Annotated in this window: 49 protein-coding genes (1 of these 49 cut by a window edge); 29 read left to right on the forward strand and 20 right to left on the reverse strand. The window is 53.6% G+C overall.

Features of this window, described 5'->3' with window-relative positions; genetic code table 11:
- Window positions 1-2: 2 nt before the first annotated feature.
- From rluA to polB, 3 genes are all read right to left on the reverse strand, one after another.
- Window positions 3-662 carry a bifunctional tRNA pseudouridine(32) synthase/23S rRNA pseudouridine(746) synthase RluA gene (gene rluA / locus JSN25_RS08855; protein WP_150344649.1) on the reverse strand — a complete coding sequence of 220 codons (660 nt, stop codon included), beginning with the start codon at window positions 660-662 and terminating at the stop codon, window positions 3-5.
- A gap of 11 nt (window positions 663-673) precedes the next feature.
- Window positions 674-3,580 (reverse strand): RNA polymerase-associated protein RapA, encoded by a 2,907-nt coding sequence (gene rapA / locus JSN25_RS08860; protein ID WP_038637132.1) that lies wholly within the window; start codon window positions 3,578-3,580, stop codon window positions 674-676.
- A gap of 176 nt (window positions 3,581-3,756) precedes the next feature.
- Window positions 3,757-6,108 carry a DNA polymerase II gene (polB, locus tag JSN25_RS08865; RefSeq protein WP_199952530.1) on the reverse strand — a complete coding sequence of 784 codons (2,352 nt, stop codon included), beginning with the start codon at window positions 6,106-6,108 and terminating at the stop codon, window positions 3,757-3,759.
- 597 nt (window positions 6,109-6,705) lie between these two features.
- Between polB and JSN25_RS08870 the strand changes: the two genes are divergently transcribed.
- Window positions 6,706-7,089, forward strand: coding sequence for a DUF4751 family protein (locus tag JSN25_RS08870; protein ID WP_038637140.1), 384 nt, complete (start codon window positions 6,706-6,708; stop codon window positions 7,087-7,089).
- A gap of 42 nt (window positions 7,090-7,131) precedes the next feature.
- On the opposite strand, the gene araD is transcribed toward JSN25_RS08870, so the two are convergent.
- From araD to araB, 3 genes are all read right to left on the reverse strand, one after another.
- Window positions 7,132-7,827 (reverse strand): L-ribulose-5-phosphate 4-epimerase, encoded by a 696-nt coding sequence (gene araD, locus JSN25_RS08875; protein WP_204525628.1) that lies wholly within the window; start codon window positions 7,825-7,827, stop codon window positions 7,132-7,134.
- 97 nt (window positions 7,828-7,924) lie between these two features.
- Window positions 7,925-9,427 (reverse strand): L-arabinose isomerase, encoded by a 1,503-nt coding sequence (gene araA, locus JSN25_RS08880; protein WP_069324068.1) that lies wholly within the window; start codon window positions 9,425-9,427, stop codon window positions 7,925-7,927.
- Between the two features lie 10 nt (window positions 9,428-9,437).
- Window positions 9,438-11,147, reverse strand: a complete 1,710-nt coding sequence (araB, locus tag JSN25_RS08885) for a ribulokinase (RefSeq protein WP_204525629.1) — start codon at window positions 11,145-11,147, stop codon at window positions 9,438-9,440.
- 340 nt (window positions 11,148-11,487) lie between these two features.
- On the opposite strand from araB, the gene araC reads away from it, so the two are divergent.
- Together araC and JSN25_RS08895 are read left to right on the forward strand one after the other, a co-directional pair.
- Complete coding sequence (gene araC / locus JSN25_RS08890) at window positions 11,488-12,333, forward strand: arabinose operon transcriptional regulator AraC (protein ID WP_038637154.1); 846 nt, start codon at window positions 11,488-11,490, stop codon at window positions 12,331-12,333.
- Window positions 12,334-12,452: 119 nt separating this feature from the next.
- On the forward strand, window positions 12,453-13,220 hold the full coding sequence (locus tag JSN25_RS08895; protein WP_204525630.1) for a DedA family protein: 768 nt from the start codon (window positions 12,453-12,455) through the stop codon (window positions 13,218-13,220).
- A gap of 38 nt (window positions 13,221-13,258) precedes the next feature.
- Here JSN25_RS08895 and thiQ read toward each other — a convergent pair whose 3' ends face one another.
- The 4 genes from thiQ to sgrR all read right to left on the reverse strand — a co-directional run bounded on the left by thiQ (window position 13,259) and on the right by sgrR (window position 18,475).
- Complete coding sequence (thiQ, locus tag JSN25_RS08900; protein ID WP_204525631.1) at window positions 13,259-13,966, reverse strand: thiamine ABC transporter ATP-binding protein ThiQ; 708 nt, start codon at window positions 13,964-13,966, stop codon at window positions 13,259-13,261.
- The gene (thiP, locus tag JSN25_RS08905) at window positions 13,950-15,560 is read right to left on the reverse strand and encodes a thiamine/thiamine pyrophosphate ABC transporter permease ThiP (RefSeq protein WP_199966982.1); all 1,611 of its coding nucleotides are present in this window, start codon (window positions 15,558-15,560) and stop codon (window positions 13,950-13,952) included. The genes thiQ and thiP overlap by 17 nt, the downstream gene beginning before the upstream one ends.
- The gene (gene thiB, locus JSN25_RS08910; RefSeq protein ID WP_069324065.1) at window positions 15,536-16,519 is read right to left on the reverse strand and encodes a thiamine ABC transporter substrate binding subunit; all 984 of its coding nucleotides are present in this window, start codon (window positions 16,517-16,519) and stop codon (window positions 15,536-15,538) included. The genes thiP and thiB overlap by 25 nt, the downstream gene beginning before the upstream one ends.
- A gap of 300 nt (window positions 16,520-16,819) precedes the next feature.
- Window positions 16,820-18,475 (reverse strand): HTH-type transcriptional regulator SgrR, encoded by a 1,656-nt coding sequence (sgrR, locus tag JSN25_RS08915; protein ID WP_204525632.1) that lies wholly within the window; start codon window positions 18,473-18,475, stop codon window positions 16,820-16,822.
- 99 nt (window positions 18,476-18,574) lie between these two features.
- On the opposite strand from sgrR, the gene sgrT reads away from it, so the two are divergent.
- Window positions 18,575-18,697 carry a glucose uptake inhibitor SgrT gene (gene sgrT, locus JSN25_RS08920; RefSeq protein WP_016151681.1) on the forward strand — a complete coding sequence of 41 codons (123 nt, stop codon included), beginning with the start codon at window positions 18,575-18,577 and terminating at the stop codon, window positions 18,695-18,697.
- A gap of 115 nt (window positions 18,698-18,812) precedes the next feature.
- Window positions 18,813-19,991 carry a sugar efflux transporter gene (locus JSN25_RS08925; protein WP_085048318.1) on the forward strand — a complete coding sequence of 393 codons (1,179 nt, stop codon included), beginning with the start codon at window positions 18,813-18,815 and terminating at the stop codon, window positions 19,989-19,991.
- 51 nt (window positions 19,992-20,042) lie between these two features.
- On the opposite strand, the gene leuD is transcribed toward JSN25_RS08925, so the two are convergent.
- The 5 genes from leuD to leuL form a co-directional block, all read right to left on the reverse strand.
- Window positions 20,043-20,648 (reverse strand): 3-isopropylmalate dehydratase small subunit, encoded by a 606-nt coding sequence (gene leuD / locus JSN25_RS08930; RefSeq protein ID WP_085048317.1) that lies wholly within the window; start codon window positions 20,646-20,648, stop codon window positions 20,043-20,045.
- A 10-nt stretch (window positions 20,649-20,658) separates the two neighbouring features.
- Entirely contained in the window at window positions 20,659-22,059 is a 1,401-nt protein-coding gene (gene leuC, locus JSN25_RS08935) for a 3-isopropylmalate dehydratase large subunit (RefSeq protein ID WP_204525633.1), read from the reverse strand.
- A 2-nt stretch (window positions 22,060-22,061) separates the two neighbouring features.
- Window positions 22,062-23,153, reverse strand: coding sequence for a 3-isopropylmalate dehydrogenase (leuB, locus tag JSN25_RS08940; protein ID WP_204525634.1), 1,092 nt, complete (start codon window positions 23,151-23,153; stop codon window positions 22,062-22,064).
- A complete protein-coding gene (gene leuA / locus JSN25_RS08945; RefSeq protein WP_121528578.1) occupies window positions 23,153-24,724 on the reverse strand; it encodes a 2-isopropylmalate synthase in 1,572 nt (523 codons plus the stop codon). Before leuA ends, leuB begins: the two co-directional genes overlap by 1 nt.
- A gap of 89 nt (window positions 24,725-24,813) precedes the next feature.
- The gene (leuL, locus tag JSN25_RS08950; RefSeq protein ID WP_048998978.1) at window positions 24,814-24,900 is read right to left on the reverse strand and encodes a leu operon leader peptide; all 87 of its coding nucleotides are present in this window, start codon (window positions 24,898-24,900) and stop codon (window positions 24,814-24,816) included.
- A 654-nt stretch (window positions 24,901-25,554) separates the two neighbouring features.
- Between leuL and leuO the strand changes: the two genes are divergently transcribed.
- The 23 genes from leuO to mutT all read left to right on the forward strand — a co-directional run bounded on the left by leuO (window position 25,555) and on the right by mutT (window position 52,755).
- Complete coding sequence (gene leuO / locus JSN25_RS08955) at window positions 25,555-26,502, forward strand: transcriptional regulator LeuO (RefSeq protein WP_038637183.1); 948 nt, start codon at window positions 25,555-25,557, stop codon at window positions 26,500-26,502.
- A gap of 318 nt (window positions 26,503-26,820) precedes the next feature.
- The gene (gene ilvI / locus JSN25_RS08960; protein ID WP_204525635.1) at window positions 26,821-28,545 is read left to right on the forward strand and encodes an acetolactate synthase 3 large subunit; all 1,725 of its coding nucleotides are present in this window, start codon (window positions 26,821-26,823) and stop codon (window positions 28,543-28,545) included.
- 2 nt (window positions 28,546-28,547) lie between these two features.
- A complete protein-coding gene (gene ilvN, locus JSN25_RS08965; RefSeq protein ID WP_204525636.1) occupies window positions 28,548-29,039 on the forward strand; it encodes an acetolactate synthase small subunit in 492 nt (163 codons plus the stop codon).
- 254 nt (window positions 29,040-29,293) lie between these two features.
- Window positions 29,294-30,298 carry a catabolite repressor/activator gene (cra, locus tag JSN25_RS08970; protein WP_038637189.1) on the forward strand — a complete coding sequence of 335 codons (1,005 nt, stop codon included), beginning with the start codon at window positions 29,294-29,296 and terminating at the stop codon, window positions 30,296-30,298.
- 612 nt (window positions 30,299-30,910) lie between these two features.
- The gene (gene mraZ / locus JSN25_RS08975) at window positions 30,911-31,369 is read left to right on the forward strand and encodes a division/cell wall cluster transcriptional repressor MraZ (protein ID WP_038637194.1); all 459 of its coding nucleotides are present in this window, start codon (window positions 30,911-30,913) and stop codon (window positions 31,367-31,369) included.
- A 1-nt stretch (window position 31,370) separates the two neighbouring features.
- Complete coding sequence (gene rsmH / locus JSN25_RS08980) at window positions 31,371-32,312, forward strand: 16S rRNA (cytosine(1402)-N(4))-methyltransferase RsmH (RefSeq protein WP_204525637.1); 942 nt, start codon at window positions 31,371-31,373, stop codon at window positions 32,310-32,312.
- Complete coding sequence (ftsL, locus tag JSN25_RS08985) at window positions 32,309-32,674, forward strand: cell division protein FtsL (protein WP_006686695.1); 366 nt, start codon at window positions 32,309-32,311, stop codon at window positions 32,672-32,674. Before rsmH ends, ftsL begins: the two co-directional genes overlap by 4 nt.
- A 15-nt stretch (window positions 32,675-32,689) precedes the next feature.
- The gene (ftsI, locus tag JSN25_RS08990; RefSeq protein WP_038637202.1) at window positions 32,690-34,456 is read left to right on the forward strand and encodes a peptidoglycan glycosyltransferase FtsI; all 1,767 of its coding nucleotides are present in this window, start codon (window positions 32,690-32,692) and stop codon (window positions 34,454-34,456) included.
- On the forward strand, window positions 34,443-35,930 hold the full coding sequence (murE, locus tag JSN25_RS08995; protein WP_038637205.1) for a UDP-N-acetylmuramoyl-L-alanyl-D-glutamate--2,6-diaminopimelate ligase: 1,488 nt from the start codon (window positions 34,443-34,445) through the stop codon (window positions 35,928-35,930). Before ftsI ends, murE begins: the two co-directional genes overlap by 14 nt.
- Window positions 35,927-37,285 carry a UDP-N-acetylmuramoyl-tripeptide--D-alanyl-D-alanine ligase gene (murF, locus tag JSN25_RS09000; protein WP_204525638.1) on the forward strand — a complete coding sequence of 453 codons (1,359 nt, stop codon included), beginning with the start codon at window positions 35,927-35,929 and terminating at the stop codon, window positions 37,283-37,285. The genes murE and murF overlap by 4 nt, the downstream gene beginning before the upstream one ends.
- On the forward strand, window positions 37,279-38,361 hold the full coding sequence (mraY, locus tag JSN25_RS09005) for a phospho-N-acetylmuramoyl-pentapeptide-transferase (protein ID WP_016151694.1): 1,083 nt from the start codon (window positions 37,279-37,281) through the stop codon (window positions 38,359-38,361). Before murF ends, mraY begins: the two co-directional genes overlap by 7 nt.
- Window positions 38,362-38,363: 2 nt before the next feature.
- Window positions 38,364-39,680: a UDP-N-acetylmuramoyl-L-alanine--D-glutamate ligase gene (gene murD, locus JSN25_RS09010; RefSeq protein ID WP_204525639.1), complete on the forward strand. Its 1,317-nt coding sequence runs from the start codon at window positions 38,364-38,366 to the stop codon at window positions 39,678-39,680.
- Window positions 39,680-40,924, forward strand: coding sequence for a cell division protein FtsW (gene ftsW, locus JSN25_RS09015; RefSeq protein WP_038637214.1), 1,245 nt, complete (start codon window positions 39,680-39,682; stop codon window positions 40,922-40,924). The genes murD and ftsW overlap by 1 nt, the downstream gene beginning before the upstream one ends.
- A complete protein-coding gene (gene murG, locus JSN25_RS09020) occupies window positions 40,921-41,988 on the forward strand; it encodes an undecaprenyldiphospho-muramoylpentapeptide beta-N-acetylglucosaminyltransferase (protein ID WP_038637216.1) in 1,068 nt (355 codons plus the stop codon). Before ftsW ends, murG begins: the two co-directional genes overlap by 4 nt.
- A gap of 51 nt (window positions 41,989-42,039) precedes the next feature.
- On the forward strand, window positions 42,040-43,515 hold the full coding sequence (gene murC / locus JSN25_RS09025; protein ID WP_085048311.1) for a UDP-N-acetylmuramate--L-alanine ligase: 1,476 nt from the start codon (window positions 42,040-42,042) through the stop codon (window positions 43,513-43,515).
- Entirely contained in the window at window positions 43,508-44,428 is a 921-nt protein-coding gene (locus JSN25_RS09030; RefSeq protein WP_087857660.1) for a D-alanine--D-alanine ligase, read from the forward strand. The genes murC and JSN25_RS09030 overlap by 8 nt, the downstream gene beginning before the upstream one ends.
- A 1-nt stretch (window position 44,429) precedes the next feature.
- A complete protein-coding gene (gene ftsQ, locus JSN25_RS09035) occupies window positions 44,430-45,263 on the forward strand; it encodes a cell division protein FtsQ (protein WP_038637223.1) in 834 nt (277 codons plus the stop codon).
- The gene (ftsA, locus tag JSN25_RS09040; RefSeq protein WP_003018755.1) at window positions 45,260-46,522 is read left to right on the forward strand and encodes a cell division protein FtsA; all 1,263 of its coding nucleotides are present in this window, start codon (window positions 45,260-45,262) and stop codon (window positions 46,520-46,522) included. Before ftsQ ends, ftsA begins: the two co-directional genes overlap by 4 nt.
- 62 nt (window positions 46,523-46,584) lie before the next feature.
- Window positions 46,585-47,736, forward strand: coding sequence for a cell division protein FtsZ (gene ftsZ / locus JSN25_RS09045; protein ID WP_003018753.1), 1,152 nt, complete (start codon window positions 46,585-46,587; stop codon window positions 47,734-47,736).
- A gap of 100 nt (window positions 47,737-47,836) precedes the next feature.
- Window positions 47,837-48,754 carry a UDP-3-O-acyl-N-acetylglucosamine deacetylase gene (gene lpxC, locus JSN25_RS09050; RefSeq protein ID WP_006686706.1) on the forward strand — a complete coding sequence of 306 codons (918 nt, stop codon included), beginning with the start codon at window positions 47,837-47,839 and terminating at the stop codon, window positions 48,752-48,754.
- A gap of 282 nt (window positions 48,755-49,036) precedes the next feature.
- Window positions 49,037-49,543, forward strand: coding sequence for a secA translation cis-regulator SecM (gene secM / locus JSN25_RS09055; RefSeq protein WP_038637228.1), 507 nt, complete (start codon window positions 49,037-49,039; stop codon window positions 49,541-49,543).
- A gap of 60 nt (window positions 49,544-49,603) precedes the next feature.
- Window positions 49,604-52,309, forward strand: coding sequence for a preprotein translocase subunit SecA (gene secA, locus JSN25_RS09060; RefSeq protein ID WP_038637231.1), 2,706 nt, complete (start codon window positions 49,604-49,606; stop codon window positions 52,307-52,309).
- Window positions 52,310-52,365: 56 nt separating this feature from the next.
- Window positions 52,366-52,755 carry an 8-oxo-dGTP diphosphatase MutT gene (gene mutT, locus JSN25_RS09065; RefSeq protein WP_038642991.1) on the forward strand — a complete coding sequence of 130 codons (390 nt, stop codon included), beginning with the start codon at window positions 52,366-52,368 and terminating at the stop codon, window positions 52,753-52,755.
- A 90-nt stretch (window positions 52,756-52,845) separates the two neighbouring features.
- Here mutT and yacG read toward each other — a convergent pair whose 3' ends face one another.
- Genes yacG through coaE form a run of 3 tightly spaced genes read right to left on the reverse strand, consistent with a single transcriptional unit; the run spans window position 52,846 to window position 54,413 of the window.
- Complete coding sequence (gene yacG / locus JSN25_RS09070) at window positions 52,846-53,040, reverse strand: DNA gyrase inhibitor YacG (RefSeq protein ID WP_003018740.1); 195 nt, start codon at window positions 53,038-53,040, stop codon at window positions 52,846-52,848.
- Between the two features lie 9 nt (window positions 53,041-53,049).
- Window positions 53,050-53,793: a cell division protein ZapD gene (zapD, locus tag JSN25_RS09075; protein ID WP_038637234.1), complete on the reverse strand. Its 744-nt coding sequence runs from the start codon at window positions 53,791-53,793 to the stop codon at window positions 53,050-53,052.
- Window positions 53,793-54,413: a dephospho-CoA kinase gene (coaE, locus tag JSN25_RS09080; RefSeq protein WP_204525640.1), complete on the reverse strand. Its 621-nt coding sequence runs from the start codon at window positions 54,411-54,413 to the stop codon at window positions 53,793-53,795. Before coaE ends, zapD begins: the two co-directional genes overlap by 1 nt.
- 225 nt (window positions 54,414-54,638) lie before the next feature.
- Between coaE and JSN25_RS09085 the strand changes: the two genes are divergently transcribed.
- Window positions 54,639-55,682: a GMP reductase gene (locus JSN25_RS09085; RefSeq protein WP_085048308.1), complete on the forward strand. Its 1,044-nt coding sequence runs from the start codon at window positions 54,639-54,641 to the stop codon at window positions 55,680-55,682.
- A 34-nt stretch (window positions 55,683-55,716) separates the two neighbouring features.
- On the opposite strand, the gene hofC is transcribed toward JSN25_RS09085, so the two are convergent.
- Both hofC and gspE read right to left on the reverse strand, forming a co-directional pair.
- Window positions 55,717-56,919: a protein transport protein HofC gene (gene hofC / locus JSN25_RS09090; protein WP_204525641.1), complete on the reverse strand. Its 1,203-nt coding sequence runs from the start codon at window positions 56,917-56,919 to the stop codon at window positions 55,717-55,719.
- Window positions 56,909-57,671, reverse strand: the 3' portion of a protein-coding gene (gspE, locus tag JSN25_RS09095; RefSeq protein WP_204525642.1) for a type II secretion system protein GspE. The gene runs 620 nt beyond the window's last position; only the last 763 of its 1,383 coding nucleotides appear in the window; the start codon falls outside the window, past its right edge — the gene reads right to left on this strand; it ends in the stop codon at window positions 56,909-56,911. Before gspE ends, hofC begins: the two co-directional genes overlap by 11 nt.

The following is a 57,671-nucleotide window of genomic DNA, read 5'->3' on the forward strand; positions in this document are numbered from 1 at the left end:
GTTTAAAAATCCGCCGGGACTTTAAACGTCATGTTGTTGCCGTATGCGGGATGGGTGATGGTTAACATCTCTGCGTGCAGCAGCAGGCGTGGTGCTAACGCCAGGGCTTCTGGCGGAGCGTAGAAGCGGTCGCCGAGGATCGGATGTCCTAATGCCAGCATATGCACACGCAACTGGTGGGAGCGTCCGGTTATGGGTTTGAGCACCACCCGGGCGGTGTTATCCGGCGCGAACTCGACCACTTCATACTCGGTCTGCGCGGATTTCCCGGTCTCATAACACACTTTCTGCTTTGGTCGGTTCGGCCAGTCGCAAATCAGCGGTAAATCAACCAGTCCCTCGGCTGGCGCCGGATGTCCCCATACGCGTGCAACATACTGCTTTTTCGGTTCGCGCTCGCGAAACTGGCGTTTGAGTTCACGCTCTGCCGCTTTGGTTAGCGCGACTACAATCACGCCGCTGGTTGCCATATCCAGACGATGTACGGATTCAGCCTGTGGGTAGTCGCGTTGAATACGCGTCATCACGCTGTCTTTGTGCTCATCCAGACGACCCGGCACGGACAACAAGCCGCTCGGCTTGTTGACCACCATAATGTGCTCATCCTGATACAGGATAACCAGCCAGGGTTCCTGCGGCGGATTGTAGTTTTCCATCCCCATGTATGGCTCCGTTACTGGTGCGTCACGACGATCAGACGCAGGGCATCCAGACGCCAGCCCGCCTGCTCCAGGCTTTCCAACACCTGCTGGCGGTTGCTTTCAATGGCGCTCAGTTCGTCATCACGGATGTTCGGGTTAACGGCACGTAGGGCTTCCAGACGCGACAGTTCTGCTGTCAGCTTCTCATCCGCTTCTTTGCGCGCCGCGTCGATCAGCGCACGGGCGGATTTTTCCACCTGCGCCTCACCCAACTGCAGGATGGCATGAACATCCTGCTGCACGGCGTTGACCAGTTTGCTGCCGGTGTGGCGGTTAACGGCGCTGAGCTGACGGTTAAAGGTTTCGAATTCAACCTGCGCGGCAAGGTTATTGCCGTTTTTATCCAGCAGCATGCGTACCGGCGTTGGCGGCAGGAAGCGGTTCAACTGCAGCTGTTTCGGCGCTTGCGCCTCTACAACGTAAACCAGTTCAACCAGCAGAGTGCCGACCGGTAACGCTTTGTTTTTCAATAAAGAAATAGTGCTGCTTCCGGTGTCGCCGGACAGGATCAGATCCAGACCATTGCGGATCAGCGGATGCTCCCAGGTAATAAACTGCGCGTCTTCACGCGACAGGGCGACATCACGTTCAAACGTAATGGTGCAGCCATCTTCCGGCAGGCCAGGGAAATCCGGTACCAGCATATGATCGGACGGCGTCAGTACGATTAAATTGTCGCCACGGTCATCCTGATTAATACCGACGATATCAAACAGGTTCATGGCAAAGGCGATCAGGCTGGTGTCGTCATCCTGCTCTTCAATACTTTCGGTAAGTTGCTGAGCTTTTTCACCGCCATTGGAGTGAATTTCCAGCAGGCGATCGCGGCCTTGCTCCAGTTGGGCTTTCAGCGCCTCGTGCTGCTCACGGCAGGTTTTGATCAGGTCATCAAAGCCATCGGTATTTTCCGGCTCAGCCAGGAAGCCGATCAGATTGTTGTATACCGTGTCATAGATAGTACGTCCGGTTGGGCAAGTGTGTTCGAACGCATCCAGACCTTCGTGGTACCAGCGCACCAGCACGGATTGCGCGGTTTTTTCCAGGAACGGTACGTGGATCTGAATATCATGTGCCTGGCCGATACGGTCCAGACGACCAATACGCTGTTCCAGCAGGTCCGGGTTGAACGGCAGGTCGAACATCACCAGGTTGCTGGCGAACTGGAAGTTACGCCCTTCTGAGCCGATTTCAGAACACAGCATCACCTGGGCGCCGCTATCTTCTTCGCTAAACCAGGCCGCCGCGCGGTCACGTTCAATAATCGACATTCCTTCATGGAACACGGCGGCGCGGATCCCTTCGCGTTCGCGCAGGACCTGCTCCAGTTGCAGCGCGGTGGTCGCTTTCGCGCAGATAACCAGCACTTTTTGCGAACGGTGGCTGGTCAGGTAGCCCATCAGCCATTCCACGCGCGGATCAAAGTTCCACCAGGTGCCGGTATCGCCTTCGAATTCCTGATAAATCTGTTCCGGGTAGAGCATGTCGCGAGCCCGGTCTTCCGCACTCTTACGCGCGCCCATAATGCCGGAGACTTTTATCGCGGTCTGGTATTGGGTCGGCAACGGTAATTTGATGGTATGCAGTTCGCGTTTCGGGAAGCCTTTCACACCGTTACGGGTGTTACGGAACAGCACACGGCTGGTGCCATGGCGGTCCATCAGCATCGAAACCAGTTCCTGACGCGCGCTCTGGGCGTCTTCGCTGTCGCTGTTTGCTGCCTGCAATAATGGCTCAATATCCTGCTCGCCAATCATGTCGCCTAACATATTCAGCTCATCGTTACTCAGCTTATTGCCAGCCAGTAGCATGGCGACGGCATCAGCGACCGGACGGTAATTTTTTTGCTCTTCAACAAACTGGGCGAAATCGTGGAAACGGCTTGGATCCAGCAGGCGCAGACGTGCAAAGTGGCTTTCCATACCCAGTTGTTCTGGCGTAGCGGTCAGCAGCAGGATACCCGGTACGCGTTCAGCCAACTGTTCAATGGCCATATATTCGCGGCTGGGCGCATCTTCGCTCCACACCAGGTGATGGGCTTCGTCGACAATCAGCAGATCCCATTCGGCGTCACACAGGTGCTCCAGACGCTGTTTACTGCGACGGGCAAAGTCCAGCGAACAGATAACTAACTGTTCGGTTTCAAATGGGTTGTAGGCGTCGTGTTGCGCTTCTGCATAACGCTCATCATCGAACAGCGCAAAACGCAGGTTGAAACGGCGCAGCATTTCGACCAGCCACTGGTGCTGTAGCGTCTCCGGGACGATGATCAGTACGCGTTCAGCGGCGCCGGAAAGCAGTTGCTGATGCAGGATCATCCCGGCTTCAATGGTTTTACCTAAACCCACTTCGTCAGCCAGCAAAACGCGCGGGGCGTGACGACGACCAACATCATGAGCAATGTTGAGCTGGTGGGGGATCAGGCTGGTACGTTGGCCGCGCAAACCACTCCATGGCATACGGTACTGTTCGCTCTGAAATTTACGCGCGCGATAGCGCAGCGCAAAGCGGTCCATACGGTCAATCTGACCGGCAAACAGGCGATCCTGTGGTTTGCTGAATACCAGTTTACTGTCGAGCAACACTTCACGCAGCGTTACACCGGTTTCTTCGGTATCAAGGCGGGTTCCGATATAGGCAAGCAGGCCGTTTTCTTCTTTTACTTCATCGACATGCAGTTGCCAGCCTTCATGGCTCGTTATCGTATCGCCAGGATTGAACATCACGCGGGTCACGGGAGAATCACTGCGCGCATACAGACGGTTTTCGCCCGTCGATGAGAAAAGTAAAGTGACGGTTCGCGCATCCATGGCGACAACAGTACCAAGTCCCAGTTCGCTTTCTGTATCGCTGATCCAGCGTTGACCAAGTGTAAAAGGCATATATGTTCGGCTCTATATCTTTAATTGCAGGCAATACTCGTCATTTTCCGGGCTAACCCGGTTTTTGAGAGCATACGACCCCGCTACCAGGCTAATAAATCAGTGGTAGTGGTGTTAAATGGGTCCAGGAATGGAAAGGGCGCTATGGTACTGGATGGCGGCGGTTTCGTCACGCGTCAAAATAACCCCAGTTGCCCTGTGAGTAGTGTAGCAAAGTTATCATCGATAAAGGGAAGTATTCCCTCGGCAACCGGTTGTATCTGACGGGTCAGATAGTGCTCATAATCGAGAGCAGATTGCTGATAATCCACAGGTTCAGGGCCGTTTACTGTCCAGACATATTTAATGGTGCCACGGTTTTGGTACTGTGGCGCGCGACCTCGTTTTATATTCTGTTCATCAGCCAGTCGTGCCGCGCGGACGTGTGGCGGAACATTACGCTGGTATTCACTTAACGGGCGGCGCAGGCGTTTGCGGTACACCAGTTGTGCATCCAGTTCACCTGCCATCAGACGGTCGATGGTCTCGCGGACAAACTCCTGATACGGCTCGTTACGAAAAATTCGCAGGTACAGCTCCTGCTGGAATTGTTGCGCCAGCGGTGTCCAGTCGGTGCGAACCGTTTCCAGTCCCTTAAACACCATGCGTTGTTCAGCCCCTTCCTGAATCATCCCGGCGTAACGCTTTTTACTACCGGTATCCGCACCGCGAATAGTCGGCATCAGAAAGCGACAAAAGTGGGTTTCAAACTCCAGCTCCAGCGCGCTGGTCAGATTTTGTTGCTTTAGCGATTGCGCCCACCACGAGTTGACATGGCTCACCAGCTCCCGGCCAATCCGGGCGGCATCATCTTCTGAGTGCGCCTTTTTAAGCCAGACAAAGGTCGAGTCGGTATCACCATAGATGACGTCGTAACCCTGAGCCTCAATTAACGCTTTGGTCTGGCGCATGATCGCATGGCCGCGCATCGTGATTGATGAGGCCAGTCTCGGGTCGAAAAAGCGACAGGCGGTAGTACCCAGTACGCCGTAAAACGCATTCATGATAATTTTCAGCGCCTGCGAGAGCGGTTTATTCCCGTGGCGTTTTGCTTCTTCACGCCCGTGCCAGATCTGAGTAACGATCTCCGGCAGGCAGTGTTTTTCGCGTGAGAACCAGGCGTCAAGAAAACCTTCGGTGCTGTGCTCCCGATCCGGGTGCGCCATCCCTTCGATAAGCCCCACCGGATCGATCAAAAATGTACGAATAATTGAGGGGTACAGGCTTTTGTAATCCAGCACCAGAACGGAGTCGTACAATCCCGGGCGCGAGTCCATCACATAGCCGCCGGGGCTGGCGTGCGCGGGAACTTCCCCCAGATTTGGCGCCACGTAACCCGCCCGGTGCATGCGCGGAAGGTAGAGGTGGCCGAAGGCGGCAACCGAACCACCGTGACGGTCGACCGGCAGACCGTTGACCGTCGAGCGCTCCAGCAGAAAAGGCATGATCTCGGTTTTATGAAAAATGCGCGTGACCAGCTCACAGTCTTTGAGATTGTAGGTAGCGAGCGCGGGTTTATCCTGGGCAAACCGACGGTCAATTTCGTCCATTCGGTCCCACGGGTTATCAATCGATTTTCCTTCGCCCAGCAATTCTTGCGACACCGTTTCCAGCGAGAATGACGAGAAATTCCAGAATGCGGATTTGAGCGCTTCAATGCCGTCAATGATCAGTCGACCTTTGGCCTGCGCGAAGAACACGCCGTTTTTGAAGCCATGCTCGCGCCACTCCAGTTCGCTATTATCACGACCAAAACGCAGGGGGATGCGATAACGTTCGGCATGCTTTTGCAGGACGCGTAAATCGAATTGCACCACATTCCAGCCAATGATGACATCGGGATCATGACGGGCAATCCAGTCGTTGAGCTTTTCCAGCAACTGCGGTCGGCTAGCCACGTACTCAAGTTCAAAATCCAGCGCCGAGGCATCGCCGTTTGCCGGGCCGAGCATGTAGACAATACGCTGCCCGCAGCCTTCAAGACCGATGCAGTAGAGTTCACCATGCCGCGTGGTTTCGATATCCAGCGATACCCATTTTAGCGGCGGTCGATAGTCCGGGTTTGGCTTCAGGCGGGCATTAATCAGCGTGCCGTTATGTTTGTCGCCTTCGACCCAGATCGGGGACGTGATAAAGCGCTCCATCAGATATCGCTCTGGCGGGCGTACGTCAGCCTCATAAACGGTGATGTCGTTTTCGCGCAGGAGTTTTTCCAGCCGCATGAGCTGGCGGTGGGAGCGGCAATACAGACCCGAAACGGGCTGGCGGTGGAAATCTTGTAGCTGAAGCGGCGTCAGGCGATAGCCGTTCTCTGTACGTAATAATGATGTAACGCGCGGAACCTGACTGCCAGGTATAAACGCGACGGATTCCTGAGGCGCGAGCGTGACCAGCAGCGGCCCGTCGTCTGTCGCCAGCCAGAATGAGACCTCAGTTCCCTGCGGGGTGTCCCGCCAGTGCCGGGTTAAAATAAAGCCTGCCTGCGCCACGCTGTGTATCCATTAAAAAACCAGGCATGATTATAGCCTGGATTGCACGATTGTACTGTTATTTTGTACAGTTGTAAGATAAAAGTCGCGGTAAGACGCAGTCGCAGTGACAGTAAAATTCTTTTCGGGTACAAAATTTCAGTGTTGAACTATTTAATTTATGAATACAGTTTCTGGTTATACTTCCGTAAATTATTTGATTAGTCTGTTTTGATTATTTATTTAAATTACTGCTTTTTGATTATGTGTTTTCCTTAAATTGATAGTCTGCTTCAGGAGTTTTTTCACATTTTCAGAATAGTGCTCAACCCATTCTGCTACTTAGCCCTCGGTTCAGAAAAAATTACACTTTTTTTAATTTGTTTTTATTCATGGTTAGTGTAACTATTTTAATCGAAGCATTCGGGTTGTCAGGTTGAATATAATATATATTATTGGATTACTATTGTCTGGATAAAAACAGATTTTCGGTACGATTTCGTCGGGAATATCTCTCTGCATAATTTGATTTTTATCTCCTGATGTAATTTTTATTCATCTGGCGGCTCGGGTGTTTTATATCAATAGCTTGGGTGTGTTGTGAAATGGAGAGGTGTTATGAATGTTTATACTCAGGCGTTACAGGTAGGATATGACCACTATTTATTTGTTAATACTCAGCTATCTAACCCGACTATTAAGTCGGTAAGTCAATACATTGAGTATAGAACATGGTCAGGTCAAATCTGGCGCTCTGAGATTATTGATCGTGGGAATGCCTTCTTTCACTGGCAAGGACAGGACAGAATAAATGGGCATCGTGATACGGTTATTAATTATCTGTTGAACGGCCAACGCTGGCAGTCAACAATTGCAGATTATATTTTCTTTCATTCTCTGGATGGCGAAGAGGCGCTGGGACATTATGATAATGTGATTAAATACGTTTGTGCTAATAATTGTGTGTATCGAAGTACGTTTGCGGAATATATAACTCAATAATAAGAAGGCGCGTCATTGTTTCCGGACGCGCCTAGCGTCATTTCACTGACCGTAATAGGCTTTTGCGCCATGTTTACGCAGGTAGTGTTTATCCAGCAGGGTTTGTTGCATATCCGGCAACTGCGGCGCGAGTTGGCGGCAGAATATCCCCATATAGGCGACTTCTTCCAGCACGATGGCGTTATGCACCGCATCTTCGGCATTTTTTCCCCAGGCGAACGGACCGTGAGAGTGCACCAGTACGCCTGGCATCTGCGCTGCGTCAATCCCTTGTTTCTCAAAGGTTTCAAAGATTACATTCCCGGTTTCCCACTCATACTCGCCGTTGATTTCGTCCTCGGTCATTTTCCGTGTACAGGGAATCGTGCCATAGAAATAGTCAGCGTGGGTGGTGCCTGTCGCCGGAATCGACTGACCCGCCTGCGCCCAGATTGTCGCGTGGCGCGAGTGGGTATGAACAATGCCGCCAATGGTCGGGAATGCCTGATATAACAAACGGTGCGTTGGGGTATCGGAGGAGGGCTTTTTCGTGCCTTCAACGACTTCCCCGGTGGCGATACTGACAACAACCATATCGTCTGCGGTCATGACGCTGTAATCGACACCGGAAGGTTTAATCACAAACACGCCGCGTTCGCGATCGACGGCGCTAACGTTACCCCAGGTCAGCGTCACCAGGTTGTGCTTGGGCAGTGCCAGATTCGCTTCCAGTACCTGACGTTTAAGATCTTCTAGCATGTAAACTCCTGAATGCCGGATGGCGTTTCGCTTATCCGGCCTACGGTGATTTGTAGGCCCGGTAAATGAAATGCCACCGGGCAATCCGTTTCACCAATTAACGTTTGAACCCGTAATACACTTCGTTCCAGCGCAGCGCGTCCTTAAAGGCCGGCAGACGGGTCTCGTTATCGATCACTGCGATCTCGATATCGTGCATTTCAGCGAACTGGCGCATATCGTTCAGATCCAGCGCATGGCTGAAGACGGTGTGGTGCGCGCCGCCGGCAAGGATCCAGGCCTCAGATGCGGTTGGTAGATCCGGCTGGGCCTTCCACAATGCGTTAGCCACCGGCAGTTTCGGCAGGTCGTGCGGCGTTTGCACCGTGTCGATGCAGTTAACCAGCAGGCGATAACGATCGCCGAGATCGATCAGGCTGGCGACCACTGCCGGGCCGGTTTTGGTGTTGAAGATCAGACGGGCAGGATCGTCTTTACCGCCAATGCCGAGGTGCTGAACGTCGAGGATCGGTTTCTCTTCCACAGCGATTGACGGGCACACTTCCAGCATGTGTGAGCCGAGCACCAGATCGTTGCCTTTCTCGAAGTGGTAGGTGTAATCCTCCATAAATGAGGTGCCGCCCTGCAGACCGGTTGACATCACCTTCATGATGCGAAGCAGAGCGGCGGTTTTCCAGTCGCCTTCGCCCGCAAAGCCGTAGCCTTGCTGCATCAGACGCTGTACGGCCAGACCCGGGAGTTGTTTCAGGCCGTGCAAATCTTCAAATGTCGTCGTGAAGGCGTGGAATCCGCCCTGCTCAAGGAAGCGCTTCATTCCCAGTTCAATTCGGGCGGCTTCCAGTACGTTCTGACGTTTCTCACCATGGACTTGTGTGGCCGCCGTCATGGTGTAGGTGCTTTCATACTCGTCGATCAGCGCGTTGATTTCGCCGTCACTAATTGCGTTCACTACCTGCACCAGGTCGCCCACGGCCCAGGTATTTACCGAGAAGCCGAATTTGATCTGTGCGGCAACCTTATCGCCGTCAGTGACCGCTACTTCACGCATGTTGTCGCCAAAACGGCAGACTTTCAGATGGCGGGTATCCTGTTTGGACACCGCCTGGCGCATCCAGGAGCCAATACGCTCGTGCGCCTGCTTATCCTGCCAATGGCCGGTGACCACGGCGTGCTGCTGACGCATACGCGCACCGATGAAGCCGAATTCGCGACCGCCGTGTGCGGTCTGGTTCAGGTTCATAAAGTCCATATCAATGCTGTCCCACGGCAGGGCGGCGTTGAATTGGGTGTGGAACTGCATCAGCGGCTTATTGAGGATAGTCAGACCGTTAATCCACATTTTGGCTGGAGAGAAGGTGTGCAGCCAGACCACCAGACCTGCGCAGCGATCGTCATAGTTGGCATCACGACAGATAGCGGTAATTTCGTCAGGTGAAGTACCCAGCGGTTTTAACACCAGTTTGCAGGGCAGGTTAGCTTCCGTATTCAGTGCGTTAACAACGTGCTCGGCATGTTGGGTTACCTGACGCAGGGTTTCCGGGCCATACAAGTGCTGGCTACCAATCACAAACCACACTTCATAGTTATTAAAAATTGTCATTGTCGTGTCCTTAATGAGTCAGGGTTGCCAGGTCTACCGGGGCTTGTTGCGCCGGAGCGGCAGTCGGAAGGTATTGTTGTTCAGCGCTTACCGCCCACTGCTGGTAGCGGCGGTAAAGTTGTTCAAAACGTTGAGCCTGTTCTGGACGAGGTTGCATCGTCTTTTCTACTGCGCTCGCCATGTGTTGCTGGGCGGCTGGAATGTCTGCATGGACCTGCGCGGCAACGGCGGCGAAGATAGCCGCACCGAGCGCGCAGCACTGGTCTGAAGCGACAATCTGCAGCGGACGGTTTAGCACGTCGCAGCAGGCCTGCATGATGACCGGGTTTTTACGCGCGATACCGCCGAGCGCCATGACGTTGTTAACCGCAATGCCTTGTTCGGTGAAGCATTCCATGATGGCGCGCGCGCCAAAGGCCGTGGCGGCGATCAGACCACCGAACAGCGCTGGCGCATCGGTTGCCAGATTCAGGTCGGTAATGACGCCTTTCAGACGCTGGTTGGCATTCGGCGTACGACGACCATTAAACCAGTCGAGCACCACCGGCAGGTGATCCAGCGACGGATTTTTCGCCCAGGCTTCGGTGAGCGCTGGCAGCAGCTGTTTTTGGCTGGCTTTAATCTGGGTTTTCAGTTCCGGGTGCTGCGCGGCAAGCTGTTCCAGCGGCCAGCTCAACACGCGGCTAAACCAGGCATAGATGTCGCCGAAAGCAGATTGCCCCGCTTCCAGACCGATAAAATGCGGCACCACGCTGCCATCAACCTGCCCGCAAATGCCTTTCACCGCGCGTTCGCCAACGCTGTGTTTATCGGCAATCAGAATGTCGCAGGTAGAGGTGCCGATGACTTTCACCAGCGTATTGGGCTGTGCGCCTGCGCCGACCGCGCCCATATGGCAGTCAAAAGCGCCGCCTGAAATCACCACGCTTTCCGATAGACCCAGGCGCTGCGCCCACTCGGCACACAGAGTGCCAACCGGCAGGTCCGCCGTGAAGGTGTCGCTAAACATTGGGTATTGCAGATGGCGGTTGAGGATGGGGTCGAGTTCGTCAAAGAAACTGGCTGGCGGCAGCCCCCCCCAACTTTCATGCCACAGGGATTTATGCCCGGCGCTGCAGCGACCGCGACGAATATCCTGGGGGCGCACAGTATTGGAGAGCAGGGCCGGAACCCAGTCACACAGCTCAATCCATGAGACCGCCGCCTCGGCGACCGCGTGGTCCTGGCGAGTCACGTGCAGGATTTTTGCCCAGAACCATTCGCTGGAATAAATACCGCCAATATAGCGGGAGTAATCGATCTTGCCTGGCGTGTGGCACAGGCGAGTAATTTCTTCGGCTTCTTCTACCGCAGTGTGATCTTTCCACAGAACAAACATCGCATTCGGGTTTTCCGCGAACTCCGGGCGCAGCGCCAGTACGTTGCCGTCGGCATCGATAGGCGCCGGGGTTGAGCCGGTACTGTCAACGCCAATCCCGACCACTTCTGCGCGTTGTTCCGCGCTCAGTTCGTCGAGTACGGTTTTCAGCGCCGCTTCCATGGATTCAATGTAGTCGCGCGGATGATGGCGAAACTGGTTGTTTGGGCCGTCGCAAAACTGCCCTTCCTGCCAACGTGGGTACCACTCAACGCTGGTGGCGATTTCTTCACCAGTGGCACATTCCACCGCCAAAGCGCGTACCGAATCACTACCAAAATCGAGGCCAATTGCAATCGCCATCGTCTTACTCCATCCAAAAATACGGGTATGGATAAACAGTAGTGACCAGGGATAAAAACCGTCAGGCAGGATTCGCTAATCTTATGGACTAAAATGCTGTGGCATCACAAAGTGTGACGCCGTGCAAATAATCAATGTGGACATTTCTGCCGTAGTTATAGACACTTTTGTTAGCCGATTTTGACGTTGGCGTGGTACATGTTTTTTACAAATTGCTTTTCACAAGCGGGGTTGATGGTCCATTACCGCAAACAACTGTGGCCCGCCGGGACGACGGCGATGATGTCTGGCGTAATATGGACAAATTGTTTCTTAGCAGAACCCAGGGAGTATTGAAATTATGGCTGAAACGCAAAACGATCCCCTCCTGCCGGGCTATTCGTTTAACGCACATTTGGTGGCTGGATTGACCCCCATTGAGGCGAACGGATACCTGGATTTTTTTATCGACCGGCCGCTGGGGATGAAAGGCTATATCCTCAATCTCACTATTCGTGGGCAAGGGGTCATTAATAATCAGGGCAAGCAGTTTGTCTGTCGACCTGGCGATATTTTGCTGTTTCCGCCTGGCGAAATTCACCACTACGGACGCCATCCTGACGCCAGCGAGTGGTATCACCAGTGGGTCTACTTCCGGCCACGCGCTTACTGGCAGGAGTGGCTGGCCTGGCCGGCCATTTTTGCCCAGACCGGTTTCTTTCGTCCTGATGAAGCGCATCAACCGCATTTCAACGAGCTGTTTGGGCAGATCATCAATGCCGGGCAGGGAGAGGGACGCTATTCCGAACTGCTGGCGATTAATTTACTGGAGCAATTGTTACTCCGACGTATGGAAGCCATTAATGAGTCGCTGCACCCGCCAATGGACAACCGCGTTCGTGATGCCTGTCAGTACATTAGCGATCATCTGGCGGACAGCAATTTTGATATTGCCAGCGTCGCACAGCACGTCTGCCTGTCGCCTTCCCGTTTGTCACACCTGTTCCGCCAGCAATTGGGCATCAGCGTATTAAGCTGGCGTGAGGATCAGCGAATCAGTCAGGCGAAGCTACTGCTGAGTACCACACGAATGCCTATCGCCACGGTGGGTCGCAACGTCGGCTTTGATGACCAGCTCTATTTCTCTCGCGTTTTCAAAAAATGTACCGGCGCCAGTCCGAGCGAGTTCCGTGCTGGATGTGAATAAAAAGTGAATGATGTGTCCTGAAAGTTGTCATAACTGGCAATCTATTCAGACAATTGATGGCTTGACGAAGTTGAGAAGGGTTATCAAAATCCCTGCTTCGTAAATCTGACGGACACATTATGCAAGCATTGCTGGAACACTTTATTCTCCAGTCCGCCCTGTACTCTCTGATCGCCGTACTTTTGGTGGCCTTTTTGGAGTCGCTGGCGCTGGTTGGTCTGATTCTGCCTGGCACCGTGATGATGGTGGGGCTGGGGGCGCTGATTGGCAGTGGCGAACTGAATTTCTGGCATGCCTGGCTTGCGGGCATCGTCGGTTGCCTGTTGGGGGATTGGATCTCCTTTTGGTTGGGCTGGCGCTTTAAAAAGCCGCTGCACCGTTGGTCGTTCATGAAAAAGAACAAGGCGCTGCTGGATAAAACCGAGCATGCGCTGCATCAGCACAGCATGTTTACCATTCTGGTGGGCCGTTTTGTCGGCCCAACGCGTCCGCTGGTGCCGATGGTGGCGGGTATGCTGGATCTGCCTGTCGCAAAATTTATAGTCCCGAATATTATTGGCTGCGTGCTGTGGCCGCCGTTCTATTTCCTGCCGGGTATTTTGGCGGGCGCGGCAATCGATATTCCTTCCGATATGCAGAGCGGAGATTTCAAATGGCTGCTGCTGGCGACGGCGTTGCTGCTGTGGGTTGGAGGCTGGTTATGCTGGCGGCTGTGGCGCAGCGGCAAAGCGGCAGTCGATCGTTTAACTGCGTATTTCCCCCGCAGCCGTTTACTGTATCTGGCGCCGTTGACGCTCGGGATCGGCGTGGTCGCGCTGGTGGCGCTGTTGCGTCACCCGCTGATGCCGGTGTATATCGATATTCTGCGCAAAGTTGTGGGTTACTAACGATTCCCTTGCCGGATGGCGGCTTCGCCTTATCCGGCCTACGAAATATGAGGCTTGATGCCTAACAGCGCTGAGGCGCTGGCTTGACCGCTTAGTAGCTCGTCTGTTTTGCCTTGCCACGCAATGCGTCCGTCGGCGACGACGATTGACCGGGGCGCAATTCGCGCCGCATCTTCGACGCTGTGGGAAACCATCAGCAGCGTAAGCTGCTTATCACGGCAGACCTCGGCGACCAGGGTTAACATCTCCTGACGCAGGGCGGGATCGAGCGCAGAGAACGGTTCATCGAGCAGCAAAATGGGTTGCTCCCGCACCAGACAACGCGCCAGCGCCACACGTTGTCGCTGCCCGCCGGAAAGCTCACCGGGAAGTCGCTCCAGCAGTGAATCGAGCCCCATTTGCCGGGCGATGCGGCGCATTTTTTCCCGCTGCGATGCGTTCAGTTTTAATCCCGGATCAAGACCCAGACCGATGTTTTGCCACACGCTCAGATGGCTGAACAGATTGTTTTCCTGAAACAACATGGAGACGGGGCGACGCGAAGGGGGCGTTGCGGTGTGATCTTCACCTTCAATCATCATTGTGCCGCTGGCAGGCGCAAGAAAGCCGGCAATCAGATTCAATAGCGTACTTTTCCCGGCGCCGCTGGGCCCGAGTATTGCGACCTGCTCACCGCGCGAGACTGACAGCGTAAAGCGCATGGGCAAATGGTGGTAAAGCCATGTGATATCAATCAGTTTTAACATTTCTACCCGGCAATTTCTCAATAACGGTAAACAGCGTAAAACACAGGATCAGCAGCAAGAGCGCCGTAACCGCGCCATCCTGACTGCGATAAGATCCAATCTGCTGATATAGATAAAACGGCAAGGTGCGGAAATCCTCATTGCCAAATAACGCCACCACGCCAAAATCGCCAATCGACAGTACGCAGGCAAAAGCCATCGCCTGCGCCAGCGGACGTTTCAGTGCCCGCAGTTCAACCACTTTCAGCCGCGACCATCCCTCAATTCCCAACGACTGGCACAACATACTGTAGCGTGCGGTCACGTCACGCATTGGGTTTTCCAGTACCTTCAGCGCGTAAGGGATCGCCATCAGCGCGTTGGTGAAAATCACAATGCCGTCGGCGGATTCGGGGAGACCAACGGTGTTATTGAGCAGCAGAAAGAAGCCGGTTGCCAACACGATGCCCGGCATGGCGAGGATCATCATGCCGCTAAGCTCCAGTACCTGGCCTGCCAGCACCTGCTGTCGGGCGCGCAGTTCGCGACTGCTCCATAACAGCATCATGGTGAGTATCACGCACAATGCCCCTGCCGCCAGCGCGATGCGCAGTGAAGTTCCCAACGCCTGCCACAGAACCGGCTGCATAAGCACATCCAGAACCTGGCGGTTAAGACCATCGACAATCACTGCCAACAGCGGCGGCAGCAACAGCAACAGGGCCAGGAAAATCAGCAACGAGTCTGCCAGACGGCTGTGCAGACGATCGTCGGGATCGCGCCAGCCCTGAACCAGCGTGGTGCCGGGCGCAATAGCGCGGCTCAGGCGTTGACTGAGGAGCACCAGCGCTAAACAACACAGCATCTGGATCAACGCCAGCATAGCGGCACGGGCGGGATCGTAATCGAAATTCAGCGCCTGATAGATGGCCAGTTCAATGGTGGTGGCCTGCGGCCCGCCACCCAGCGACAAAACGGTGGCGAAGCTGGCGAAGCACAGCATAAAGATGAGCGCGGCGACGGGAAGGATCTGACGGCGTAACCATGGCCACTCGACAAAGCGAAAGAAATGCCAGCCGCGGATACCCAACTGAGCGGCTAACTGTCGCTGTTCACCGGGAATATTTTCCAGCGACTGCAACAGCAGACGGCTGGCCATCGGCAGATTGAAAAAAACGTGCGCCAGCAGAATACCCTGCAAACCGTACGGCGAAAACGTCCACTCCAGCCCGAATATCTGCCAGAGTGAGGCTAACCAGCCCTGACGGCCATACACGCTGAGAATGCCAAAGACCGCGACCAACACCGGCAGGATTAACGTCATCGCGCACAGGCGTAGCAGCGCCAGACGTCCGGGGAAACGGCGGCGATAAAGTGCTCTGGCAAGGAAAATTGCCGGGACAACCGACAACACTGCGGATAAAAAAGCCTGCCAGAAAGAAAAACGCACCACGTGCCACAGGTAGTCGTCTCGCCAAAGCGAGAGCCATTCTCCTTGTGGGGCGTTAAACCATAGCGCCAGAAACGCGGCCAGGGCTACTGCGACCATCAGCGTGGCGGCAGAAAGCCCTGGAAGCAGCCAGCCGGGAATTAACGGCTGACGGCGCGTTGCCATTCGCTAATCCATGTCTGACGCTGAGCCGCAACCTGCTGCGGGGTAAATTCCAGCGCGGTGGCCGGTTTCTTCAGTTGCTCAAATCCTGATGGGAGAGCAACCTGCGTCACCGGATACATCCAGTTGCCGGTCGGAATGGCATTCTGGAATGCCGGAGAAACCATAAACTTGAGGAACTTCTCAGCCAGTTCCGGCTGCTTGCTGGCCGCGGTGCGGGCGGCGACTTCCACCTGCAAATAGTGACCTTCACTAAAGTTGGCGGCGGCGTAGTTATCTTTTTTCTCGTCAATGATGTGATAGGCCGGAGAGGTGGTGTAGCTCAGTACCAGATCGCTTTCACCTTTCAGGAACAGGCCGTAGGCTTCGCTCCAGCCCTTGGTGACGGTGACGGTTTTGGCTGCCAGTTTCTGCCACGCCTCCGGTGCTTTGTCGCCATAGACTTTTTGCATCCATAACAGCAGGCCCAGCCCCGGCGTGCTGGTGCGCGGGTCCTGATAAATGACGCGCCATTTCTGATCGCTTTCGACCAGTTCTTTCAGGCTCTTTGGCGGATTTTTCAGCTTGTTTTTATCATAGACAAAAGCGAAGTAGCCGTAATCAAACGGGACAAAGGTGTCATTTTTCCAGCCGCCGGGTACGTCAACGGCGTCGTTTGCGACATTGCTCTTGGCGAACAGTTTGGTTTGCGTAGCGGCTTCCAGCAGGTTGTTATCCAGTCCCAGCACGACGTCGGCTTTGCTGTTTTTTCCTTCCATGCGCAGGCGGTTAAGCAGCGAGACGCCATCTTCCAACGCGACCAGCTTCAGTTCGCAGTTGCAGTCAGCTTCAAAGGCTTTTTTGATTGTTGGGCCAGGCCCCCAGTCCGCAGCGAACGAATCGTAGGTATAGACGGTCAGCACCGGTTTGGCGAAGGCAGGCGCTGCGCACAGCAGCAAAAGCGGAAGACATTTTTTAAACACTTTGCACCTCAAGAGTTGGGTGGCAAAGGACTTGAGATAAGCCTCAAATCCCTTCGCCGGCATTATCCGGATCAGGTTCGACGGGTATCTCTCAGCCCATACACTTCATCATTCACGCTGCCTCTKTGTKGGCTGCGCTCRCTCACCCCRGTCACATAGTTATCTATGCTCCTGGGGATTCACKMGCTTGCCGCCTTGAGGCATCATGAATGATTTTGTGTATGTTTTTTATTTAGCACCCCGTTGAGAACGGCGTTAGTGTAGTGATTTTGTTGCCGGGCAGCAATTAAGAGCTGGCTCTTAGGGATCCGGCGGCGCAAACCATGCCGATTTAAAATCAAACCAGCCGAGGGTATTCATGCGTAGCCCGCGCATACTACGCTGGCCCTGAATGATCAGCCAGTGGTGGATCAACGGCACAATGGCCTTTGTGGCGAGCAACTGTTGGCACCATGCCGCCAGGCTCATTTCACCGGTTCGCCAGCGGGCCGCATCGTTTTCCCAGTCGCGCGAGATACAGTTTTGCAGCAGCGGGACTTCGCACAAATGAGCGAACAGCGAGAAATCCAGCGGGAGGGTAAAGTTGGCGCTGTTGAGCCAGATATCACTGACTATGTCACCTGCATGCCACTGATCGTAGTCGATCTCCTGAATGTTTAGCTGTACCTGATGCTGCGCCAGCAACGTTTTCATGATCTGCGCGATAATCCGATGTTCGATGTGATCGCGATAGTAAGTGAGCGTTAGCGTTTCCAGCCCGGCCGGTTTTTCACCATGCCCGGGTTTGGCGTGGTGCCAGCGGGGGAGTAACCCATAGGCGGGAAACCACAGTCTCTGGTACTGTTCGTCGGCGTGACAGATTAAATTGGTTGGCGAGAGAACGCGGCTTGCCCACTCGCGAACCTCCTGATTAGCACCACGATGGGTGCGTGTATCAAACAGCAGGTAGTAGCAGCCTTCTTCCAGTCGACTTTCAATCGCCTTTTCATCCTCCGTGGGACCTTTTAGCGTCAACCCGCCGCCCGGCTCTTCGCCGATGTCAGGTAATACCCAAACGTTAACTTCATCGATCAGCGCCCGGTAGCCGAAGTAATCATCAAATGCGCGAATTTTCAGTTGGTTATTAGTATTGCGCATCACGGCATATGGGCCGGTGCCAATCGGATGGCTGGAGAAGTTATTTAGCGTTTCCCATTCTCGCGGCAGGATCATGGCGGGGACTTGCCCCAGTAGCCAGGGAAGCCAGCGGTCCGGTTGGGCAAGATGGATATCCAGCGTCCAGGCGGTGGGCGAGACGATTTGCGTAATGTGCGAATACAGCGGCAGCGCGTTGATGCGCTGTAGCGAGGTAATGACATCCTCCATTTCCAGCTCACGGCCATGATGAAAATGGATCCCCGGGCGCAGGAAGAATCGCCAGTGTAAAGGCGAAATCTGCTGCCAATGATGCGCAATGTCGGCTTCCAGTTCCCCATTTTCCTCATTTACCAGAATTAAGGAACTGAAGATTTGTCGGGCAATATGGGTTTCGGAGCGGCGTAACGCCGTGCCGGGGAGCAGATTGCGCATAGGGCGATAATAGAGGACGCGCATGATGTGCCGCCCCTGGCGAAAACTGCGTCCCAGGTGGGAAACCAGCATTTGTCTGACGGCCGTTTTATCACCGACCAGTTGCACCAGTTGATCGATGCGATCCTGTTCCAGCAGGTCTTCTGCCCGCTGCTGCTGGAGCGCCAGCCCGGTATAGAGAAATGTCAGGCGCGAGCGTTTACCCCGCCCAACTTCGGCTTCCCACGTTAACCAGCCGCGATCCTGCATGGTATTAAGCAGGGTGCGCATATGACGGCGCGAGCAGCTCAGCAGCTCCGCCAGTTCGTTTAGCGTCGTGTCTTGCGTTTTGCCGTCACAGCATTGCCACAGACGGATGAACTGTTGTTGCAAACGACCAGAAGACATAAAAGGGGAACTCCTGCGGAAAACTCAGCAATTTTATTATCCCTATATTAAGCCAATAATAGATTCCGATGAAGCGATGAGACAACGAAGGGGTCATCTATGCGTCAGTTCTGGTTGAAGTACTTTACTGCGACGGAAAAATCGTCCTGGTTGGCTTGCCTGAGCGCACCGCAGCGCTTAAAGATGCTTGAAGAACTGATGCAGTGGGAGGTGACAGCCTGACCTCCGAATTGCGAGTTGCAGACATCATGTGTGACTGAGTATTGGTGTTAATCGCCGCGCCAGCAGGTATTATCTGCTGGCTTTTTTCGTTTCAGCTGCGCTTAAAAGGAAAGATATGCTCTGGATTATGACCATGGGACGGCGCCTTAACGGCGTTTACGCGGCATTTATGCTGGTCGCTTTTATGATGGGTGTGGCCGGGGCGTTGCAGGCACCCACGCTGAGCCTGTTTCTGAGCCGTGAAGTCGGGGCGCAGCCATTTTGGGTCGGGCTGTTTTATACCGTCAACGCTATTGCCGGGATCGGGGTCAGCCTTGGTCTGGCGAAACGATCCGACAGTCAGGGCGATCGGCGAAAACTGATCATGTTCTGTTGTCTGATGGCAATCGGCAACGCGCTGCTGTTTGCCTTTAATCGCCACTATCTCACGCTGATCACCTGCGGTGTGCTGCTGGCTTCGCTGGCAAATACCGCCATGCCGCAGCTGTTTGCGCTGGCGCGGGAATATGCCGATAGCTCGGCGCGTGAAGTGGTAATGTTTAGCTCGGTGATGCGTGCGCAGCTTTCGTTGGCGTGGGTGATAGGGCCGCCGCTGGCTTTTATGCTGGCGCTGAATTACGGCTTCACGGCGATGTTTTCCATTGCCGCAGGCATTTTTGCCATTAGCCTGGTGCTGATCGCGCTGATACTGCCATCTGTGGCTCGGGTGGAGCAACCTGTCGATGTCCCGCTGGAACAGGCCAGCGGTTGGCAGGACAAAAATGTACGCATGCTGTTTATTGCCTCTACGCTGATGTGGACCTGCAATACCATGTACATCATCGATATGCCGCTGTGGATTAGCCTTGAGCTGGGCTTGCCGGACAAGCTGGCCGGGATCCTGATGGGCACCGCGGCCGGGCTGGAAATTCCGGCGATGATTCTGGCGGGCTACTACGTGAAACGCTTTGGTAAGCGGCGCATGATGATCGCGGCCGTGGCGGCGGGCGTACTGTTTTATCTTGGTCTGATCTTCTTTCACAGCCGCACGGCGCTGCTGGTCCTGCAACTGTTTAACGCGGTATTTATCGGCATTATCGCCGGAATAGGAATGCTGTGGTTTCAGGATCTGATGCCGGGGCGTGCGGGATCGGCGACCACATTGTTTACCAACAGTATTTCAACGGGCGTGATTCTGGCGGGAGTGATTCAGGGAGCGGTGGCGCAAAGCTACGGGCATTTTGCCGTTTACTGGGTGATTGCGGCGATTTCGGTGGTCACGCTGGTGATGACCGGGCGGGTGAAGGACGTTTGATTTATAAAGTGCCGGATGGCGGCGTAACGGCCTGATCCGGCGTCACAATGACTAGCGCATAAACGCGGGCTGCCTGTCTTCGTATTCGGTGATGGCGGCTTCGTGCTGCAGCGTCAGCCCGATGCTGTCCAGACCGTTCAGCATGCAGTGGCGGCGGAAGTCATCGATCTTAAAGCTGTAGGACTTATCGCCCGCTTTGACGACCTGCGCCACCAGATCCACTTCAAATGTAATCCCCGGATTGGCTTTCACCAGGGTAAACATTTCATCGACCTGCGCGTCGCTCAGGGTTACCGGCAGCAGTTGGTTGTTGAAACTGTTGCCGTAGAAGATGTCGGCGAAGCTTGGTGCGATCACTACTTTAAAGCCGTAGTCGGTCAGCGCCCACGGCGCATGTTCACGTGAAGAGCCGCAGCCAAAGTTTTCCCGCGCCAGCAGAATCGACGCGCCTTTATATTCCGGAAAGTTCAGCACAAACTCTGGATTTGGCTGTTGACCCTTTTCGTCCAGGAAACGCCAGTCGTTAAACAGATGGGCGCCAAAACCGGTGCGTGTGACCTTCTGCAAAAACTGTTTCGGGATAATTGCATCGGTATCGACGTTGGCGGCATCCAGTGGGACAACCAGGCCGGTATGCTGGGTAAATTTCTCTGCCATGGTAGTTTCCTTATTTGATGCTGCGAATGTCGGCGAAGTGGCCGGTAACGGCGGCGGCGGCGGCCATCGCCGGGCTGACTAAATGCGTGCGGCCACCGCGGCCCTGACGACCTTCAAAGTTACGGTTGCTGGTGGATGCGCAGCGCTCGCCTGGGTTCAGGCGGTCATTATTCATGGCCAGGCACATGGAACAGCCCGGTAAGCGCCATTCAAATCCTGCTTCGATAAAGATCTTGTCCAGACCTTCCGCTTCCGCCTGCGCTTTCACCGGACCAGAACCCGGCACCACCAGTGCCTGTACGCCCGGCGCGACTTTGCGCCCTTTGGCGATTTTCGCCGCAGCGCGTAAATCTTCAATGCGCGAGTTGGTGCAGGAACCGATAAAGACTTTATCGATAGCCACTTCTGTTAACGGAATGCCCGGTTTCAGCCCCATATACGCCAGCGCTTTTTCCGCCGATGCGCGCTCAACGGGATCGGTAAATGATGCTGGATCGGGAATATTATCGTTCACCGAGATCACCTGACCCGGATTCGTTCCCCAGGTTACCTGCGGCGCGATCTCTTCTGCTTGCAGAGTGACGACGGTATCAAACGTTGCGCCGTCGTCGGTTTGCAGCGTTTTCCAGTACTCAACCGCGTGGGCAAAATCCTCGCCCTTCGGTGCGTGTAAACGACCTTGCACATAGTTAAAGGTGGTTTCATCCGGTGCGACCAGACCCGCTTTGGCCCCCATTTCAATGGCCATGTTACACAGGGTCATGCGGCCTTCCATGCTCAGCGCACGGATGGCTTCGCCGCAAAATTCAACCACGTGCCCGGTACCGCCCGCGCTACCGGTTTTACCGATAATCGCCAGCACGATATCTTTCGCCGTGATGCCCGGCGCGGCTTTGCCGTTGACTTCAATCTTCATGGTTTTGGCGCGACCCTGTTTCAGGGTTTGCGTTGCCAGCACGTGTTCAACTTCTGAAGTGCCAATACCGAACGCCAGCGCGCCGAATGCGCCGTGGGTGGCGGTGTGGGAGTCGCCACAGACGATGGTCATTCCCGGCAAGGTCACGCCTTGCTCAGGCCCCATCACGTGGACAATACCCTGATACGGGTGATTCAGGTCGTACAGTTCAACGCCAAATTCATTGCAGTTTTTGATCAGTTCCTGCATCTGAATACGCGCCATTTCGCCGGAGGCGTTAATGTCTTTGGTCTGCGTTGAGACGTTGTGGTCCATGGTGGCGAAGGTTTTACCCGGCTGGCGCACCTGACGGCCATGCGCGCGCAGACCATCAAACGCCTGCGGGGAGGTGACTTCATGCACCAGATGGCGGTCGATATACAGCAGCGGGGTTTCGTTTTGCGCCTCAAAGACGACGTGCGCATCAAATAATTTTTCGTATAACGTTTTGGCCATGATTACACCCCTTCTGCGACGTAACGGGCAATGATATCGCCCATTTCATCGGTACCGACTGCGGCAGCGCCACGGGCCAAATCACCAGTGCGAATGCCTTCTTCTAATGCGCGGTTAATGGCGCTCTCAATTGCGGTTGCCGCATCGTTGGCATCCAGGCTGTAGCGCAGCAGCAGCGCCAGCGACAGGATCTGGGCGATAGGGTTAGCAATGTTTTTCCCGGCGATATCCGGGGCGGAGCCGCCAGCAGGCTCGTACAGACCAAAACCTTGCTCGTTCAGGCTGGCGGATGGCAACATCCCCATTGAACCGGTGATCATGGCGCACTCGTCAGACAGAATGTCGCCAAACAGGTTGGAGCACAGCAGGACGTCGAACTGGGAAGGAGCTTTGATCAACTGCATTGTCGCGTTGTCGATGTACATATGCGCCAGTTCAACGTCTGGATATTCATTGGCAATTTCATTAACGATTTCACGCCACAGAATAGAGGTTTGCAGCACGTTAGCTTTATCAATCGACGTGACTTTACGGCGACGTTGGCGAGCTGACTCAAACGCGATACGGGCAATACGTTCGATCTCGAAACGGTGATATACCTCGGTATCAAATGCTTTTTCATGTTGCCCGCTGCCTTCGCGGCCTTTTGGCTGACCGAAGTAGATCCCGCCGGTCAGTTCACGCACGCACAGGATGTCGAAACCGTTAGCGGCGATATCGGCGCGCAGAGGACAAAACGCTTCCAGCCCCTGGTACAGCTTTGCCGGACGCAGATTGCTGAATAATTTGAAGTGCTTACGCAATGGCAGCAGCGCACCGCGTTCAGGCTGCTGGTTTGGCGGCAGGTTTTCCCATTTCGGACCGCCAACGGAGCCAAACAGAATGGCGTCAGCTTGCTCACAGCCTTCAACCGTAGCCGGCGGCAGCGGCTGACCGTGGTTATCAATGGCGGCGCCACCCACGTCGTAGTGGCTGGTGGTAATGCGCATGTTAAAACGGTGGCGAATTGCGTCCAGTACTTTCAAGGCTTGCGCCATCACTTCCGGGCCAATACCGTCACCCGGCAAAACAGCAATATGGTAATTCTTCGACATCACACGGTTTCCTTGTTGTTCTCGTTGTTCTGAGCTTTGCGTTGCAATTCTTTTTCGACTTCTTCGGCGCGCCAGATATTGTTCAGCACATGGACCATCGCTTTGGCGGAAGACTCGACGATATCCGTTGCCAGACCGACGCCGTGGAAGCGGCGACCGTTATAGTTGGCGACGATATCCACCTGACCCAGCGCATCTTTACCGTGCCCTTTGGCGGTCAGGCTGTATTTCACCAGTTCGACGTTGTATTCCGTCACGCGGTTGATGGCCTGATAAATGGCATCAACCGGGCCGTTACCGTTCGCCGCTTCGGCTTTGACGTCTTCACCGCAGGCCAGCTTGACGGAGGCAGTAGCAATGTCATTTGAGCCGGATTGCACGCTGAAGTAATCCAGACGGAAATGTTCTGGCTCCTCCTGCTGTTTGTTAATAAAGGCCAGCGCTTCCAGGTCGTAATCAAATACCTGACCTTTTTTATCCGCCAGCTTCAGGAAAGCGTCGTACAGGTTGTCCAGATTATATTCACTCTCTTTATAGCCCATCTCATCCATGCGGTGTTTCACCGCGGCGCGTCCGGAACGGGAGGTCAGGTTCAACTGTACCTGATTCAGGCCGATGGATTCAGGCGTCATGATTTCGTAGTTTTCACGATTTTTCAGTACGCCGTCCTGATGAATGCCGGAGGAGTGAGCAAAGGCGCCGCTACCGACAATCGCTTTGTTAGCCGGAATGGGCATGTTACAGATTTGGCTCACTAACTGGCTGGTACGCCAGATCTCCTGATGATTAATGCGGGTCTGTACGTTCAGGATATCTTTGCGCACTTTGATCGCCATGATCACTTCTTCCAGGGAGCAGTTACCAGCGCGTTCGCCGATACCGTTCATCGCGCCTTCCACCTGGCGCGCTCCGGCGTGAACGGCAGCCAGCGCGTTGCCGACGCCCAGGCCTAAATCATCATGGGTGTGTACGGAGATGATGGCTTTATCGATATTCGGTACGCGTTCATACAGACCGGAAATGATTGCGCCAAATTCGAAAGGCATGGTGTAACCGACGGTATCGGGAATATTAATGGTTTTGGCACCCGCATTAATGGCGGCTTCTACTACGCGAGCCAGGTCTGCGATAGGAGTACGGCCAGCGTCTTCGCAGGAGAATTCCACGTCATCCGTGTAATTACGCGCTCGCTTAACCATATAGACAGCTCGCTCGATCACCTCATCCAGCGTGCTGCGTAATTTTGTTGCGATATGCATCGGCGAGGTGGCGATAAACGTATGAATGCGGAAAGCTTCAGCGACCTTCAGGGATTCAGCTGCAACATCGATATCTTTTTCAACGCAGCGCGCTAAGGCGCAAACACGGCTGTTCTTAACCTGACGAGCAATGGTCTGTACTGATTCAAAGTCACCTGGTGAAGAGACCGGGAAACCCACTTCCATCACGTCAACGCCCATGCGCTCAAGGGCCAGCGCAATCTGCAGTTTTTCTTTCACACTCAGGCTTGCCTGTAACGCCTGTTCTCCGTCGCGTAAGGTGGTATCGAAAATAATGACTTGCTGGCTCATGGTTTAGGTCCTTGGTCTTTAGGGCGCCTTGCTTCGAGCATAAAAAAACCCGCGCAACGGCGCGGGTTTCTGTCTTAACTGGAGCTGACTTAATGCTGAATGTCGTCCACCAGTCTACCGCGCAACGAAGATGCGTTTAGTAGTAGTAGACCGTTGAAACGAGCAATGTAAGTCATCAATTAAGCTCCAGGCGAATGCGATATGCTTTTAGTGGTACTGGATATGAACTCCGATGTCAACCCCATCCCTTGTAAATGCCCCTGTAGCAGATAAAAGTTTAGGCAAAACTTAAGCGAATTGTGCTGAATTTGTTGGCGTATATAAAATTAATCTGCTGATGCTTGTACATAATTTTCATGGTTTGACATATTTAAGCATATTTATTCGCATTTATTGTAACGGTTCGTTGAAGTCGATGGCGCGATTAAGATTTTATATCTTTATGATTTGTCTGTTTTTATAGCAATACTGAATAGATCGGGGCACAGCGGAAGGACATGATTGATAAATTAATGTTAACTTTTAATGTATTAATAATATAAACATTTAATTAAAACTTAAATATACATTCATGATGTGTATGATTGTATATTCGCCATGCTTATGGTTATATTGTTTTTGAAATTTAAACATATGAATCACCGTGCAGTGACCTCTGCCACACTGCGCTCGCATTGCTGTTTTGTTCATTTAGGTTTGTACCTTTATGTTTTCCTAATTTTAATGTTTTTCCTTTTTCTTATTTTATATGCATGGTAAATCATATTAGCGGAGGTTATTTCTTTACTCCGTCTGGGAAAAGGGAGTTTAGAGTGACAGTGGAGTTAACTATGCCAGAAGTAAAAATAATAGATAAACCTAATCTTTTAGAGCCAGGAAAACCGCAACTTCGCATGGTTGACCTTAATCTTTTAACCGTTTTTGATGCGGTAATGCAGGAACAGAATATTACCCGCGCTGCGCATACCCTGGGGATGTCGCAACCAGCGGTCAGTAATGCGGTAGCGCGCCTGAAGGTCATGTTTAATGATGAGCTTTTTGTTCGTTATGGTCGGGGGATCCAGCCGACAGCAAGAGCTTTCCAGCTATTTGGTTCCATTCGTCAGGCATTGCAATTAGTGCAAAACGAACTGCCTGGATCGGGTTTTGAACCAGCCAGCAGTGAACGTGTTTTCAATCTCTGCGTATGCAGCCCATTAGATAATATCCTGACATCGTTGATTTATAATCGGGTTGAACAGGTCGCGCCAAACATTAATGTCATATTTAAATCTTCACTTAATCAAAATACCGAGCATCAGCTGCGTTATCAGGAAACAGAGTTTGTTATTAGCTATGAAGAATTCCGTCGTCCAGAATTCTCAAGTATTCCGTTATTCAATGATGAAATGGTATTAGTGGTAAGCAAAAAGCATCCGCGCATTAGTGGTCCATTATTGGAAAACGATGTTTATAATGAGCAACACGCGGTGGTTTCGCTGGATCGCTTCGCATCTTTCAGTCAGCCGTGGTATGACACGCCGGATAAACAATCCTGCGTCGCTTACCAGGGCATGGCATTAATTAGCGTTCTTAATATTGTGTCGCAAACGCATCTGGTCGCTATTGCGCCACGTTGGTTGGCAGAAGAGTTCGCTGATTCTTTAGAACTTCAGATATTACCTTTACCTTTAAAATTGAACAGCCGTACATGTTATCTTTCCTGGCATGAAGCTGCAGGCCGGGATAAAGGACATCAATGGATGGAAGAGCTGTTAGTCTCCATCTGTAAGCAATAGCATTCAGCAGAACAAGCCGGATAATACATCTGGTTTGTTCTGCTTTTTTATTTGTATGTAAAATTTTATGCTGAAATCCACTTTCCAGGATTAGCTAACAGTGTAAAAAAATAGAGTAATAGCTGTAAGTCCCCCTTTTTAAGCGATTATTTATCATATCATTTACTTATCCTGGTTTAATTCTCCATTAAATCGACGCTTTCCTCCGTTTTATTCTTATTTGCTCTGAGGCTACTCCAGCGGAGTCAATTGCCATGCGTCATCGTCAGCGGTTAATGTGTTGTTAAACCGTTATTCATTATAAGAGTGAGGCAAGCCATGGAGATGTTGTCTGGAGCCGAGATGGTCGTCCGATCGCTCATCGATCAGGGTGTAAAGCAGGTATTCGGTTATCCCGGGGGGGCCGTCCTCGATATTTATGATGCGTTGCATACGGTCGGTGGTATTGATCATGTGCTGGTTCGTCATGAGCAGGCCGCGGTACACATGGCTGATGGCCTTGCGCGCGCCACGGGGGAGATGGGCGTCGTATTAGTCACTTCAGGACCCGGCGCTACCAACGCGATTACCGGGATTGCAACGGCTTACATGGATTCCATTCCGCTGGTGATCCTCTCCGGGCAGGTCGCAACGTCGCTGATTGGCTACGATGCCTTCCAGGAGTGCGACATGGTGGGCATATCCCGCCCGGTGGTGAAGCACAGCTTCCTGGTCAAACAAACAGAAGACATCCCACAGGTGCTAAAAAAGGCCTTCTGGTTGGCGGCAAGCGGTCGTCCGGGGCCTGTTGTGGTCGATTTGCCGAAGGATATTCTGAATCCCGCCAGGAAACTGCCTTACAGCTGGCCGGAGTCGGTGAGTATGCGTTCGTATAATCCGACGACTACCGGACATAAAGGGCAGATAAAACGTGCTCTGCAGACGTTAGTCGCGGCTAAAAAACCGGTTGTGTACGTGGGTGGTGGCGCCGTTAATGCCGCCTGCCATGAGCAGTTGTGCCAGATCGCTGAAGCTCTTAACCTGCCTGTTGTTTCCTCGCTGATGGGGTTAGGCGCGTTTCCGGCAACACATCGCCAGGCGTTGGGAATGCTGGGCATGCATGGAACTTACGAAGCAAACATGACCATGCATCATTCCGATGTGATCTTTGCCGTCGGCGTGCGCTTTGACGATCGAACAACCAATAATCTGGCAAAATATTGTCCAAATGCGACCGTGCTGCATATCGACATCGATCCGACCTCTATTTCGAAAACCGTCACTGCGGATATTCCGATTGTCGGCGATGCTCGTCTGGTACTTGATCAGATGCTCGAACTGCTGGAGCAGGAGAAATATCAGCAGCCGCTGGATGATAACCGTGACTGGTGGCAACAGATTGAACACTGGCGCGCCCGTCAGTGCCTGAAATATGACACGCAAAGTGAAAGCATTAAGCCACAGGCGGTGATTGAAACCATCTGGCATCTGACGAAAGGGGATGCGTATGTGACCTCTGACGTTGGTCAGCATCAGATGTTTGCCGCACTCTACTACCCGTTCGATAAACCACGCCGTTGGATTAACTCTGGCGGTCTCGGCACCATGGGATTTGGTTTACCTGCGGCGCTAGGCGTAAAAATGGCATTGCCTGAGGAAACGGTGGTGTGCGTGACCGGGGATGGCAGCATTCAGATGAACATCCAGGAACTGTCGACGGCGCTGCAGTACGAGCTGCCGGTACTGGTGCTCAACCTGAACAACCGCTATCTCGGCATGGTCAAACAGTGGCAGGACATGATCTACTCTGGACGTCATTCACAATCTTATATGCAGTCGCTGCCCGATTTTGTGCGCCTTGCCGAGGCTTATGGGCATATTGGTATCCAGATTAACCATCCTGAAGAACTGGAAAGCAAACTGAGTGAAGCGCTGGAGCATGTGCGCAACCGTCGTCTGGTGTTTGTCGATGTCACCGTTGATGGCAGCGAGCATGTTTACCCGATGCAGATTCGTGGGGGCGGTATGGATGAAATGTGGTTAAGTAAAACGGAGAGGACCTGATTATGCGCCGGATATTATCGGTATTGCTGGAAAATGAGTCGGGTGCCTTGTCGCGTGTGATAGGCCTTTTCGCCCAGCGTGGATACAATATTGAAAGCCTGACCGTCGCGCCCACTGACGATCCAACCTTATCGCGAATGACGATTCAAACGGTAGGGGATGAGAAAGTCCTGGAGCAGATCGAAAAGCAGCTACATAAACTGGTGGATGTTCTGCGCGTGAGCGAACTGGGGCAGGGCGCCCATGTTGAACGCGAGATCATGTTGGTGAAAATCCACGCCAGCGGCTATGGTCGGGAGGAGGTGAAACGCAACACGGAGATTTTCCGCGGGCAAATCATCGACGTCACGCCGTCCATCTACACCGTACAGTTGGCGGGCACCAGTGATAAGCTGGATGCGTTCCTGGCAACATTACGTGAAGTCGCCAAAATTGTAGAGGTAGCCCGTTCTGGCGTGGTGGGGCTTTCTCGCGGTGATAAAATCATGCGCTAATAGTCGACTGTAGGCCTGATAAGCACAGCGCCATCAGGCATCATCGCGGAGGCCATGCCGGATGACGGCGTAAACGCCTTATCCGGCCTGGAGGGTTTTCGCTGATGCTATCTGTTGCGCTTTTTTTTGCGAAATCAGCAGTAACCAGAGACAAAAGCGGTTGCCGCAGTCATTATTCTGCGCTTAGATGTTAAGAAACTTAACCCATGCCATCACAAAGGTTATGGTTTGTACATTTTACGCAAGGGGCAATTGTGAAACTGGATGAAATCGCTCGGTTGGCCGGCGTTTCGCGAACGACTGCAAGCTACGTTATTAATGGCAAAGCAAAGCAATATCGCGTAAGCGACAAAACGGTTGAAAAAGTCATGGCGGTGGTGCGTGAGCATAATTACCACCCGAATGCCGTGGCGGCCGGGTTGCGTGCTGGACGCACACGCTCTATCGGGCTGGTGATCCCGGATCTTGAGAACACAAGCTATACCCGGATTGCAAACTATCTGGAGCGCCAGGCGCGTCAGCGCGGGTATCAACTGTTGATTGCCTGCTCTGAAGATCAGCCTGATAACGAAATGCGCTGTATTGAGCATCTTTTACAACGCCAGGTTGATGCCATCATTGTATCGACTTCCTTGCCGCCAGAACATCCGTTCTATCAGCGCTGGGCAAACAGTTCATTCCCGATTGTGGCGCTGGACCGTGCGCTGGATCGCGAACATTTCACCAGCGTCGTGGGCGCGGACCAGGATGATGCGGAAATGCTGGCGCAGGAGTTACGTAAATTCCCTGCAGAAACCGTACTTTATCTGGGCGCGCTGCCTGAATTATCCGTCAGCTTCCTGCGTGAGCAGGGCTTCCGCACCGCGTGGAAAGACGATCCGCGTGACGTTCATTTCCTTTACGCCAACAGCTATGAGCGGGAAGCGGCCGCGCAGCTCTTTGATAAATGGCTGGAAACGCATCCCATGCCTCAGGCGCTGTTTACCACGTCGTTTGCTCTGTTGCAGGGAGTGATGGATGTGACCCTGCGTCGCGATGGGCAGTTGCCGTCTGATTTGGCGATAGCGACTTTTGGCGATCACGAACTGCTCGACTTCCTGCAGTGTCCGGTGCTCGCGGTGGCGCAACGCCATCGCGATGTAGCTGAACGTGTGCTGGAGATTGTGCTGGCAAGTCTGGATGAGCCGCGTAAACCCAAACCTGGGTTAACGCGTATACGGCGTAATCTGTACCGTCGCGGTATTCTGAGCCGTAACTAAGTTGCCTCATTTGGTGACGTCAACGGGATAAGCCTCTGACGTCATCAAATATTCTATTCTCAGAAATAACCTCATTATAATTAAGAATATTCTTTAGAATTATCTGAAATTGATTCTTGAATTATGCCGAATTAAAAATGCAACTCTCCATTTTTGGGTTATTGAAGCGTAAAGATGCGTTACGGTTGTATTATTTTGTTACATGCTTGTAGGGTTTGCCGAATTAACAAACACTTTGCTGCCCTATGGCGACAACCTTACGCTTACCTCGCTCCTGCACGGCATACAGACTGATTAACTGGTACTGTTATCTCGCTGCATATTGTCCTAAAATGCCGCTCGCGTCGCAAACTGACACTTTATATTTTCTTTTGATGATATTCGGTTGTTTTAAACAATCATGAGTTGTTGGATTTTTTTCTTACAAATATTCATGACGTTAATTTGCTTCGTTTGCTGTACGGAATTTGTTCAACGCTGATATTAGCTGTGAACAATGTGTTTTTTGCTCCGCTTAGCGCCGTGACTTGCTTGACAAGGTTTTCCTCCGCTCCGTAAACTCCTTTAAGTGGGATTTTGTGGGATAAAGTGGTAATCGGGGGTGAGACTGGCATGTTCCGGGGAGCAACGTTAGTTAATCTCGACAGTAAAGGGCGCTTATCGGTGCCCACCCGTTATCGGGATCAACTGCTCGAGTGCGCTACCGGTCAAATGGTTTGCACCATTGACATCCATCACCCGTGCCTGCTGCTGTACCCCCTGCCTGAATGGGAAATTATCGAGCAGAAGTTATCGCGTCTGTCGAGCATGAATCCAGTTGAGCGTCGCGTACAGCGCCTGTTGTTGGGGCATGCCAGCGAATGTCAGATGGATAGCGCTGGCCGATTATTGATAGCGCCGATTCTGCGGCAACACGCGGGGCTAACGAAAGAAGTGATGCTGGTTGGGCAGTTCAATAAGTTTGAGCTGTGGGATGAAACGACCTGGTATCAACAGGTCAAGGAAGATATCGACGCTGAGCAGTCTGTTACCGGCGCGCTGTCGGAACGATTGCAGGATTTGTCTCTATAAAATGATGGAAAATTATAAACATACAACGGTGTTGCTGGATGAGGCCGTCAACGGCCTGAATATTCGTCCAGACGGCATCTACATTGACGGGACATTTGGTCGCGGTGGTCATTCACGTCTGATCCTTTCCCAGCTTGGCGAAGAGGGACGTTTACTGGCTATCGATCGCGATCCGCAGGCTATTGCCGTTGCACAGACGATTATCGATCCCCGTTTCTCCATCGTTCATGGACCATTCTCTGCGCTGGCTGACTATGTCGCCGAGCGCGGACTTACCGGTAAGATCGATGGGATTCTTCTCGATCTTGGCGTTTCTTCACCGCAGCTTGATGACGCGGAGCGCGGTTTCTCGTTTATGCGTGACGGTCCGTTGGATATGCGTATGGATCCAACACGCGGTCAGTCCGCAGCCGAATGGCTGCAAACCGCCGATGAAGCGGACATTGCCTGGGTGATTAAAACCTTTGGCGAGGAGCGCTTTGGTAAACGCATTGCCCGCGCCATCGTCGAGCGCAATCGCATCGAACCGATGACCCGCACCAAAGAGCTGGCGGAAGTGATTGCGGCGGCAATGCCGGTGAAAGACAAATTCAAACATCCCGCGACCCGTACCTTCCAGGCGGTGCGCATCTGGGTGAACAGTGAACTGGAGGAGATAGAGCAGGCGCTAAAAAGCTCGCTCAGCGTGCTGGCACCAGGTGGTCGCCTTTCGATTATCAGTTTCCATTCGCTTGAAGACCGTATTGTGAAACGCTTTATGCGCGAACAAAGCCGTGGTCCTCAGGTTCCGGCTGGAATACCGATGACGGAAGCGCAGATCAAAAAGCTGGGCGGCCGTGAGTTAAGAGCACTAGGCAAGATGATGCCGGGTGAAGAAGAGGTAGCTGAAAATCCTCGTGCCCGTAGTTCAGTTCTGCGTATTGCAGAGAGGACGAACGCATGATCAGCAGAGTGACAGAAGCCCTTAGCAAAGTTAAAGGATCGATAGGAAGCAACGAGCGCCATGCCTTGCCTGGCGTGATCGGTGACGATCTTTTGCGGTATGGGAAGCTGCCACTCTGCCTGTTCATTTGCATTATTTTGACGGCGGTTACCGTCGTGACAACCGCACACCATACGCGGTTACTGACCGCGCAGCGTGAGCAGTTGGTTCTGGAGCGAGATGCGTTGGATATCGAATGGCGCAACTTGATCCTTGAGGAGAACGCGCTCGGCGACCATAGCCGTGTTGAACGGATCGCAACGGAAAAGCTGCAAATGCAGCATGTTGATCCCTCACAAGAAAATATCGTAGTACAAAAATAAGGATAAACGCGACGCATGAAAGCAGCGGCAAAAACGCACAAACCAAAACGCCAGGAAGAACAAGCCAACTTTGTCAGTTGGCGTTTTGCGTTACTGTGCGGCTGTATTTTGCTGGCACTGGGTTTCCTGCTGGGACGCGTCGCCTGGCTGCAAATCATCGCGCCGGATATGCTGGTGCGTCAGGGCGACATGCGCTCCCTGCGCGTACAGGAAGTCTCTACATCGCGCGGGATGATTACCGACCGTTCGGGCCGTCCGCTGGCGGTGAGTGTTCCGGTGAAGGCGATTTGGGCCGATCCGAAAGAGGTGCATGACGCAGGCGGCGTGAGCGTTGGTGAACGCTGGAGAGCGCTGTCGACCGCGCTTAATCTCCCGCTCGACCAACTGGCTTCCCGTATTAACGCCAACCCGAAAGGGCGCTTTATCTATCTGGCGCGTCAGGTTAACCCTGACATGGCCGACTACATCAAAAAACTCAAGCTGCCAGGTATTCACCTGCGTGAAGAATCCCGTCGTTACTATCCTTCCGGAGAAGTGACCGCTCACCTCATTGGCTTTACTAACGTTGACAGCCAGGGGATTGAAGGCGTTGAGAAGAGCTTCGATAAGTGGCTCACCGGACAGCCGGGCGAACGTATCGTACGTAAAGACCGCTATGGCCGCGTAATTGAAGATATCTCCTCTACCGACAGCCAGGCGGCGCACAACCTTGCGCTGAGCATTGATGAGCGTTTACAGGCGCTGGTCTACCGTGAACTGAATAATGCCGTCGCGTTCAACAAAGCGGAATCCGGCAGCGCCGTGCTGGTGGATGTCAACACCGGTGAAGTGCTGGCGATGGCGAACAGCCCGTCCTACAACCCCAATAATCTCTCCGGTACGCAAAAAGATGTCATGCGTAACCGTACCATTACCGACGTGTTTGAACCGGGTTCTACCGTCAAACCAATGGTGGTAATGACGGCGCTGCAGCGTGGAGTGGTACGCGAAAATACCGTACTCAATACGATTCCTTACCGAATTAATGGTCACGAAATCAAAGACGTGGCGCGTTATAGCGAATTGACCCTTACCGGGGTTTTGCAGAAGTCGAGTAACGTCGGTGTTTCTAAGCTGGCGTTAGCGATGCCGTCCTCAGCGTTAGTAGATACTTACTCACGTTTTGGGCTGGGAAAAGCGACCAATTTGGGGTTGGTCGGAGAACGCAGTGGCTTATATCCTCAAAAACAACGGTGGTCTGACATAGAGAGGGCCACCTTCTCTTTCGGCTATGGGCTAATGGTAACCCCGTTACAGTTAGCGCGAGTCTATGCAACGATCGGCAGCTATGGCGTTTATCGCCCGCTGTCGATTACCAAAGTTGACCCTCCTGTTCCGGGCGAGCGTATTTTCCCGGAAGCGACCGTTCGTACCGTGGTGCACATGATGGAAAGCGTAGCGCTGCCCGGAGGCGGTGGCGTGAAGGCGGCGATTAAAGGCTATCGCATCGCCATCAAAACCGGTACGGCGAAAAAAGTAGGGCCGGATGGTCGCTACATCAACAAATACATTGCTTATACCGCAGGCGTTGCGCCTGCGAGTCAGCCGCGCTTCGCGCTGGTTGTTGTTATCAACGATCCGCAGGCGGGTAAATACTACGGTGGCGCCGTTTCCGCGCCGGTCTTCGGTGCCATCATGGGCGGCGTACTACGCACCATGAACATCGAACCGGATGCGCTGGCAACGGGCGATAAAAGTGAATTTGTGAATAATCAAGGCGAGGCAACAGGTGGCAGATCGTAATTTGCGCGACCTTCTTGCTCCATGGGTGCCGGGTGCACCGGAGCGAGCACTGCGGGAGATGACGCTCGACAGCCGTGTGGCTGCATCGGGCGATCTCTTTGTCGCAGTATTGGGTCATCAGGCGGACGGGCGTCGGTATATCCCGCAGGCGATAGCGCAAGGTGTGGCTGCCATTATTGCAGAAGCAAAAGATGAAGCGACTGATGGTGAAATCCGTGAAATGCACGGCGTTCCGGTTATCTATCTCAGCCAGCTTAATGAGCGTTTATCTGCACTGGCGGGCCGTTTTTACCACGAGCCTTCTGAAAAAATGCGTCTGGTTGGCGTGACCGGGACCAACGGTAAAACGACCACTACTCAATTGCTGGCGCAGTGGAGCCAACTGCTGGGTGAAACCAGCGCGGTGATGGGAACCGTTGGCAATGGTCTGTTGGGCAAAGTGATTCCAACAGAAAATACCACCGGTTCAGCCGTTGATGTCCAGCATGTGCTGGCGGGGCTGGTTGCACAGGGCGCCACGGTTGGCGCGATGGAAGTCTCTTCCCACGGTCTGGTTCAGCATCGCGTCGCGGCGCTGAAGTTTGCCGCATCAGTGTTTACTAACTTAAGCCGTGACCATCTCGACTACCACGGTGACATGGAACATTACGAAGCCGCGAAATGGCTGCTGTACTCCACGCACCATTGCGGTCAGGCCATCGTCAATGCGGATGATGAGGTCGGTCGTCGCTGGCTGGCCAAACTTCCGGATGCGGTGGCCGTTTCGATGGAAGACCACATCAACCCGAACTGTCATGGTCGTTGGTTAAAAGCCGTTGAGGTGAAGTATCACGACAGCGGGGCAACGATTCGCTTTACCTCCTCATGGGGGGAGGGCGAAATTGAAAGCCGCCTGATGGGCGCGTTTAACGTCAGCAATCTGCTGCTGGCGCTGGCAACGCTGCTGGCGCTGGGATATCCGTTAGCTGATTTACTAAAAACAGCGACACAATTGCAACCGGTTTGCGGGCGCATGGAAGTGTTCAGCGCGCCGGGCAAAACCACCGTGGTGGTTGATTATGCCCATACGCCGGATGCGCTGGAAAAAGCGCTGCAGGCGGCGCGTCTGCACTGTACCGGCAAACTGTGGTGCGTCTTTGGCTGCGGTGGCGATCGCGACAAAGGCAAACGTCCGCTGATGGGCGCGATTGCCGAACAATTTGCTGATGTGGTCGTGGTGACCGATGACAACCCGCGTACCGAAGAACCGCGCGCCATCATCAACGACATTCTGGCGGGGATGCTGGATGCCGGACAGGCGAAGGTGATGGAAGGTCGCGCCGAAGCAGTGACTAACGCCATCATGCAGGCGAAAGAAAACGACGTGGTGCTGGTGGCCGGGAAAGGGCACGAAGACTACCAGATCGTTGGTTCACAGCGTCTCGACTATTCTGACCGCGTCACGGCAGCGCGTCTGCTGGGGGTGATCGCATGATTAGCGTAACGCTCAGCCAACTGGCGGAGATCCTCCGTGGCGAACTAAAAGGGGGCGACCTGACCCTCGATGCAGTGACAACCGATACGCGTAAAGTGACGCCGGGCTGCCTGTTTGTGGCGCTGAAAGGCGAACGCTTTGATGCCCACGATTTTGCCGACAAGGCGAAAGACGGGGGAGCAGGCGCGCTGTTAGTCAGCCGTCCACTCAATATTGATTTACCGCAGGTTATTGTAAAAGACACCCGTCTGGCGTTCGGCGAACTGGCAGCGTGGGTTCGCGCCCAGGTTCCGGCGCGCGTGGTCGCGCTAACCGGCTCATCCGGCAAAACGTCTGTTAAAGAGATGACGGCATCCATTCTGAGCCAGTGTGGCAACACCCTATACACCGCGGGCAATCTGAACAACGACATCGGTGTACCGATGACGTTGCTGCGCTTAAACAACGATTACGACTATGCCGTGATCGAGCTCGGCGCCAATCATCAGGGCGAAATCGCCTGGACCGTTGGCCTGACGCGTCCGGAAGCGGCGCTGGTGAACAATCTTGCTGCCGCGCATCTGGAGGGTTTCGGCTCTCTGGCGGGCGTTGCGAAGGCTAAAGGTGAGATTTTTGGCGGTCTGTCAGCGAATGGCATCGCCATCATGAACGCTGATAACAACGACTGGCTGAACTGGCAGAGCATTATTGGCGATCGCAAAGTCTGGCGCTTCTCCCCGAATGCGGCCAACAGCGATTTTTCGGCGGCTGACGTTCACGTGACCTCGCACGGTACGGAGTTTTCGCTGCGCACGCCAACCGGAAGCATTGATGTTCTGCTGCCGTTGCCGGGTCGTCACAACATTGCCAACGCCCTGGCGGCGGCTGCGCTCTCTATGGCGGTAGGCGCGACGCCTGAGGCGATCAAAGAGGGCCTGAAGGATCTGCAAGCGGTACCGGGGCGTCTGTTCCCGATTCAACTGGCAGAAAATCAGCTGCTGCTGGACGACTCCTACAACGCTAACGTCGGCTCGATGACCGCAGCGGTACAGGTGCTGTCCGAAATGCCGGGCTACCGCGTGCTGGTGGTGGGCGATATGGCAGAGCTTGGCGCGGAAAGCGAAGCATGTCACGTACAGGTAGGTGTTGCTGCGAAAAACGCGGGCATCGACCGTGTACTGAGTACAGGGAAACTGAGTCAGGCAATTAGCGACGCCAGCGGCGTTGGCGAGCATTTTGCGGATAAAACCGCGCTGGTCGCTCATCTCAAGGCGCTGATTGCGGAACATCAGATCATGACGATTTTAGTGAAGGGTTCACGTAGTGCCGCCATGGAAGAGGTAGTACGCGCATTACAGGAGAATGGGACATGTTAGTTTGGCTGGCCGAACATTTGGTCAAATATTATTCCGGCTTTAACGTCTTTTCCTATCTGACGTTTCGCGCCATCGTCAGCCTGCTGACCGCGCTGTTCATCTCTTTGTGGATGGGCCCGCGCATGATCGCCCGCCTGCAAAAAATGTCCTTTGGACAGGTCGTACGTAACGACGGCCCGGAATCACACTTTAGTAAACGCGGTACGCCGACCATGGGCGGGATCATGATCCTTACCGCGATTGTTATCTCCGTGCTCCTGTGGGCATACCCGTCGAACCCATACGTCTGGTGCGTGCTGGTGGTATTGGTCGGTTACGGGATTATTGGTTTTGTCGATGACTACCGCAAAGTGGTACGCAAAGACACTAAAGGACTGATCGCGCGCTGGAAATATTTTTGGATGTCGGTGATTGCGCTGGGCGTAGCCTTTGCGCTGTACCTGGCGGGGAAAGATACCCCGGCGACCGAACTGGTCGTGCCGTTCTTTAAAGACGTGATGCCGCAACTGGGACTGTTCTACGTCCTGCTGGCGTACTTCGTCATTGTGGGTACCGGTAACGCGGTCAATCTCACCGATGGTCTGGATGGCCTGGCGATTATGCCGACCGTGTTCGTGGCTGCGGGTTTTGCGCTGGTGGCATGGGCGACCGGGAACATGAACTTCGCTAACTATCTGCACATTCCGTATTTACGCCATGCCGGCGAACTGGTGATCGTCTGTACGGCGATTGTCGGCGCGGGGTTAGGCTTCCTGTGGTTTAACACCTATCCGGCGCAGGTCTTTATGGGCGACGTCGGATCGCTGGCGCTGGGCGGCGCGCTGGGCATTATTGCCGTGCTGCTGCGTCAGGAGTTCCTGCTGGTGATCATGGGCGGCGTATTCGTCGTAGAAACGCTGTCGGTCATTCTGCAGGTCGGTTCCTTTAAGCTGCGCGGACAGCGCATCTTCCGTATGGCGCCGATTCACCACCACTATGAACTGAAAGGCTGGCCGGAACCGCGCGTGATTGTGCGCTTCTGGATTATTTCGCTGATGCTGGTGCTGATTGGCCTGGCAACGCTGAAGGTACGTTAATCATGGCTGATTACCAGGGTAAAAAAGTCGTCATTATCGGTCTGGGTTTGACCGGGCTATCCTGCGTGGATTTCTTCCTGGCGCGTGGCGTGACGCCGCGCGTGATGGATACCCGCGCGACGCCGCCGGGCCTGGATAAATTACCGGAAGCGGTTGAGCGTCATGTTGGCAGCCTGAATGATGACTGGCTGCTGGACGCCGATCTCATCGTCGCCAGCCCTGGTATTGCCCTGGCGCACCCTTCACTGAGCGCCGCCGCCGATGCGGGGATTGAAATTGTCGGTGACATTGAGCTGTTTTGTCGCGAAGCACAGGCGCCGATCGTCGCGATCACCGGCTCTAACGGTAAGAGCACGGTTACGACGCTGGTTGGCGAAATGGCAAAAGCAGCAGGCGTTAACGTCGGCGTAGGCGGTAACATTGGCCTGCCAGCACTGATGTTACTGGACGCCGAGCGTGAGCTATATGTGCTTGAGCTATCCAGTTTCCAGCTTGAAACGACCTCCAGCTTACAGGCCGTAGCCGCCACCATTTTGAATGTCACCGAAGATCATATGGACAGGTATCCGTTTGGCTTGCAGCAGTATCGTGCGGCCAAACTGCGCGTTTATGAGAATGCGAAAGTCTGCGTGGTCAATGCGGATGATGCGCTGACCATGCCGGTTCGTGGCGCAGATGAGCGTTGCGTGAGCTTCGGTGTCAACATGGGGGACTATCACCTTAATCGTCAGCAGGGCGAAACCTGGCTGCGGGTGAAGGGTGAAAAAGTTCTCAACGTGAAAGAGATGATGCTTACCGGCCAGCATAACTATACCAACGCTCTGGCAGCGCTGGCGCTGGCTGATGCAGCGGGTCTGCCGCGGGCGTCAAGCCTGAAAGCGCTGACCACCTTTACCGGACTGGCGCATCGTTTCCAGTTGGTACTGAATCATAACGGTGTGCGTTGGATCAACGATTCAAAAGCGACCAACGTCGGCAGTACCGAAGCGGCGCTGAATGGCCTGCATGTTGACGGTACGCTGCACCTGCTGCTGGGCGGCGACGGGAAATCCGCTGACTTTATGCCGCTGCAACGTTACCTCGCCGGCGACAACATCCGTCTGTACTGCTTTGGCCGTGATGGCGCGCAGCTTGCGGCACTGCGACCTGAGGTTGCCGAACAAACCGAAACCATGGAGCAGGCAATGCGTCTGCTCGCGCCGCGCGTGAAGCCGGGTGATATGGTGCTGCTGTCGCCAGCGTGTGCCAGCCTCGATCAGTTCAAGAACTTTGAGCAACGCGGTGACGTCTTTACGCGTCTGGCGAAGGAGTTGGGTTGATGCGTTTATCTCTCCCTCGCCTGAGAATGCCGCGCTTACCGGGACTGGGTGTCCTGGCGTGGATCTTCGCGGCACTCAAAGGCTGGGTGATGGCTTCGCGCGATAAAGACGCGGACAGCCTGATCATGTATGACCGCATGCTGCTGTGGCTGACCTTCGGTCTGGCGGCAATTGGTTTCATCATGGTGACATCGGCATCAATGCCGGTAGGACAACGTCTGGCGGGCGACCCCTTCCTGTTTGCTAAACGTGACGCGCTGTACATCTTCCTGGCGTTCTGTTTGGCGATGGTCACACTGCGTCTGCCGATGGCGTTCTGGCAGAAGTACAGCACTACGATGCTCATCGCCTCGATCATCATGCTGCTGATCGTGTTGGTGGTGGGGAGCTCCGTTAACGGGGCATCGCGCTGGATTGCTCTGGGGCCGCTGCGTATTCAGCCTGCGGAATTTACCAAGCTGTCGCTGTTCTGTTATCTCGCCAACTACCTGGTACGCAAGGTGGATGAAGTGCGAAACAACCTGCGCGGCTTCCTGAAACCGATGGGCGTGATCCTGGTGCTGGCCGTATTACTGCTGGCGCAGCCTGACCTCGGTACGGTAGTGGTGCTGTTTGTCACCACGCTGGCGATGCTGTTTCTTGCCGGGGCTAAATTGTGGCAGTTCATTGCGATTATCGGCATGGGGATATCGGCGGTCGTGCTGCTGATCCTTGCCGAACCGTATCGTATTCGTCGCGTAACCTCTTTCTGGAATCCATGGGAAGATCCGTTCGGCAGCGGATACCAGTTGACGCAATCGCTAATGGCGTTTGGCCGTGGTGAGGTTTGGGGGCAAGGGTTAGGCAACTCAGTCCAAAAACTGGAGTATTTACCGGAAGCGCACACCGACTTCATCTTCGCCATCATTGGGGAAGAACTGGGTTATATCGGTGTGGTATTGGCACTTTTAATGGTATTCTTCGTCGCTTTTCGCGCGATGTCGATTGGCCGTAAAGCGCTGGAAATTGACCACCGTTTTTCAGGCTTTTTAGCCTGCTCCATCGGGATCTGGTTTAGCTTCCAGGCGTTAGTAAACGTCGGCGCGGCGGCAGGTATGCTGCCAACCAAAGGCCTGACGCTGCCGCTTATTAGTTATGGTGGTTCCAGTTTGTTGATAATGTCGACGGCCATCATGTTTTTGTTACGTATTGATTATGAAACGCGCCTGGAAAAAGCCCAGGCGTTTACACGAGGTGCACGATGAGTGGTCAACCGAAGCGGTTAATGGTGATGGCAGGCGGTACCGGCGGGCATGTGTTCCCGGGACTGGCGGTCGCGCACCATTTAATGGCCCAGGGCTGGCAGGTTCGTTGGCTGGGCACCGCCGATCGTATGGAAGCGGACTTAGTGCCGAAGCATGGCATTGAAATTGACTTTATTCGCATCTCCGGTCTGCGTGGCAAAGGCGTTAACGCACTGCTTGCCGCACCCGTGCGTATTTTTAACGCCTGGCGTCAGGCGCGCGCCATCATGAAGCAATTCAAGCCTGATGTGGTGCTCGGTATGGGCGGCTACGTGTCAGGTCCTGGCGGCTTGGCCGCATGGTCATTAGGTATTCCGGTCGTACTGCATGAGCAGAACGGCATTGCGGGATTAACCAATAAATGGCTGGCAAAGATTGCAACGAAGGTTATGCAGGCTTTCCCCGGCGCTTTCCCGAATGCGGAAGTGGTCGGGAACCCGGTACGCACGGACGTGCTGGCGCTGCCATTACCCGAAGCGCGTCTGGCTGGACGTGAAGGCCCGGTTCGTGTGCTGGTGGTCGGTGGTTCTCAGGGCGCGCGCGTTCTCAACCAGACGATGCCGCAGGTTGCCGCAAAGCTTGGCGAGGCGGTGACTATCTGGCACCAGAGCGGTAAAGGTGCGCAACAAACCGTTGAACACGCTTATGCCGAGGTCGGACAACCGCAGCACAAGGTCACTGAGTTTATTGATGATATGGCCGCCGCTTATGCATGGGCGGATGTTGTAGTGTGCCGTTCCGGCGCGCTGACGGTGAGTGAGATTGCCGCCGCAGGCTTACCTGCGCTGTTTGTGCCGTTCCAGCACAAAGACAGACAGCAGTACTGGAATGCGTTGCCGCTGGAAAAAGCGGGCGCCGCCAAAATTTTAGAGCAACCACAGTTTACTGTGGATGCCGTCGCCAGCACCCTTGCCGGGTGGTCGCGAGAAACTTTATTAACCATGGCAGAACGTGCGCGCGCCGCATCCATACCGGATGCCACCGAACGCGTTGCAAATGAAGTGAGCCGGGCTGCCCGGGCGTAATTGTGGTGATGCCTTTTGCATCGCATGAACTAAGAAGTTAATGGCTAAAGAATGAATACACAACAACTGGCAAAACTGCGTTCCATCGTGCCCGAAATGCGTCGCGTTCGGCACATTCACTTTGTCGGCATCGGTGGTGCTGGTATGGGCGGTATTGCCGAAGTTTTGGCCAATGAAGGTTATCAGATCAGCGGTTCTGACTTAGCGCCAAATCCGGTGACGCAGCAGTTGACGAATCTCGGTGCCACGATTTTCTTCAACCATCGTCCGGAAAACGTACGCGATGCGAGCGTGGTAGTGGTCTCCAGCGCCATTTCTGCGGATAACCCGGAAATTGTTGCGGCGCATGAAGCGCGCATTCCGGTGATCCGTCGCGCTGAAATGCTGGCGGAGTTAATGCGTTTTCGTCACGGCATCGCCATTGCCGGGACGCATGGTAAAACCACGACCACGGCGATGGTCTCCAGTATTTACGCGGAAGCGGGGCTGGATCCGACCTTTGTTAACGGTGGTCTGGTGAAGGCCGCAGGCGTTCATGCACGTCTGGGTCATAGCCGTTATTTGATTGCCGAAGCGGACGAGAGCGATGCGTCGTTCCTGCATTTGCAGCCGATGGTGGCGATTGTCACCAATATCGAAGCCGACCATATGGATACCTACCATGGCGACTTCGAAAATTTAAAGCAGACGTTTATTAATTTCCTGCATAACTTGCCGTTTTATGGTCGTGCGGTGATGTGCGTTGACGATCCGGTGATCCGCGAACTGCTACCGCGAGTTGGCCGTCAAACCACAACCTATGGTTTCAGTGATGATGCCGATGTGCGCGTTGAAGATTACCAGCAGATCGGCCCGCAGGGACACTTCACCCTGGTGCGTCAGGGGATGGCCGAACTACGCGTAACGTTGAACGCGCCGGGCCGCCACAATGCGCTGAACGCGGCTGCCGCGGTAGCGGTCGCAACGGAAGAAGGTATTGAAGACGACGCGATCCTGCGCGCGCTGGAAAGTTTCCAGGGTACCGGACGCCGTTTTGACTTCCTCGGCGAATTCCCGCTTGAGCCGGTTAACGGTAAAGCCGGGACCGCGATGCTGGTTGATGATTACGGCCATCACCCAACGGAAGTGGATGCCACGATTAAAGCCGCGCGCGCGGGCTGGCCGGACAAAAATCTGGTGATGCTGTTCCAGCCGCATCGGTATACGCGTACGCGCGATTTGTACGATGACTTTGCCAACGTGCTGACTCAGGTTGATGCGCTGTTGATGCTGGATGTATACGCCGCGGGCGAAGCCGCCATTCCAGGCGCTGACAGCCGCTCGCTGTGCCGTACTATTCGTGGTCGCGGTAAGATCGATCCTATTCTGGTATCCGATCCGGCCCAGGTGGCTGAAATGTTGGCACCGGTATTAACCGGCAATGATCTGATTTTGGTGCAAGGCGCTGGAAATATAGGCAAAATTGCGCGTTCCTTAGCTGAAATCAAACTGAAGCCGCAAAATCCGGAGGAAGAACAACATGGCTGATAAAATCGCGGTCCTGTTAGGGGGCACCTCCGCAGAACGAGAAGTGTCGCTGAACTCTGGCGCGGCTGTGCTCGCCGGGTTGCGTGAAGGCGGCGTGGATGCCCATCCGGTTGACCCTAAAGAGGTTGATGTCACTCTTCTGAAATCAATGGGTTTTCAGAAGGTGTTTATTGCGCTGCACGGCCGTGGCGGTGAAGATGGCACGTTGCAGGGCATGCTGGAGCAAATTGGCCTGCCTTATACCGGCAGCGGCGTCATGGCTTCCGCGATTTCGATGGACAAACTGCGCAGCAAGCTGCTGTGGCAGGGCGCAGCTTTACCCGTCGCGCCATGGGTTGCGTTGACCCGCGCTGAGTTCGAAAAAGGTCTTAGCGATGAGGTAGTTGCAAAAATTTCTGCGTTAGGTTTGCCGCTGATTGTTAAGCCAAGCCGTGAAGGTTCCAGCGTCGGGATGTCAAAAGTTGAAGAAGAAAATGCTTTGCAGGGTGCATTAGCATTGGCTTTTCAGCATGATGAAGAAGTACTGATTGAAAAATGGCTCAGTGGCCCGGAATTTACCGTTGCGATACTCGGCGAAGAAATTTTACCGTCAATACGTATCCAACCCGCGGGAACCTTCTATGATTATGAGGCGAAGTATCTCTCTGATGAGACACAATATTTCTGCCCTGCAGGTCTGGAAGTCGAGCAAGAGGCCCAATTACAGGATTTAGTCCTGAAAGCGTGGACCGCCTTAGGCTGTAAAGGTTGGGGGCGCATTGACGTCATGCTGGACAGCGATGGCCAGTTTTATCTGCTGGAAGCCAATACCTCTCCGGGTATGACCAGCCACAGCCTGGTGCCGATGGCGGCGCGTCAGGCGGGTCTGAGCTTCTCGCAGTTGGTGGTAAGAATTCTGGAGTTGGCGGACTGATATGTCGCAGGCTGCGCTGAACACGCGAAACGGTGATGAAGAAGACGTAAATTCCTCACGCCGCAATAATGGAACGCGTCTTGCAGGAATACTGTTCCTGCTGACAGTGCTGTGCACCGTGTTTGTCAGCGGCTGGGTCGTGTTGGGATGGATGGAAGATGCGCAGCGTTTGCCGTTGTCAAAACTGGTGTTAACCGGCGAACGGCATTACACGCGCAATGATGATATCCGTCAGTCCATTCTGGCGCTGGGCGCGCCGGGAACCTTTATGACCCAGGATGTGAACATCATCCAGAGTCAGATTGAACGCCTCCCGTGGATTAAACAGGCGAGCGTCAGAAAGCAATGGCCTGATGAATTGAAGATTCATCTGGTTGAATATGTGCCAATTGCGCGTTGGAATGACCAGCACATGGTGGATGCTGAAGGCAATACGTTCAGCGTCCCATCCGGTCGGGCCAATAAGCAGGTATTACCCATGTTGTACGGACCGGAAGGCAGCGCAAGTGAAGTGCTGCAAGGGTTCCGCGATATGGGGCAGGTGCTGGCTAAGGATAGATTCACCCTGAAGGAAGCGGCGATGACCGCGCGTCGTTCCTGGCAGTTGACGCTAAATAACGATATTAAGCTCAATTTGGGCAGGGGCGATACGATAAAACGTTTGGCTCGCTTTGTGGAACTCTACCCGGTTTTACAGCAGCAGGCGCAAACCGATGGCAAACGGATTAGCTACGTTGATTTGCGTTATGACTCAGGAGCGGCAGTAGGCTGGGTTCCCTTGCCTCCTGAGGAATCTAATCAGCAACAGAATCAGGCACAGGCAGAACAACAATGATCAAGGCGACGGACAGAAAACTGGTAGTTGGACTGGAGATTGGCACCGCGAAGGTAGCCGCTTTAGTAGGGGAAGTTCTGCCCGACGGTATGGTCAATATCATTGGCGTGGGCAGTTGCCCATCGCGAGGTATGGATAAAGGCGGGGTGAATGACCTTGAGTCAGTGGTGAAATGCGTACAGCGCGCCATTGACCAAGCTGAGCTGATGGCAGATTGCCAGATATCCTCGGTGTATCTGGCGCTTTCCGGCAAACACATTAGCTGTCAGAATGAAATTGGTATGGTGCCCATTTCCGAAGAGGAAGTGACGCAGGAAGATGTGGAAAACGTCGTACATACGGCAAAATCCGTACGCGTGCGCGATGAACATCGTGTTCTGCACGTTATTCCGCAGGAATACGCCATTGACTACCAGGAAGGTATCAAAAATCCGGTAGGTCTTTCCGGCGTACGTATGCAGGCAAAAGTGCATCTTATTACCTGCCACAACGACATGGCGAAGAATATTGTCAAAGCCGTTGAACGTTGTGGTCTGAAAGTTGACCAACTGATTTTCGCCGGACTGGCAGCCAGTTATTCCGTGTTGACGGAAGATGAACGTGAACTGGGTGTCTGCGTGGTAGATATTGGTGGTGGTACAATGGATATCGCCGTTTATACTGGCGGGGCGTTGCGCCATACCAAAGTGATCCCTTATGCAGGGAATGTGGTGACCAGCGATATCGCGTATGCCTTTGGTACGCCGCCGAGCGATGCTGAAGCCATCAAAGTACGTCATGGCTGCGCGCTGGGCTCCATCGTTGGTAAAGACGAGAGCGTTGAGGTGCCTAGCGTGGGCGGTCGTCCGCCGCGTAGCCTGCAGCGTCAGACTTTGGCAGAGGTCATTGAGCCGCGTTATACCGAGCTGCTCAACCTGGTCAACGAAGAAATTTTGCAATTACAAGAACAGCTTCGCCAGCAGGGGGTGAAACATCATCTGGCGGCGGGGATTGTGTTAACCGGTGGCGCAGCGCAAATTGAAGGTCTTGCGGCCTGCGCACAGCGCGTGTTCCATACGCAAGTCCGTATTGGCGCACCGCTGAATATTACCGGTCTGACGGATTATGCCCAGGAGCCGTATTATTCAACGGCAGTGGGGCTGCTTCACTACGGGAAAGAGTCCCATTTGAGTGGTGAGGCTGAAGTTGAAAAACGCGTAACGGCGTCAGTTGGCTCGTGGATTAAACGACTCAATAGCTGGCTGAGAAAAGAGTTTTAATTTTTAAAGAGACCGACGCACATTAAAGGTCTCAGGCGACAGGCACAACGGAGAGAGAAACTATGTTTGAACCTATGGAACTAACCAATGACGCGGTGATTAAAGTCATCGGCGTCGGCGGCGGCGGCGGTAATGCCGTTGAACACATGGTGCGCGAGCGCATCGAAGGTGTTGAATTCTTTGCGGTGAATACCGACGCTCAGGCGTTGCGTAAAACGGCGGTTGGACAGACCATTCAGATTGGTAGCGGCATCACCAAAGGTCTGGGCGCGGGTGCAAACCCGGAAGTCGGTCGTAATGCGGCAGACGAAGATCGTGAAGCTCTGCGTGCAGCGCTTGACGGTGCAGACATGGTGTTTATCGCAGCAGGAATGGGCGGCGGTACCGGAACCGGTGCTGCGCCAGTGGTTGCTGAAGTGGCAAAAGATTTAGGTATCCTGACCGTTGCTGTCGTGACTAAGCCTTTCAACTTTGAAGGCAAGAAGCGTATGGCATTCGCGGAGCAGGGTATCACCGAACTGTCCAAACACGTGGACTCTCTGATCACTATCCCGAACGACAAACTGCTGAAAGTGCTGGGCCGTGGTATCTCCCTGCTGGATGCGTTTGGCGCAGCGAACGACGTGCTGAAAGGCGCAGTCCAGGGTATCGCTGAACTGATCACGCGTCCGGGCCTGATGAACGTCGACTTTGCAGACGTGCGCACCGTGATGTCCGAAATGGGCTACGCGATGATGGGCTCCGGCGTGGCAAGCGGTGAAGACCGTGCGGAAGAAGCGGCTGAAATGGCTATCTCTTCCCCGCTGCTGGAAGATATCGATCTGTCTGGCGCGCGCGGCGTGCTGGTCAACATTACTGCGGGCTTCGACCTGCGTCTGGATGAATTCGAAACCGTCGGTAACACCATCCGTGCCTTTGCATCGGATAACGCGACCGTGGTTATCGGTACCTCTCTGGACCCGGATATGAACGACGAACTGCGCGTGACCGTTGTTGCGACTGGAATTGGTATGGACAAGCGTCCTGAAATCACTCTGGTAACCAACAAGCAGGTCCAGCAGCCGGTAATGGATCGTTACCAGCAGCACGGTATGGCGCCGTTGACGCAAGAGCAAAAACCGGTTGCGAAAGTGGTTAACGACAATACGCCGCAAACCACCAAAGAGCCGGATTATCTGGATATCCCTGCGTTCCTGCGTAAGCAAGCTGATTAAGAATTAGCTGGAATTTGGGAATTGTGGCTCTTTGTGCTAAACTGGCCCACCGAATGTATAGTACACTTCGGTTGGATAGGTAATTTGGCGAGATTATACGATGATCAAACAAAGGACTCTTAAACGTATCGTTCAGGCGACTGGCGTCGGTTTGCATACCGGCAAAAAAGTCACCCTGACATTACGCCCTGCGCCGGCCAACACCGGGGTCATCTATCGTCGCACCGACTTGAATCCTCCGGTAGATTTCCCGGCCGATGCCAAATCTGTGCGTGATACCATGCTCTGTACGTGTCTGGTCAACGAGCATGATGTACGGATTTCAACCGTTGAGCACCTTAACGCTGCTCTGGCGGGCTTAGGTATCGATAACATCGTTATTGAAGTTAACGCCCCGGAAATCCCGATTATGGATGGCAGTGCCGCTCCGTTCGTTTATCTGCTGCTTGATGCGGGTATTGAAGAACTGAGCAGCGCCAAAAAATTTGTTCGCATCAAAGAGACCGTTCGTGTCGAAGATGGCGATAAGTGGGCTGAGTTTAAGCCGTATAATGGTTTTACGTTGGATTTCACCATCGACTTTAACCATCCGGCAATCGACTCCAGCACGCAGCGCTACGCGATGAACTTCTCTGCGGATGCGTTCATGCGCCAGATCAGCCGCGCGCGTACTTTCGGCTTCATGCGTGATATCGAATATCTGCAGTCCCGCGGCCTGTGCCTGGGCGGCAGCTTCGATTGTGCCATCGTTGTTGACGATTATCGCGTATTGAACGAAGACGGCCTGCGTTTTGAAGACGAATTCGTTCGTCACAAAATGCTCGACGCGATTGGTGACTTGTTCATGTGTGGTCACAACATTATTGGTGCATTCACCGCGTATAAATCCGGTCATGCATTGAATAACAAATTGTTGCAGGCGGTCCTGGCGAAACAGGAAGCCTGGGAATATGTGACCTTCCAGGACGATGCAGAACTGCCGCTGGCGTTCAAAGCACCTTCGACCGTACTGGCATAACGACATACGCTGTCGCATAAATTCGACTGGTTAATCTGGCACTCTCTCCGGCCAGGTGAACCAGTCGTTTTTTTATTTTCCGATTGCAAACCACCTTCCCTGAAGCGACTTTCTCCCCACCGGCAGAGTAAAATAGCGTTCGATCGCTGCTTTCTTAAGCATATTTACCCGCGACTTGCGTCATTACTGCTGTGGTGCGAACGCATTAATGGTAATATTTGTGCGCAAAAAATGGTTTTGCATATGTAACCCCAAACGCAGGGTATATCAGGTGGCAATAACGTGAGTGGAATACTGACGCGCTGGCGACAGTTAGGCAGACGGTACTTCTGGCCGCATCTCCTGTTGGGGATGGTCGCGGCTAGTTTTGGCCTGCCCGCGCTCGGTAATGCTGCTGAACCTAATACCCCCGCGAAGGCGACCGCCAGCAATCACGATCAAGGCGCTAAAGTTAACTTTAACCAGCTTGCTTTGCTGGAAGCGACCAATCGCCGCCCGAATTTTACCGTCGACTACTGGCATCAGCATGCTATTCGTACGGTTATTCGCCATCTTTCTTTTGCTATGGCTCCTCAGGCGCTGCCCGTTGCCGAAGAGCCGTTGCCAATCCAGGCGCACCATCTTGCGTTATTGAATACGCTCAGCGCGATGCTGACGCAAGAAGGCAGACCGCCAGCGACCGTGAGTCGCGTGACATACTCCCACTTTACCTCTCAGGCCGCGTTTAGCGTTCCGGTCTGGATCAGCCAGCTGCAGGGTATCCGCGCTGGCCCTCAACGCCTCAGCTAAAAAAGAACCTTCCAACTTATAATTTTTGACTCCGCACCGCGGGGCGTTTGAGATTTTATTATGCTAATCAAATTATTAACAAAAGTATTCGGTAGCCGTAACGAACGTACGCTGCGTCGTATGCGTAAAGTGGTCAATGTCATCAACGCCATGGAACCGGAGATGGAAAAACTCTCCGATGATGAGCTGAAAGCAAAGACCGCGGAATTCCGCGCCCGTCTGGAAAAAGGCGCCAGCGTTGAGAGCCTGATCCCGGAAGCGTTCGCGGTGGTTCGCGAAGCGAGTAAGCGTGTGTTCGGCATGCGCCACTTCGACGTTCAACTGCTGGGCGGTATGGTGCTTAACGATCGCTGCATCGCGGAAATGCGTACCGGTGAAGGTAAAACCCTGACCGCAACGCTGCCGGCGTACCTGAACGCGTTAAGCGGGAAAGGCGTACACGTGGTTACTGTGAACGACTACCTGGCCCAGCGTGACGCCGAAAATAACCGCCCGCTGTTTGAATTCCTCGGCATGACTGTCGGTATCAACATGTCTGGCCTGCCAGCGCCAGCTAAGCGTGAAGCTTATAATGCCGATATTACCTACGGCACCAACAACGAATACGGCTTTGACTACCTGCGTGACAACATGGCGTTTAGCCCGGAAGAGCGTGTTCAGCGTAAACTGCACTATGCGTTGGTCGATGAAGTCGACTCCATCTTGATCGATGAAGCGCGTACGCCGCTGATCATTTCCGGTCCGGCTGAAGACAGCTCGGAAATGTATAAAAAAGTGAACAAAATCATTCCGCACCTGATCCGTCAGGAGAAGGAAGATTCCGACACTTTCCAGGGCGAAGGTCACTTCTCCGTAGATGAGAAGGCACGCCAGGTTAACCTGACCGAACGTGGTCTGGTGCTGATTGAAGAACTGCTGGTGAACGAAGGCATTATGGATGAGGGCGAGTCGCTGTACTCTCCGGGCAACATTATGCTGATGCACCACGTGACTGCCGCACTGCGCGCGCACGTGCTGTTTACCCGTGACGTCGACTACATCGTGAAAGATGGCGAAGTTATCATCGTCGACGAACACACTGGTCGTACGATGCAGGGGCGTCGCTGGTCCGATGGCCTGCACCAGGCTGTTGAAGCGAAAGAAGGCGTGGAGATCCAGAACGAAAACCAGACGCTGGCATCCATTACCTTCCAGAACTACTTCCGTTTGTACGAAAAACTGGCCGGTATGACCGGTACTGCAGACACTGAAGCGTTTGAATTCAGCTCCATCTACAAACTGGATACCGTGGTCGTTCCGACCAACCGTCCGATGATCCGTAAGGATTTACCGGATCTGGTGTACATGACCGAAGCGGAAAAAATTCAGGCGATTATTGAAGATATTAAAGAGCGTACCGCTAATGGCCAGCCGGTGCTGGTGGGTACTATCTCCATTGAAAAATCGGAAGTGGTCTCTAACGAGCTGACCAAAGCAGGCATTAAGCACAACGTGCTGAACGCCAAGTTCCACGCCAGCGAAGCGGATATCGTCGCCCAGGCGGGTTATCCGTCAGCCGTCACTATTGCGACAAACATGGCGGGTCGTGGTACCGATATCGTGCTGGGTGGTAGCTGGCAGGCGGAAGTTGCCGAGCTGCAAGACCCAACTCCGGAACAGATCGCCCAGATCAAAGCTGATTGGCAGGTTCGTCATGACGCGGTGTTAGCGGCCGGCGGTTTACATATTATCGGTACTGAGCGTCATGAATCTCGTCGTATCGATAACCAGCTGCGTGGTCGTTCCGGTCGTCAGGGTGATGCGGGTTCGTCTCGTTTCTACCTGTCGATGGAAGATGCGCTGATGCGTATTTTTGCCTCTGACCGCGTGTCCGGCATGATGCGTAAACTGGGTATGAAGCCGGGTGAAGCGATTGAACACCCATGGGTGACGAAAGCGATTGCAAACGCGCAGCGTAAAGTGGAAAGCCGCAACTTCGATATTCGTAAGCAACTGCTGGAATATGATGACGTTGCTAACGATCAGCGCCGCGCAATCTACACCCAGCGTAACGAACTGCTGGATGTCTCTGACGTTAGCGAAACCATTAACAGCATCCGCGAAGACGTCTTCAAAGCGACGATTGATGCCTATATTCCGCCGCAGTCTCTGGAAGAGATGTGGGATATTCCGGGTCTGCAGGAGCGCCTGAAAAACGACTTTGATCTGGATATGCCGATTTCAGAGTGGCTGGATAAAGAACCTGAGCTGCACGAAGAAACGCTGCGCGAACGTATTCTGGCAAATGCGGTAGAAGTTTATCAGCGTAAAGAAGAAGTTGTGGGCGCAGAGATGATGCGTCACTTCGAAAAAGGCGTGATGCTGCAAACGCTCGACTCGCTGTGGAAAGAGCACCTGGCGGCGATGGATTACCTGCGTCAGGGTATCCACCTGCGTGGTTACGCGCAAAAAGATCCGAAGCAGGAATACAAGCGTGAATCCTTCTCTATGTTTGCATCAATGCTGGAATCACTGAAGTATGAAGTGATCAGCACCCTGAGCAAAGTTCAGGTACGTATGCCTGAAGAAGTAGAAGCGATGGAGCAGCAGCGTCGTGAAGAAGCTGAGCGTTTAGCGCAGATGCAGCAGTTGAGCCATAAAGGCGACGATGCCGCCGCGGCAGAAGAGATGGCAGCACAAACCGGCGAGCGTAAAGTGGGTCGTAACGATCCGTGCCCTTGCGGTTCCGGCAAAAAATACAAACAGTGTCATGGCCGTCTGAGCTAAGAAAATAACTTATTGAAAAGGCGCAGACTTCTGCGCCTTTTTTATGGACGATGAAAATGAAAAAATTGCAGATCGCCGTCGGGATTATTCGTAACCAGCACAATGAAATTTTTATCACCCAGCGTGCGGCGGATGCCCATATGGCAAATAAGCTGGAATTCCCCGGCGGGAAAATTGAAGCGGGTGAAACGCCAGAGCAGGCGCTGATTCGCGAACTACAGGAAGAAGTTGGGATCACACCGACTCAGAATTCACTGTTCGAAAAGCTGGAGTATCAGTTTCCGGACCGGCACATTACGCTGTGGTTCTGGCTGGTGGAAAGCTGGGAAGGCGAACCGTGGGGAAAAGAGGGGCAACCGGCGCAGTGGATTGCGCAAGATGCTCTGAATGTGGAGGACTTCCCGCCCGCGAATGCCCCGGTAATTGAAAAGCTGATTGCGGGCTAAGGGTGTTCGTAGGCCTGATAAGCGCAGCGCCATCAGGCAAAACAACATACAACGCCGGATGCGGCGTTGCTTTATCCCGTTTTAGCAGAATTATTTCTGCTCTTCACTCCAGTCGTCGCTTTCCGACAGATCGCCAGAGCTGGGGATACGTTTCTCTTCTGCGGCCCACTCACCCAGATCGATTAACTGGCAGCGTTTGCTGCAGAATGGGCGAAACGGACTGACTTCAGCCCACACCACGGGTTTACCGCAGGTTGGGCAGTTGACGATGGTTTGTTCAGACATGTTGACTCCTTAACAGCACGCCAGATCAAAATCGAGACGCTCAGGCACCTGGCCATTCTCGCTATCCAGCGGCATAAAACGAATGGCAAAACGGCTCTTATGACCAGAAATTTGCGGATAAAGCTGCGAATCCAGCGGCAGCTGCAAGCGCAGCAAATCGGCATCTTCGCCGTTGTCCTGGTAAAAACCATTCAGGCTGGTTTGTTTACGAAACGGCGCCGAGTTACGAATTAAATCCAGCACCAGCGACAACGCCTGGTTGAGTGGATTCAGGCTGGCAAGCCAGGTTTCAACCTGCGCGTCGCGTTGCGGCTGTGGTAAATGTAACCAGATATGCAGGGTGGGGAGATCGAAACTGCAGCATCCGCCAGGAATGCTTAAACGCTGACGCACGAGGCCAATCAGGCGATCTTCACGCAGCGTTTGTCCAATGCGTGGGGCCGAAATCAGAATGCTGCCCGCGCTTTTTAACTGTTGGCGCAATGCGTCGATTCTGCTTTGATCGACGCCGGGAACTTCAACCCAGGCCTGGAGTTTACGCTGTTGTCGTTCAAGTTCTTTCAGGAGTTCGGTGCGAACTTCACCGCGTTCAAAGACATCCAGTAAATCGCCGATATTACGGAAAAAATGCAGTGCGCCTGCATGGTCTGCAATAGGTAAATTAACGGAGAGCTGTTGGATCAAAAACTCTATGCGCAGCCATGTACGCATCTTCTCATTGAGAGGGTGTTCAAAAAGGACCTGGGTGTGCATTACGGTTTTTCCTGTGAGACAAACTGCAACGCGCATTGCAAATAGAGCGCGTGCAGGCGGGCGACATCTGAGGCGATGGCTTCCGGTGCGCCATTATTATCAATAACATCGTCTGCCACGGCCAGACGCGCTTCACGCGTTGCCTGGGCAGCAAGAATTTGTTCAACATGCTCGCGCGTCACATCATCACGCTGCATGGTTCGTCTGAGCTGGGTCTCGGGGGTGACATCCACCACCAGCACGCGGTTGGTTTTTTTATACAGCGAATTCTCTACCAGCAACGGGACAACCCATAACAGATAGGGCGAGGTCGCTTGATCAAACTGACGCTGTGTTTCCTGCTGAATAAGCGGATGGAGCAGCGCATTTAGCCAGCTTTTTTCCTCAGGATTGGAAAAAATACGTTCGCGTAAAATGCGTCGCTGTAGCGAACCGTCCGCGGCTATCACGTCGGAACCAAAATGTTCTTCAATCGCCATGAGGGCAGGCGTACCTGGTTCAACCACCTGACGCGCAATGATATCTGCATCAATCACGTTTATTCCGAGGTCAGCGAACGCATTTGCAACGGTGCTTTTACCACTGCCAATGCCGCCGGTTAAGGCTACTGTATACCTCATAGATGCAGATCCTGGAGTTTAAGTTTGATTATCAAACAGTTAAAAGTTAAGCGCGCGAAGGCGAGGCTGCTGCAGGATTAACCTACTATTCGCCAGGTAAATTTATGGGATTGTAGCGTAAAAAAAGAGAATTTCGCAGTCTTGCGCGGCATTGATTAGTGCGTATGATAGCGTCACTGGAGTTGTGAGTTTCGATTTTTCGCCATTAACCCCAGGAATCCGCACATGCGTATCGAAGAAGATCTGAAGTTAGGTTTCAAAGACGTTCTTATCCGCCCTAAGCGTTCTACTCTCAAAAGCCGTTCCGATGTTGAGCTGGAACGTCAATTTACCTTTAAGCATTCAGGTCAGACCTGGTCCGGCGTACCAATTATCGCTGCGAACATGGACACTGTCGGGACATTTGCCATGGCAAAGGCGCTGGCATCCTTCGACATCCTGACCGCTGTGCACAAACACTATTCTGTTGAAGACTGGTCTGCCTTTATCGCGGATAGCTCTGCCGATATCCTCCAGCATGTGATGGTTTCCACCGGCACGTCTGACGCAGATTTCGAAAAAACCAAACAGATTCTGGCGCTCAACCCGGCGCTGAACTTTATCTGCATTGATGTGGCAAATGGCTACTCTGAGCATTTTGTTCAGTTTGTGTCAAAAGCGCGTGAAGCATGGCCGACGAAAACGATCTGTGCGGGTAATGTGGTTACCGGCGAAATGTGTGAAGAGCTGATACTTTCCGGTGCGGACATTGTCAAAGTCGGTATTGGGCCTGGTTCTGTATGTACCACGCGTGTAAAAACCGGCGTTGGCTATCCGCAGCTTTCTGCAGTGATTGAATGTGCCGACGCAGCGCATGGTCTGGGCGGTATGATTGTCAGCGACGGCGGCTGCACAATGCCGGGCGACGTGGCAAAAGCATTCGGCGGCGGTGCGGACTTCGTTATGCTCGGCGGCATGCTGGCTGGTCATGAAGAAAGTGGCGGCAAAATTGTTGAAGAGAACGGTGAGAAATTCATGCTGTTCTACGGTATGAGCTCTGAATCTGCCATGACGCGTCACGTAGGTGGTGTTGCACAGTACCGCGCTGCAGAAGGTAAAACCGTTAAGCTGCCGCTGCGTGGTCCGGTTGATAATACCGCTCGCGATATCCTCGGTGGCCTGCGTTCAGCTTGTACTTATGTTGGCGCCTCCCGTCTGAAAGAGCTAACCAAACGTACAACGTTTATTCGTGTACAGGAACAAGAAAACCGCGTTTTCAATAGCCTGTAACATGATGAAGCTGGCGTGTGGTAATGCGCCAGCTTCATCCTACGCCGCTCATTGCATCTCCCAAATGGAAAATCGGTAAATACATCGCGACAACCAGCGTACCGATGATCAAACCCGTAATGACCAGTAACGCGGGCTCAAGTAGCGCAGCCAGATTTTCCGCCTGAGACAGCGTTTTCTCCCCGTGATGGTGGGCGAGATTACGCAGCATTGCATCCAGCGAGCCGGATGCTTCCCCTGTTCTTACCAGCTGTATACATAATGGACTGAATTCGCCGCAATTTTTCAGCGCCAACCAGACAGGTTTCCCGGCGCTGATATCGTGATGAACCTGCGCTAAACGTTGAGACCAGAAAGGGCTGGCAAGCGTTTCACTAACGCTCTCAAGACCCTGTAAAAAGGGAATGCCAGCGTTTTGTGTTAACGCCAGAACGGTAAAGATCTGCGTGAGTTTTTGCCCTCTGACCATTGCTCCTGTAACAGGGAGCCCAAGCAACCATTTCTGACTCAGAATGCGCCAATACGGTTTCTGTTTGATCACGTGATATGTCATAAGCGAGAGCATCGTGAATGCTACCGCCAGCCACCCCCATTGGCTGCTGTAGTGGGCGATGGCAATCATCCCCCGAGTGAGCGCTGGTAGTGGGGTGTTAAACGTTTGGTAGATGGCGGCAAACTCAGGGAGCACAAACTGCAGCATCGCAAATACCACTATTACCGCCATCGTGATGATGATAATCGGATAGCGCAGGGCTTTTTTAACTTTATCAGCGAGTTGCTGCTGGTTTTTTTGCTGTCTGGCGAGTTCAAAACAGCAATCATCCAGCTTACCTGTAAGCTCTCCGGTACGGATCATCGCCTGATAAAGTGGCGGAAAAACGTGTTGCCATGTTGCGAGTGAGGTGGAGAGGGAAATGCCCTGCTCCATATCGTGAGCCAGCGTGCGCAGGAGCGCCTGCCACTGGCTGCTGGGATGCTGTTCAGCCAGCAGGGTTAGCGCTGCCGAGAGTGTTAGCCCTGCTTTCAGTAAGGTTGCCAACTGATGTATGGTTTCGGCGCTTCTTTCACGGCTCCAGTGAGAGTTTTTGACACGGATACGTTTAATACGTAACGGCGTGATATGCCGCTGCTCCAGCGCTTGTATCAGCGAGAGTCGGGTATCAGCCCATAATACACCTTCCGACGGCTCACCTTCGTTGTTAATGCCTTGCCAGCGCCAAAGCTGTTTAGCTGACATGCGGCATGCCCAGTACGCGAATAAGTTCTTCATATGTCGTTAAGCCTTGTTCGACAGCCTGACAACCATTCTCGAAAAGCGTATGCCCTGATAGCTGAGCATCTGACACGACCCCGTCTGCGGATGTGCCACTGGCGATGCTCTGGCGTAATGCAGGTGTTACCGGGAGCACTTCAAACAATGCGGTACGACCATAAAAGCCGTGATAACAATGTTCGCAACCAGGCGCATGCCAACGTGGCAGTGGCATGCGCCAGATTGCTTGGGGGAGCGTAATGGATGTCTCCAGGCGTTGTCGGCAATGGGGGCATAGCTTTCTGACCAGGCGCTGGGCAATGACGAGCGTCAGCGCGGAGGCGATCATCCAGCGCGCAACCCCCATTTGCTGCAGGCGTACCAGCGTTTCACTGGTGGAATTAGTATGCAGTGTTGACAGAACCAGATGACCGGTTTGTGCCGCCTTAAGCGCTATTTCAGCCGTTTCGCCATCGCGGATTTCGCCGACCATAATGATGTCGGGATCCTGGCGCAGCAGAGCCCGCAATACGCCCTGAAAAGTAAGACCTGCGCGTGGATGAACTTGTGTCTGGTTAAGGCCTGCGATGGGGATCTCTACCGGATCCTCTACGCTACAAAGATTCACCTCTGATGTATTTCGGGTTTGTAGCGCGCTGTACAGGGTGACCGTTTTACCACTCCCGGTAGGCCCGGTAACCAGAATCAGCCCTTGAGGCTGCTGCAACGCTTGCGAA

This window comes from Citrobacter cronae, from assembly GCF_016893685.1.
Classification (GTDB): Bacteria; Pseudomonadota; Gammaproteobacteria; order Enterobacterales; family Enterobacteriaceae; genus Citrobacter; species Citrobacter werkmanii.

Excerpts from the sequence above, each read along its gene's own strand:
- murC (WP_085048311.1), top strand. The coding sequence starts at position 42,040 with ATGAATACACAACAACTGGCAAAACTGCGTTCCATCGTGCCCGAAATG.
- ftsZ (WP_003018753.1), top strand. The coding sequence starts at position 46,585 with ATGTTTGAACCTATGGAACTAACCAATGACGCGGTGATTAAAGTCATC.
- araD (WP_204525628.1), bottom strand. The coding sequence starts at position 7,827 with ATGCTAGAAGATCTTAAACGTCAGGTACTGGAAGCGAATCTGGCACTG.
- mraY (WP_016151694.1), top strand. The coding sequence starts at position 37,279 with ATGTTAGTTTGGCTGGCCGAACATTTGGTCAAATATTATTCCGGCTTT.
- araC (WP_038637154.1), top strand. The coding sequence starts at position 11,488 with ATGGCTGAAACGCAAAACGATCCCCTCCTGCCGGGCTATTCGTTTAAC.
- sgrR (WP_204525632.1), bottom strand. The coding sequence starts at position 18,475 with ATGTCTTCTGGTCGTTTGCAACAACAGTTCATCCGTCTGTGGCAATGC.
- JSN25_RS08870 (WP_038637140.1), top strand. The coding sequence starts at position 6,706 with ATGAATGTTTATACTCAGGCGTTACAGGTAGGATATGACCACTATTTA.
- rluA (WP_150344649.1), bottom strand. The coding sequence starts at position 662 with ATGGGGATGGAAAACTACAATCCGCCGCAGGAACCCTGGCTGGTTATC.
- rapA (WP_038637132.1), bottom strand. The coding sequence starts at position 3,580 with ATGCCTTTTACACTTGGTCAACGCTGGATCAGCGATACAGAAAGCGAA.
- mraZ (WP_038637194.1), top strand. The coding sequence starts at position 30,911 with ATGTTCCGGGGAGCAACGTTAGTTAATCTCGACAGTAAAGGGCGCTTA.
- araA (WP_069324068.1), bottom strand. The coding sequence starts at position 9,427 with ATGACAATTTTTAATAACTATGAAGTGTGGTTTGTGATTGGTAGCCAG.
- thiQ (WP_204525631.1), bottom strand. The coding sequence starts at position 13,966 with ATGTTAAAACTGATTGATATCACATGGCTTTACCACCATTTGCCCATG.
- JSN25_RS09085 (WP_085048308.1), top strand. The coding sequence starts at position 54,639 with ATGCGTATCGAAGAAGATCTGAAGTTAGGTTTCAAAGACGTTCTTATC.
- ftsI (WP_038637202.1), top strand. The coding sequence starts at position 32,690 with ATGAAAGCAGCGGCAAAAACGCACAAACCAAAACGCCAGGAAGAACAA.
- ftsA (WP_003018755.1), top strand. The coding sequence starts at position 45,260 with ATGATCAAGGCGACGGACAGAAAACTGGTAGTTGGACTGGAGATTGGC.
- murF (WP_204525638.1), top strand. The coding sequence starts at position 35,927 with ATGATTAGCGTAACGCTCAGCCAACTGGCGGAGATCCTCCGTGGCGAA.
- ftsL (WP_006686695.1), top strand. The coding sequence starts at position 32,309 with ATGATCAGCAGAGTGACAGAAGCCCTTAGCAAAGTTAAAGGATCGATA.
- ftsW (WP_038637214.1), top strand. The coding sequence starts at position 39,680 with ATGCGTTTATCTCTCCCTCGCCTGAGAATGCCGCGCTTACCGGGACTG.
- zapD (WP_038637234.1), bottom strand. The coding sequence starts at position 53,793 with ATGCACACCCAGGTCCTTTTTGAACACCCTCTCAATGAGAAGATGCGT.
- murD (WP_204525639.1), top strand. The coding sequence starts at position 38,364 with ATGGCTGATTACCAGGGTAAAAAAGTCGTCATTATCGGTCTGGGTTTG.
- lpxC (WP_006686706.1), top strand. The coding sequence starts at position 47,837 with ATGATCAAACAAAGGACTCTTAAACGTATCGTTCAGGCGACTGGCGTC.
- coaE (WP_204525640.1), bottom strand. The coding sequence starts at position 54,413 with ATGAGGTATACAGTAGCCTTAACCGGCGGCATTGGCAGTGGTAAAAGC.
- hofC (WP_204525641.1), bottom strand. The coding sequence starts at position 56,919 with ATGTCAGCTAAACAGCTTTGGCGCTGGCAAGGCATTAACAACGAAGGT.
- leuL (WP_048998978.1), bottom strand. The coding sequence starts at position 24,900 with ATGACTTACATTGCTCGTTTCAACGGTCTACTACTACTAAACGCATCT.
- murG (WP_038637216.1), top strand. The coding sequence starts at position 40,921 with ATGAGTGGTCAACCGAAGCGGTTAATGGTGATGGCAGGCGGTACCGGC.
- secA (WP_038637231.1), top strand. The coding sequence starts at position 49,604 with ATGCTAATCAAATTATTAACAAAAGTATTCGGTAGCCGTAACGAACGT.
- ilvN (WP_204525636.1), top strand. The coding sequence starts at position 28,548 with ATGCGCCGGATATTATCGGTATTGCTGGAAAATGAGTCGGGTGCCTTG.
- leuO (WP_038637183.1), top strand. The coding sequence starts at position 25,555 with ATGCCAGAAGTAAAAATAATAGATAAACCTAATCTTTTAGAGCCAGGA.
- rsmH (WP_204525637.1), top strand. The coding sequence starts at position 31,371 with ATGATGGAAAATTATAAACATACAACGGTGTTGCTGGATGAGGCCGTC.
- JSN25_RS08895 (WP_204525630.1), top strand. The coding sequence starts at position 12,453 with ATGCAAGCATTGCTGGAACACTTTATTCTCCAGTCCGCCCTGTACTCT.
- ilvI (WP_204525635.1), top strand. The coding sequence starts at position 26,821 with ATGGAGATGTTGTCTGGAGCCGAGATGGTCGTCCGATCGCTCATCGAT.
- leuD (WP_085048317.1), bottom strand. The coding sequence starts at position 20,648 with ATGGCAGAGAAATTTACCCAGCATACCGGCCTGGTTGTCCCACTGGAT.
- thiP (WP_199966982.1), bottom strand. The coding sequence starts at position 15,560 with ATGGCAACGCGCCGTCAGCCGTTAATTCCCGGCTGGCTGCTTCCAGGG.
- mutT (WP_038642991.1), top strand. The coding sequence starts at position 52,366 with ATGAAAAAATTGCAGATCGCCGTCGGGATTATTCGTAACCAGCACAAT.
- sgrT (WP_016151681.1), top strand. The coding sequence starts at position 18,575 with ATGCGTCAGTTCTGGTTGAAGTACTTTACTGCGACGGAAAAATCGTCC.
- araB (WP_204525629.1), bottom strand. The coding sequence starts at position 11,147 with ATGGCGATTGCAATTGGCCTCGATTTTGGTAGTGATTCGGTACGCGCT.
- leuB (WP_204525634.1), bottom strand. The coding sequence starts at position 23,153 with ATGTCGAAGAATTACCATATTGCTGTTTTGCCGGGTGACGGTATTGGC.
- JSN25_RS09030 (WP_087857660.1), top strand. The coding sequence starts at position 43,508 with ATGGCTGATAAAATCGCGGTCCTGTTAGGGGGCACCTCCGCAGAACGA.
- JSN25_RS08925 (WP_085048318.1), top strand. The coding sequence starts at position 18,813 with ATGCTCTGGATTATGACCATGGGACGGCGCCTTAACGGCGTTTACGCG.
- yacG (WP_003018740.1), bottom strand. The coding sequence starts at position 53,040 with ATGTCTGAACAAACCATCGTCAACTGCCCAACCTGCGGTAAACCCGTG.
- ftsQ (WP_038637223.1), top strand. The coding sequence starts at position 44,430 with ATGTCGCAGGCTGCGCTGAACACGCGAAACGGTGATGAAGAAGACGTA.
- leuA (WP_121528578.1), bottom strand. The coding sequence starts at position 24,724 with ATGAGCCAGCAAGTCATTATTTTCGATACCACCTTACGCGACGGAGAA.
- leuC (WP_204525633.1), bottom strand. The coding sequence starts at position 22,059 with ATGGCCAAAACGTTATACGAAAAATTATTTGATGCGCACGTCGTCTTT.